The 45,210-nt window shown below is 71.9% G+C and carries 44 protein-coding genes (1 of these 44 cut by a window edge); 28 read left to right on the top strand and 16 right to left on the bottom strand.

The features are described 5' to 3' along the window. The 6 genes from ACIGAQ_RS32470 to ACIGAQ_RS32495 all read left to right on the top strand — a co-directional run. Positions 1-600 carry the 3' portion of a response regulator transcription factor gene (locus ACIGAQ_RS32470; protein WP_399789310.1) on the top strand. It extends 171 nt beyond the left edge of the window, so 600 of the gene's 771 nt are visible here — the last part of the coding sequence; its start codon lies off the left edge, out of view; the stop codon is at positions 598-600. Positions 601-728: 128 nt separating this feature from the next. Continuing rightward, positions 729-1,751 carry a LacI family DNA-binding transcriptional regulator gene (locus ACIGAQ_RS32475; RefSeq protein WP_311681242.1) on the top strand — a complete coding sequence of 341 codons (1,023 nt, stop codon included), beginning with the start codon at positions 729-731 and terminating at the stop codon, positions 1,749-1,751. Positions 1,752-1,882: 131 nt separating this feature from the next. Then, positions 1,883-2,884: a S1C family serine protease gene (locus ACIGAQ_RS32480; protein WP_399789313.1), complete on the top strand. Its 1,002-nt coding sequence runs from the start codon at positions 1,883-1,885 to the stop codon at positions 2,882-2,884. A gap of 28 nt (positions 2,885-2,912) precedes the next feature. Continuing rightward, complete coding sequence (locus tag ACIGAQ_RS32485; RefSeq protein WP_399789316.1) at positions 2,913-3,089, top strand: hypothetical protein; 177 nt, start codon at positions 2,913-2,915, stop codon at positions 3,087-3,089. An 86-nt stretch (positions 3,090-3,175) separates the two neighbouring features. Continuing rightward, complete coding sequence (locus ACIGAQ_RS32490) at positions 3,176-3,913, top strand: response regulator transcription factor (RefSeq protein ID WP_311681238.1); 738 nt, start codon at positions 3,176-3,178, stop codon at positions 3,911-3,913. Next, the gene (locus ACIGAQ_RS32495; protein WP_399789319.1) at positions 3,910-5,361 is read left to right on the top strand and encodes a sensor histidine kinase; all 1,452 of its coding nucleotides are present in this window, start codon (positions 3,910-3,912) and stop codon (positions 5,359-5,361) included. Before ACIGAQ_RS32490 ends, ACIGAQ_RS32495 begins: the two co-directional genes overlap by 4 nt. Positions 5,362-5,576: 215 nt before the next feature. Here the strand turns inward: ACIGAQ_RS32495 and ACIGAQ_RS32500 are convergent, their stop codons facing one another. Both ACIGAQ_RS32500 and ACIGAQ_RS32505 read right to left on the bottom strand, forming a co-directional pair. Further along, positions 5,577-6,788, bottom strand: a complete 1,212-nt coding sequence (locus tag ACIGAQ_RS32500; RefSeq protein WP_399789322.1) for a DUF2993 domain-containing protein — start codon at positions 6,786-6,788, stop codon at positions 5,577-5,579. 58 nt (positions 6,789-6,846) lie between these two features. After that, positions 6,847-8,664, bottom strand: a complete 1,818-nt coding sequence (locus ACIGAQ_RS32505; protein WP_311681235.1) for a bifunctional metallophosphatase/5'-nucleotidase — start codon at positions 8,662-8,664, stop codon at positions 6,847-6,849. Between the two features lie 145 nt (positions 8,665-8,809). Here ACIGAQ_RS32505 and mshD point away from each other — a divergent pair, with 145 nt between their 5' ends. Continuing rightward, positions 8,810-9,736: a mycothiol synthase gene (gene mshD / locus ACIGAQ_RS32510; protein ID WP_311681234.1), complete on the top strand. Its 927-nt coding sequence runs from the start codon at positions 8,810-8,812 to the stop codon at positions 9,734-9,736. Here the strand turns inward: mshD and ACIGAQ_RS32515 are convergent. From ACIGAQ_RS32515 to ACIGAQ_RS32540, 6 genes are all read right to left on the bottom strand, one after another. Beyond that, on the bottom strand, positions 9,693-10,682 hold the full coding sequence (locus ACIGAQ_RS32515; RefSeq protein WP_399789325.1) for a LysR family transcriptional regulator: 990 nt from the start codon (positions 10,680-10,682) through the stop codon (positions 9,693-9,695). The two genes, mshD and ACIGAQ_RS32515, sit on opposite strands and share 44 nt — an antisense overlap. Positions 10,683-10,787: 105 nt before the next feature. Continuing rightward, positions 10,788-11,408 (bottom strand): ABC transporter, encoded by a 621-nt coding sequence (locus tag ACIGAQ_RS32520; protein ID WP_399789328.1) that lies wholly within the window; start codon positions 11,406-11,408, stop codon positions 10,788-10,790. Further along, on the bottom strand, positions 11,405-12,919 hold the full coding sequence (locus ACIGAQ_RS32525) for an ABC transporter permease (protein WP_399789332.1): 1,515 nt from the start codon (positions 12,917-12,919) through the stop codon (positions 11,405-11,407). Before ACIGAQ_RS32525 ends, ACIGAQ_RS32520 begins: the two co-directional genes overlap by 4 nt. Continuing rightward, positions 12,916-13,776 carry an ABC transporter ATP-binding protein gene (locus ACIGAQ_RS32530; protein ID WP_311681229.1) on the bottom strand — a complete coding sequence of 287 codons (861 nt, stop codon included), beginning with the start codon at positions 13,774-13,776 and terminating at the stop codon, positions 12,916-12,918. Before ACIGAQ_RS32530 ends, ACIGAQ_RS32525 begins: the two co-directional genes overlap by 4 nt. After that, positions 13,773-14,609: a zf-HC2 domain-containing protein gene (locus ACIGAQ_RS32535; RefSeq protein WP_399789336.1), complete on the bottom strand. Its 837-nt coding sequence runs from the start codon at positions 14,607-14,609 to the stop codon at positions 13,773-13,775. The genes ACIGAQ_RS32530 and ACIGAQ_RS32535 overlap by 4 nt, the downstream gene beginning before the upstream one ends. After that, positions 14,606-15,154, bottom strand: a complete 549-nt coding sequence (locus ACIGAQ_RS32540) for an RNA polymerase sigma factor (protein ID WP_311681227.1) — start codon at positions 15,152-15,154, stop codon at positions 14,606-14,608. The genes ACIGAQ_RS32535 and ACIGAQ_RS32540 overlap by 4 nt, the downstream gene beginning before the upstream one ends. 252 nt (positions 15,155-15,406) lie before the next feature. On the opposite strand from ACIGAQ_RS32540, the gene ACIGAQ_RS32545 reads away from it, so the two are divergent. From ACIGAQ_RS32545 to pstB, 7 genes are all read left to right on the top strand, one after another. Beyond that, positions 15,407-17,773, top strand: coding sequence for an RNA degradosome polyphosphate kinase (locus tag ACIGAQ_RS32545; protein ID WP_311681225.1), 2,367 nt, complete (start codon positions 15,407-15,409; stop codon positions 17,771-17,773). Continuing rightward, positions 17,754-18,905: a CHAD domain-containing protein gene (locus ACIGAQ_RS32550; protein WP_399789340.1), complete on the top strand. Its 1,152-nt coding sequence runs from the start codon at positions 17,754-17,756 to the stop codon at positions 18,903-18,905. Before ACIGAQ_RS32545 ends, ACIGAQ_RS32550 begins: the two co-directional genes overlap by 20 nt. 33 nt (positions 18,906-18,938) lie before the next feature. Then, positions 18,939-19,385, top strand: coding sequence for an NUDIX hydrolase (locus tag ACIGAQ_RS32555; RefSeq protein ID WP_399789343.1), 447 nt, complete (start codon positions 18,939-18,941; stop codon positions 19,383-19,385). 250 nt (positions 19,386-19,635) lie between these two features. Next, the gene (gene pstS, locus ACIGAQ_RS32560) at positions 19,636-20,760 is read left to right on the top strand and encodes a phosphate ABC transporter substrate-binding protein PstS (protein WP_094055692.1); all 1,125 of its coding nucleotides are present in this window, start codon (positions 19,636-19,638) and stop codon (positions 20,758-20,760) included. Between the two features lie 103 nt (positions 20,761-20,863). Further along, positions 20,864-21,865, top strand: a complete 1,002-nt coding sequence (gene pstC, locus ACIGAQ_RS32565) for a phosphate ABC transporter permease subunit PstC (protein WP_362280863.1) — start codon at positions 20,864-20,866, stop codon at positions 21,863-21,865. Then, positions 21,862-22,917, top strand: a complete 1,056-nt coding sequence (pstA, locus tag ACIGAQ_RS32570) for a phosphate ABC transporter permease PstA (RefSeq protein WP_399789347.1) — start codon at positions 21,862-21,864, stop codon at positions 22,915-22,917. Before pstC ends, pstA begins: the two co-directional genes overlap by 4 nt. A gap of 44 nt (positions 22,918-22,961) precedes the next feature. Further along, the gene (gene pstB, locus ACIGAQ_RS32575) at positions 22,962-23,738 is read left to right on the top strand and encodes a phosphate ABC transporter ATP-binding protein PstB (RefSeq protein WP_311681219.1); all 777 of its coding nucleotides are present in this window, start codon (positions 22,962-22,964) and stop codon (positions 23,736-23,738) included. Positions 23,739-23,870: 132 nt separating this feature from the next. Here the strand turns inward: pstB and ACIGAQ_RS32580 are convergent, their stop codons facing one another. Both ACIGAQ_RS32580 and ACIGAQ_RS32585 read right to left on the bottom strand, forming a co-directional pair. Next, positions 23,871-24,869 (bottom strand): inorganic phosphate transporter, encoded by a 999-nt coding sequence (locus tag ACIGAQ_RS32580; protein WP_311681218.1) that lies wholly within the window; start codon positions 24,867-24,869, stop codon positions 23,871-23,873. Positions 24,870-24,876: 7 nt separating this feature from the next. Continuing rightward, complete coding sequence (locus ACIGAQ_RS32585) at positions 24,877-25,497, bottom strand: DUF47 domain-containing protein (protein WP_026252685.1); 621 nt, start codon at positions 25,495-25,497, stop codon at positions 24,877-24,879. A gap of 203 nt (positions 25,498-25,700) precedes the next feature. On the opposite strand from ACIGAQ_RS32585, the gene ACIGAQ_RS32590 reads away from it, so the two are divergent. After that, the gene (locus tag ACIGAQ_RS32590) at positions 25,701-26,075 is read left to right on the top strand and encodes a metal-sensitive transcriptional regulator (protein ID WP_399789351.1); all 375 of its coding nucleotides are present in this window, start codon (positions 25,701-25,703) and stop codon (positions 26,073-26,075) included. An 11-nt stretch (positions 26,076-26,086) separates the two neighbouring features. Here the strand turns inward: ACIGAQ_RS32590 and ACIGAQ_RS32595 are convergent, their stop codons facing one another. Together ACIGAQ_RS32595 and ACIGAQ_RS32600 are read right to left on the bottom strand one after the other, a co-directional pair. Continuing rightward, positions 26,087-26,254, bottom strand: a complete 168-nt coding sequence (locus ACIGAQ_RS32595) for a hypothetical protein (RefSeq protein WP_179272531.1) — start codon at positions 26,252-26,254, stop codon at positions 26,087-26,089. Between the two features lie 91 nt (positions 26,255-26,345). Next, the gene (locus tag ACIGAQ_RS32600) at positions 26,346-27,197 is read right to left on the bottom strand and encodes a hypothetical protein (protein ID WP_311681215.1); all 852 of its coding nucleotides are present in this window, start codon (positions 27,195-27,197) and stop codon (positions 26,346-26,348) included. 137 nt (positions 27,198-27,334) lie between these two features. On the opposite strand from ACIGAQ_RS32600, the gene ACIGAQ_RS32605 reads away from it, so the two are divergent. Next, the gene (locus tag ACIGAQ_RS32605; protein ID WP_311681214.1) at positions 27,335-27,505 is read left to right on the top strand and encodes a hypothetical protein; all 171 of its coding nucleotides are present in this window, start codon (positions 27,335-27,337) and stop codon (positions 27,503-27,505) included. 67 nt (positions 27,506-27,572) lie between these two features. Continuing rightward, positions 27,573-29,108, top strand: a complete 1,536-nt coding sequence (locus ACIGAQ_RS32610) for an FAD-binding oxidoreductase (RefSeq protein ID WP_399789355.1) — start codon at positions 27,573-27,575, stop codon at positions 29,106-29,108. An 87-nt stretch (positions 29,109-29,195) separates the two neighbouring features. On the opposite strand, the gene ACIGAQ_RS32615 is transcribed toward ACIGAQ_RS32610, so the two are convergent. From ACIGAQ_RS32615 to ACIGAQ_RS32625, 3 genes are all read right to left on the bottom strand, one after another. Beyond that, the gene (locus ACIGAQ_RS32615) at positions 29,196-29,897 is read right to left on the bottom strand and encodes a phosphatase PAP2 family protein (protein WP_399789358.1); all 702 of its coding nucleotides are present in this window, start codon (positions 29,895-29,897) and stop codon (positions 29,196-29,198) included. Positions 29,898-30,142: 245 nt separating this feature from the next. Then, on the bottom strand, positions 30,143-31,144 hold the full coding sequence (locus tag ACIGAQ_RS32620; protein ID WP_399789361.1) for an NlpC/P60 family protein: 1,002 nt from the start codon (positions 31,142-31,144) through the stop codon (positions 30,143-30,145). A 346-nt stretch (positions 31,145-31,490) separates the two neighbouring features. Then, positions 31,491-32,435 (bottom strand): oxidoreductase, encoded by a 945-nt coding sequence (locus ACIGAQ_RS32625; protein WP_399789364.1) that lies wholly within the window; start codon positions 32,433-32,435, stop codon positions 31,491-31,493. A gap of 89 nt (positions 32,436-32,524) precedes the next feature. Here ACIGAQ_RS32625 and ACIGAQ_RS32630 point away from each other — a divergent pair, with 89 nt between their 5' ends. The 7 genes from ACIGAQ_RS32630 (at position 32,525) to ACIGAQ_RS32660 (ending at position 40,807) form a co-directional block, all read left to right on the top strand. Next, the gene (locus ACIGAQ_RS32630) at positions 32,525-33,127 is read left to right on the top strand and encodes a TetR/AcrR family transcriptional regulator (RefSeq protein WP_362280844.1); all 603 of its coding nucleotides are present in this window, start codon (positions 32,525-32,527) and stop codon (positions 33,125-33,127) included. A gap of 375 nt (positions 33,128-33,502) precedes the next feature. Further along, positions 33,503-33,811: a hypothetical protein gene (locus tag ACIGAQ_RS32635; RefSeq protein WP_004000049.1), complete on the top strand. Its 309-nt coding sequence runs from the start codon at positions 33,503-33,505 to the stop codon at positions 33,809-33,811. Positions 33,812-34,000: 189 nt separating this feature from the next. Next, a complete protein-coding gene (locus ACIGAQ_RS32640; protein WP_399789368.1) occupies positions 34,001-34,831 on the top strand; it encodes a hypothetical protein in 831 nt (276 codons plus the stop codon). Beyond that, a complete protein-coding gene (locus ACIGAQ_RS32645) occupies positions 34,821-36,152 on the top strand; it encodes a hypothetical protein (protein ID WP_399789371.1) in 1,332 nt (443 codons plus the stop codon). The genes ACIGAQ_RS32640 and ACIGAQ_RS32645 overlap by 11 nt, the downstream gene beginning before the upstream one ends. After that, entirely contained in the window at positions 36,149-37,705 is a 1,557-nt protein-coding gene (locus tag ACIGAQ_RS32650) for an SCO6880 family protein (protein WP_365090115.1), read from the top strand. The genes ACIGAQ_RS32645 and ACIGAQ_RS32650 overlap by 4 nt, the downstream gene beginning before the upstream one ends. 6 nt (positions 37,706-37,711) lie before the next feature. Then, the gene (locus ACIGAQ_RS32655; RefSeq protein WP_365090117.1) at positions 37,712-39,121 is read left to right on the top strand and encodes an ATP-binding protein; all 1,410 of its coding nucleotides are present in this window, start codon (positions 37,712-37,714) and stop codon (positions 39,119-39,121) included. A 21-nt stretch (positions 39,122-39,142) separates the two neighbouring features. Then, positions 39,143-40,807 carry a TraM recognition domain-containing protein gene (locus tag ACIGAQ_RS32660; RefSeq protein ID WP_399789375.1) on the top strand — a complete coding sequence of 555 codons (1,665 nt, stop codon included), beginning with the start codon at positions 39,143-39,145 and terminating at the stop codon, positions 40,805-40,807. On the opposite strand, the gene ACIGAQ_RS32665 is transcribed toward ACIGAQ_RS32660, so the two are convergent. Next, a complete protein-coding gene (locus ACIGAQ_RS32665; protein ID WP_311689261.1) occupies positions 40,808-41,377 on the bottom strand; it encodes a GNAT family N-acetyltransferase in 570 nt (189 codons plus the stop codon). It abuts the gene before it with no gap. A gap of 94 nt (positions 41,378-41,471) precedes the next feature. Here ACIGAQ_RS32665 and ACIGAQ_RS32670 point away from each other — a divergent pair, with 94 nt between their 5' ends. Genes ACIGAQ_RS32670 through ACIGAQ_RS32685 form a run of 4 tightly spaced genes read left to right on the top strand, consistent with a single transcriptional unit; the run spans position 41,472 to position 45,099 of the window. Further along, positions 41,472-42,392 carry an ABC transporter ATP-binding protein gene (locus ACIGAQ_RS32670; protein WP_399789379.1) on the top strand — a complete coding sequence of 307 codons (921 nt, stop codon included), beginning with the start codon at positions 41,472-41,474 and terminating at the stop codon, positions 42,390-42,392. Further along, positions 42,389-43,168 carry an ABC transporter permease gene (locus ACIGAQ_RS32675; protein ID WP_399789382.1) on the top strand — a complete coding sequence of 260 codons (780 nt, stop codon included), beginning with the start codon at positions 42,389-42,391 and terminating at the stop codon, positions 43,166-43,168. Before ACIGAQ_RS32670 ends, ACIGAQ_RS32675 begins: the two co-directional genes overlap by 4 nt. Positions 43,169-43,192: 24 nt before the next feature. After that, positions 43,193-44,431 (top strand): sensor histidine kinase, encoded by a 1,239-nt coding sequence (locus ACIGAQ_RS32680; protein ID WP_399789385.1) that lies wholly within the window; start codon positions 43,193-43,195, stop codon positions 44,429-44,431. Further along, the gene (locus ACIGAQ_RS32685; protein WP_399789388.1) at positions 44,428-45,099 is read left to right on the top strand and encodes a response regulator; all 672 of its coding nucleotides are present in this window, start codon (positions 44,428-44,430) and stop codon (positions 45,097-45,099) included. Before ACIGAQ_RS32680 ends, ACIGAQ_RS32685 begins: the two co-directional genes overlap by 4 nt. The last annotated feature ends 111 nt before the right edge of the window (positions 45,100-45,210 follow it).

Below are 45,210 nucleotides of genomic sequence, written 5' to 3' on the forward strand. Positions count from 1 at the left end.
GTTCGCAGCCTGTGCCAGCTGCTGCGCTCCACCGGCCCGGGCTGTCCGCTGATCCTCGTCGTCACCGAGGGCGGTCTCGCGGCCGTCACCGCGGACTGGGGCATCGACGACGTCCTGCTCGACACCGCCGGACCCGCGGAGGTCGAGGCCCGTCTGCGCCTGGCCATGGGACGGCAGCAGATCGTCAGCGACGACTCCCCGATGGAGATCCGCAACGGCGACCTGTCGGTCGACGAGGCCACCTACTCCGCCAAGCTCAAGGGCCGGGTCCTGGACCTGACCTTCAAGGAGTTCGAGCTGCTGAAGTACCTCGCGCAGCACCCGGGCCGCGTCTTCACCCGCGCCCAGCTGCTGCAGGAGGTGTGGGGCTACGACTACTTCGGCGGCACGCGCACGGTCGACGTGCACGTACGGCGGCTGCGCGCCAAGCTCGGCCCCGAGCACGAGTCGCTGATCGGCACCGTCCGGAACGTCGGTTATCGATTCGTTACGCCGGAGAAGGTGGAGCGCGCCGCCGAGGAGGCGAAGGCCAAGGCGAACCCGGACAATGCGGACGAGTCGGACGCCCTGGACGCCGCCGAGGTCCGCGCCAAGGCGTAGCAGGCGTATCCCGTCGCCGACCTGGGCATCCCTGGGCGCCCCGGGGCGCCCCGGACGGCAGTCGGGATATCGTACGGGACCTCCTTCACGCCCTGCCCGCAGCGGGTATATCCGCGTAGACTCCGCGCGTGGCCAAGGTGACTCGGGATGACGTGGCGCGGCTGGCAGGGACCTCCACTGCCGTGGTCAGCTATGTCATCAACAACGGACCCCGGCCGGTCGCCCCGGCCACGCGCGAGCGTGTCCTCGCCGCGATCAAGGAACTGGGGTACCGCCCGGACCGGGTCGCCCAGGCGATGGCCTCGCGGCGCACGGACCTCATAGGCCTGATCATTCCGGACGCCCGCCAGCCCTTCTTCGGGGAGATGGCGCACGCGGTCGAGCAGGCCGCCTCCGAGCGCGGAAAGATGGTCCTCGTCGGCAACACGGACTACGTGGGCGAGCGCGAGGTCCACTACCTGCGGGCGTTCCTCGGGATGCGGGTCTCCGGCCTGATCCTGGTCAGCCACGCGCTGAACGACCTGGCCGCCGCCGAGATCGACGCCTGGGACGCCCGGGTGGTGCTGCTGCACGAGCGCCCCGAGGCCATCGACGACGTCGCCGTCACCACGGACGACCTGGGCGGCGCGGAGCTGGCCGTCCGGCACCTGCTGGAGCACGGCTACGAGTACGTCGCCTGTATGGGCGGCATAGCCGAGACCCCCGCCGTCGGCGACCCGGTCTCCGACCACGTCGAGGGCTGGCGCCGCGCGATGGACGAGGCCGGGATCTCCACGGAGGGCCGCCTCTTCGAGGCCCTGTACAACCGCTACGACGCCTACCAGGCCGCTCTGAAGATCCTGTCCGGACCCGACCGGCCGCCGGCGATCTTCTGCTCCACCGACGACCAGGCGATCGGCCTCCTGCGGGCGGCGCGCGAACTGCGCATCGACGTCCCCGGCGAGCTGGCGGTGGCCGGCTTCGACGACATCAAGGAGGCGGCGCTGGCCGACCCGCCGCTGACCACGATCGCCTCCGACCGCCCGGCCATGGCCCGGGCCGCGGTGGACCTCGTCCTGGACGACGGGCTGCGGGTCGCGGGAGCCAGGCGCGAGCGGCTGAAGGTGTTCCCCTCGCGGCTGGTGGTCCGCCAGTCCTGCGGCTGCCCGTAGCCTGCCGGCGCTGCCCGTAGCCTGCCGGGGCTGCCCGCGGAGGGCGTCTTTATATCGGGCATACGAGGTTCTGTCGGGCTTCTCAGCCGGCACTCAGGAAGCTCTCATGGTCGGGCGACAAGCTCATTTCCATGACCGAGAGCTTCCACCGCAGTGGCGAGTACCAGAACCCTCACGAGGGTCCGCAGCAGGCCCCGGTGAACCCCGAGTGGCCGCCCCCGCCGGCGTACGCCCCGGCGCATGCTCCGCATCCGAAGAAGCGCAAGCGCGGCCCCGTCGCCCTGATCGCCGCGGTGGCGATCGTCGCCGCGGCGATAGGCGGCGGCACCGCCTACGGCATCCAGGAGCTGACCGGCAACGACACCGTCGCCTCCAGTTCCACCAGCACCACCGTCGTGCCCGCCGGCCAGAAGGGCACGGTCGCCGGGGTCGCGAAGGCGGTCAGCCCCAGCATCGTCGAGATCAGCGCCCGGTCCAACGCCGGGTCCTCCACCGGCTCGGGCGTGATCATCACCGGTGACGGCGAGATCGTCACCAACAACCACGTGATCTCCGGGGCCTCCCAGATCAAGGTCACGACCAGCGACGGCACGTCCTACACCGCGAAGGTCGTCGGCACCGACAGCAAGAAGGACCTGGCGCTGATCAAGCTGGAGAACGCCTCCGGCCTCAAGGCGGCCACGCTGGGCGACTCCTCCGGCGTCCGGGTCGGCGACCAGGTCGTCGCGATCGGCTCCCCCGAGGGACTGTCCGGCACCGTCACCAGCGGCATCATCTCGGCGCTCGACCGGGACGTCACGGTCCCGACCGAGGAGGACCAGGGACAGCAGCAGGGGCAGCCGGACGACGGGTGGCCGTTCGAGTTCGGCGGGCGGCAGTTCAACGGCGACACCGGCAACGACACCACGACGTACAAGGCGCTGCAGACCGACGCGTCCCTGAACCCCGGCAACTCCGGCGGCGCGCTGATCGACATGAACGGCAACATCATCGGCATCAACTCCGCGATGTACTCGCCGGCCGGCAGCGCCTCCTCGTCCTCGGACGCGGGCAGCGTGGGCCTGGGCTTCGCCATCCCGATCAACACCGTCAAGGCCGACCTCGCGAAGCTGCGGGCCGGTGCGACGGACTGAGTCCCGCGGCGACGGCCGAGGAGCGGCGATGATCCAGCAGATGGCACACACGGAACCGGGCGGGGACCCGGCCGGTGCCGGACCGGCTCCGGCGGTGGCGTACGCGCTGCACGCGCCGTCCGGCCGGGCACCGGAACTGCCCGTGAAGGCGGCGCGGGGCACGGGCCGGCCGGCACCGGCACGACGCCGCACGGTACGGGCCTGACGCTGCTGCCGGCGCTCCCCCGCGGCGTGCGACGCTGAGAGCGGCAGAGCACCCCCGTCCCCATCACACCCGAGGACCCCGGACCCATGAGCCCCGCAGACGGCGACCGTGACACCCAGCGCATCCTGATCGTCGACGACGAGCCGGCGGTACGCGAAGCACTCCAGCGCAGCCTCGCCTTCGAGGGGTACGGCACGCAGGTCGCGGTCGACGGCGCGGACGCCCTGGAGAAGGCCGCGGTCTACCGCCCCGACCTGGTCGTCCTCGACATCCAGATGCCGCGCATGGACGGCCTGACGGCGGCGCGCCGGATCCGCGCCGGCGGCGACACGACCCCGATCCTGATGCTCACGGCCCGCGACACGGTCGGCGACCGGGTCACCGGCCTCGACGCGGGCGCCGACGACTACCTGGTCAAGCCCTTCGAGCTGGACGAGCTCTTCGCCCGCATCCGCGCCCTGCTGCGCCGCAGTTCCTACGCGGCCGCGGTGGGCGCGGGCGACCCGGCCGACGAGGACGTGCTCACCTTCGCCGACCTGCGCATGGACCTCGCCACGCGGGAGGTCACCCGGGGTGGCCGCCCGGTGGAGCTCACGCGCACGGAGTTCACGCTCCTGGAGATGTTCATGTCGCACCCGCGCCAGGTCCTCACGCGGGAGCAGATCCTCAAGGCCGTGTGGGGCTTCGACTTCGAGCCGTCGTCGAACTCCCTGGACGTGTACGTCATGTACCTGCGCCGCAAGACCGAGGCGGGCGGGGAGCCGCGCCTGGTCCACACCGTGCGCGGCGTCGGCTACGTGCTCCGCCAGGGCGGCGCCGAGTGAACAGGCTCGTCCGCCGCTTCCGCTCGCTGCCGATCCGCTCGCGCCTGGCGCTGCTGGTGGCGGCGGCGGTGGCGTTCGCGGTGGCGGCGGTGTCGGTGACGTGCTGGTTCATCGTGCAGGGGAAGCTGTACGACCAGGTGGACAGCGACCTGGAGAAGATGCTGCAGAAGCCGGGGCAGAACATCGCCATCCAGCAGGCCGTGGACAGTTGCACGCAGACGGCACAGGGCGGCGACAGCTTCCGCAACAGCTCGTACTTCGAGGTCGTCAAGGCGGACGGGGAGATCTGCGTCCACTCCAGTTCCGTGGGTCTGGTCAAGGTCACCGAGGCCGACCGGGACGTGATCAAGGACGCCCCCATCGGCCGCGGCATCGTCCGCAACGGCACCGACGAGCACGGCAACGCCCTGCGCGTGATGACCGTGCGACTGGCGTCCGAGCAGCCCGATGCGCCCAACGCCGCGCTGATCCTCGCCGTGCCCCTGAAGAACACCCAGGCCACGCTCAACGATCTCGCCCTGATCCTGCTCCTGGTCTCGGGGGTCGGGGTCCTGGGCGCCGGGGCCGCCGGACTCGCGGTCGCCCGAGCGGGCCTGCGCCCGGTCGACAAGCTCACCGAGGCCGTCGAACACGTGGCGCGCACGGAAGACCTGGGAGTCCGCATCCCGGTGGACGAGGACAGCGAGGACGAGGTGGCCCGCCTCTCCCGCTCCTTCAACTCGATGACATCCGCCCTGGCGAGCTCCCGCGACCTCCAGCAGCAGCTCATCGCGGACGCCGGCCACGAACTGCGCACGCCCCTCACCTCGCTGCGCACCAACATCGAACTCCTCACCCGCAGCGAGGAGACGGGCCGGCCCCTCCCGGAGGCCGACCGCAAGGCGCTCCTGGCCTCGGTGAAGGCGCAGATGACGGAACTGGCCGCGCTCATCGGCGACCTCCAGGAACTGTCCCGCCCGGACACGGGCCAGCACTCCGCCCGGGCCCAGATCGTCGCCTGGCACGACACGGTCGAGTCGGCGCTGCGGCGGGCCCGGCTGCGCGGCCCGGAACTGACGATCACGGCGGACGTCGAGCCGTGGTTCGTGCGCGCGGAACCCTCCGCGCTGGAACGGGCGGTGGTGAACATCCTGGACAACGCGGTGAAGTTCAGCCCGGAGGGCGGCACGGTCGAGGTACGCCTGGCCGACGGCACGCTCACGGTCCGCGACCACGGCCGGGGCATTGCCGCCGACGAACTCCCCCACGTCTTCGACCGCTTCTGGCGCTCCCCCAGCGCGCGGGCCCTGCCGGGCTCGGGCCTGGGCCTGTCGATCGTGGCGCGCACGGTCCAGCAGGCGGGCGGGGAGGTGTCCCTGTCCCCGGCGCCGGACGGCGGCACGGTCGCGACCGTCCGGCTGCCGGGAGCGTCGGTGCCTCCTCCGGAGACCCCGGCAGCCACTGCGTGACGAACGTGACAAACGCCGCTCTGGGGCTCGCACCGGCCGGTCAGGGCCGTGGAGTCGCCGGGTGACACACCCCGCGTCACGGTGATCCGGGGCGAGCGCGCCCGGTGGAAGCCGAGGAGCTCGTGAAGGTGCGGGACGCCCCCGGCGTTCCGACACCTCCCTCCCGGGTGCGGCCGACCGTCGCCGCCGGACCCGGCAGGGCCGGCACCGGCCGTTCAGCCACCCACCGAGAGGCCCGACCCCGACACCCGCACCCGGATGCCGTCCTCCTCCACCCGGACGTCCCGCAGGCGCACCTCCCCCTGCTCCGGCTCGGGCAGTTCGAACGCCAGGGAGAGGCGGTCGGCCAGGACCGGGCGGGTCAGGCCCGAGAGGGAGTCGAGCAGGTCCGGGTCCAGGCCGAGACGGCGCAGGAGCTGGGGGTGGTCCAGCGCCAGGTCGATGAGGTTGAGGTTCTGGGCCTGGCGGGCGAAGCGCGGGGAGCCGGTCAGCTGGGTGGGCCTGCCGTCGTCGGCGAGGGCCTCGCGCACGGTCGCCTCGGGCACGCCCATGCGCTGCACGACGGCCGGCACCGACAGCAGGGCCTTGGCCTTGCGGGTCTCCCGGGCGAGGTCGGCGGCCCCCTTGCGCGTCAGGTGCAGGCCCTCCGAGGGCCCGGTGCCGGGGCGGTAGGTGGCGAGGTCGCCGATGTCCAGGCGCATGTTGCCGATCTCGGTGGCGATGCCCCGCTCGCCCTGCCGCCGGATCGTCGCCTCGGCGCGCAGCCGCAGGTCGTGCCCGGCGACCGGCAGGGTGCCGTCGGCCCGGACCCGGTCGCGGCCCTCACCGGTGAACGTCATCCGGGAGGCGCCGAGTTCGCGGTTGAGGTCGGCGAAGGAGAGCTGGACCTCCCCGTCGAAGCGGGGGACGCGGGCGCCGCGCACGGCGGTGAGTCCGTCGGCGTCCAGCCGGATGTCGCGGGCCGTGGCCGACACCTTCGCCAGCGAGACGCGGTCGGCGGCGACGTCCGGCACGGTCACGCTCACCGAGTCCAGCCGCTCCCCGGCGAGTTGGGTGAGAAAGGGGAAGCCGCCGATCTCCACCTCGGGCGCGGCGGCCAGGTCGAGGCGGTCCTTGAGGGTGTCGGCGGCGCGGTGTTCGGCGTAGAGCAGGGCCCAGCGGTCGGCGAGGGCGGTGAAGGAGGCCAGGACGGCCAGACCGACCACCGCCTTCACCGCGAGCGGCAACCCGGCGAAACGATTCTTCCGGCGGCGTCGGCCACCCCGCCGGTGATCCGGCGGGGTCCAGGCGTCCTCGGCGTCCTCCTCGCGTTCCCGGGTGAGGAAATCCCGCAGAGGGGTCTCCTCCAGGGGCCCGTCGTCGAGGGCGCCGAGCTCCTCGTACGGGTTCGGACGGGGATGCGCATCAATGCGGTGGGGGGTACGCATCGATCCATCCGACCATGCGTACCGCCCCTGCCCGCAACCCGAACCGGGGGTATGCGATCTAGTTCACCACGGTGATCCGGTCGGCCTTCGGGGGCGCGATCGGGTTCGCCGCCGAGGAGTTGGCCGTCAGGTACTGCTCCAGCGCGGTCAGGTCGTCGGCGCCGACGACGTCGTTCGTGCCCTGGCCGAGCGTCGGGAAGCCGTCGCCGCCGCCCGCGAGGAAGCTGTTCGTCGCGACGCGGTAGGTGGCGGCCGGGTCGATGGCCGAGCCGTTCAGCTTGATGCTGTCGGTGACCACCCGGTCGGCACCGGACTTGGTGAGGTCCAGCGTGTACGTCAGACCGGCCGAGACCTGGAGGATCTTCGGCGCGGCCGCGTTCGGGCCGGACACCTGCTCCTTGAGCGCCTGGATCAGCTGCGCGCCCGTGAAGTCCTGGAGGTTCACGGTGTTGGCGAACGGCTGGACCGTGAAGCCCTCGGCGTAGGTGACGACACCGTCGCCCTCACCGGCCTTGGCCGCGTAGGTCAGCGGGGCCCGGATGCCGCCCGGGTTCATCAGCGCGAGGTCGGTCTCCGGGTCCAGCTGCCTGCCGTGCGCGAGCTGGGCGTCGGCGATGAGGTCGCCGAGCGGGGACTCGGTACCGGAGTTGCCGATGTCGCCGGAGATCCAGCCGATCGGCCGGTTGCCGATGGGCGCGGCCAGCGTGTTCCACTTGCCGATCAGCTCGGTCATGTCGGGCGCCTTGGGGACGTCCCGGGTGACCACGCGGTTCGCGGACTTCACCGCAGTACGGGCGATGTCGCCCGTCTTCCGGTCGTAGGTCAGCGTGGTGTCGGTGTAGAGGCGGCCGAAGGAGGCGGCCGAGGTGACCATGCGGGGCTTGCCCGCCGGGTCGGCGATGCTGCACACGTACGCGTTGTGCGTGTGGCCGGTGACCAGCGCGTCCACCTGGGGCGTGACGTTCTTGGCGATGTCGACGATCGGGCCGGATATGCCGTCGCCCGCGCCCGGGGAGTCACAGTCGTAGTTGTACGACGTCGACGCCGGGAAGCCGCCCTCGTGGATGAGCGCGACGATGGACTTCACGCCCTTGCGCTGCAGCTCCTTGGCGTACTTGTTGATGGTCTCGACCTCGTCCTTGAAGGACAGGCCCTTGACGCCCTCGGCGGAGACGATGTCCGGGGTGCCCTCCAGGGTCACGCCGATGAAGCCGACCTTGACGCCGTTCTTCTTCCACACCCAGTAGGGCTTGAGGATCGGCTTCTTCGTCTTCTCGTCGAGGACGTTGGCCGCGAGGTAGGGGAAGTCGGCGCCCTCGAACTCCTCGTCCGTGTAGCAGCCGTCCTTCGGGTGGCAGCCGCCGTTCTGCAGACGGCCCAGCTCCTTGGCGCCCTCGTCGAACTCGTGGTTGCCGACGGAGGTGACGTCGAGGTCGAGCTTGTTCAGCGCCTCGATCGTGGGCTCGTCGTGGAAGAGCCCGGAGATCAGCGGGGAGGCGCCGACCATGTCGCCGCCGGCCGCGGTGATGGAGTACTTCTCGCCCTTGCGCGCCTGGCGCAGGTGCGTGGCGAGGTACTCGACGCCACCCGCGTCGATGGTCTTGGTCGTGCCGTCCGGCTGCTTCTCGGTGACACGGCCGGAGGAGCCCGCCGGGGGCTCCAGGTTGCCGTGCAGGTCGTTGAAGGACAGCAGCTGCACGTCCTGGTAACGGCCGGGCCAGTGCCCGCCCGTGCGCTGGTCCTCGCCGGCGGTCGCCGCCCCCGGCAGCGCCGCGGCGGCCAGCGCGCCGACGGTGACGACTCCGGCGGCGAGAGCGAGGAAACGGTTCGTACGGCGTCTCCGGCGCTCCGGATGCGCCGGTGAAGTGGCTGGCATACGCCCCCCTGAGGGTCTGCTGGGACAGTGATGTCGTCCGGCGCAGCCTAGAGTCAACGCGCGTAGCGCGACAGGCCTTTCCGGGTTACGACCTGGTTGCTTCTTTGCCGCCGATTTGCCGGTGCCGCCCTTTACCCTCGTACGCATGACCAGCGACGACACCGTACGGCCCGGCCACCCCCGCTCGATCGAGACCCTTGCCGCGCTCTCCGCGGAGCAGACCGAGGCCGTGCTCGGGCTGCTCGACGAGGCCGCCCGGACCGACGGGCAGCAGGCGGTGTCCGAACAGGGCCGGTTGCAGCTGCGCGGCGGGGAGCGCGAGGGCGTGTCCCATCTGCTGCTCACCGCCGGCGGGGAACTTGTCGGTTATGCGCAGTTGGAGGACACGGACGAGGTGGAGCCGCCGGCGGCCGAGCTGGTCGTGCACCCCGGGCACCGCGGGCACGGGCACGGGCGGGCGCTCGGCTCGGCCCTGCTCGCGGCCTCCGGCAAGCGACTGCGGGTGTGGGCGCACGGCGGGCACTCCGCCGCCCGGCACCTCGCCCAGGTCCTGGGCCTGACGCTGTTCCGGGAACTGCGCCAGATGCGCCGCCCGTTGAGCGGCTTCGACGCCCCCGAGCCGGTGCTGCCCGAAGGCGTCACGGTCCGCGCCTTCGTGCCCGGCCGGGACGACGCGGCCTGGCTCGCGGTGAACGCCGCCGCCTTCGCCCACCACCCCGAGCAGGGCTCCCTGACCCAGCGCGACCTCGACGACCGCAAGGCCGAGCCGTGGTTCGACCCGGCGGGCTTCTTCCTCGCCTTCCGCGGCGACGAACTGATCGGCTTCCACTGGACGAAGGTGCACGCCGAGGAGGGCCTGGGCGAGGTGTACGTCCTCGGGGTCGCCCCGGGCGCGCAGGGCGGCGGCCTCGGCAAGTCCCTCACGACCATCGGCCTGCGCCACCTGGCGGACCGGGGCCTGCCGACGGCGATGCTGTACGTCGACGCCGACAACAAGGCGGCGGTGTCGGTGTACGAGCGACTGGGGTTCAGCACCCACGAGGTGGACCTGATGTACCGGACGGAGACGTGACCGCGCCGCCCTGCCGCGGTGCCGCCCAGGAGGGCCGCCAGGTCGTGCCCCGGGGCGGTCGCGGCCGGGTCGCCGTCAGGTGGTCGCGCAGGGCCGTCAGGCCGGGGTGGGGGTTGTCCGCGTGCCACAGCAGTGAGTGCGGGTAGACCGGGACCGGGTCCACGAGCGGCACGAGGCGCAGGTCGTGGCCGGCGGGCCAGACGTGCGGGGTCCGTTCGCTGAGGATCGTCGCCACGGTCGTCGAGCCGGCGATCGTGTCCAGGAGCGCTTCGAGGCCGAAGTTGGGCCCGATGGTGTCGACGGCCGGGCCGAACGCGGCGGCGAAGGCCTCGTAGTAGGCGTGCCACTCCGTGCCCGGCACGTTGCCCGGCATCCAGATCCGGTGCCCGGCGAGCTGCGCGGGCGTCACGGCGGCGGCCCGGGCGAAGACGTGGCCGGGGCCGACGCACAGGCTGAGCGGCTCGTCGAGGACGGGCAGCGCCCCGACGCCGTCGGGCAGCCGGTGCCCGGGCATGGTGACGGCGCGGAAGGTGGCGTCGACGGCCCCGTCGCGCACGGCGGTCACGGCCGTGTCGACGTCGAACAGCGTGACGACGTCCAGGGCGATGCGCGGATGGGCGCGGTGGAAGTCCTGCACCAGTCCCCCGGTGGCGGCCCGGCGCCCCACGACGTCCACGCGCAGGGCCCGGTCGCCCGGACGCACGGCGGCCACCGCCCGCTCCTCCGCGCTCAGCAGGACCCGGGCGTGCGGCAGCAGCGCCTGCCCGTCGATGGTGAGCTCGGCGCCGCGCGGCGTGCGGACGAACAGCCGGACCCCGAGGTCCTTCTCCAGTGCGGCGATCCGCTTGGAGACGGCCTGCTGGGTCAGGGCCAGGTCGACGGCGGCCTTCTGGAACTGCCCGGCGTCGGCGACCGCGACGAAGGCCCGTACGGCATTGAGATCCACAGGGGGAGGGTATCCGCACAACGAGTGGTTGTCGGAGGAGCGGGCGAGCGGGGTCCTTGGCACCGGAACCGCCCCTGCCGCACAACCAGTGGACGTAGCGACGTACTAGAGCCGGATCCGCCGCCGCACCGGCTCCAGTGCACACAACGCGCCGAGGATCACGGTCCCGGCCAGGACCACGCCCCACCGGTCGTGTGCCGCCGCCCACCGCTCGTCCTCCACGGGCACGAACAGCGCCCAGCGTTCGGGCCAGAGCAGCAGCGCCAGGACCGCCGTCGTGAGCAGTGCGGCCGCCACCGGCAGCCCGGGCCGGGTCGCCTCGGTGAAGCGGACCGCGGCCGTCGCGCCGGTCACCGCCAGGGCGAAGGCCGCCCCGGCCTCCAGCGTCAGGTCGCCGACCGGGGGCCGCACGTCCGGCGGGACGAGCAGCAGCGCCACCGTCCACCAGGCCGCCGCCGCCGGGACCACCAGGGCCGTCCGCAGGGCGATGCGGAGCGGTCGCGGGGTCGGCACGGTGGCCGTGGTGTGCCGGGCCGGGTCGTCCAGGAGGAACACCAGACCCAGCGCGAAGGCCAGCACCGCGGCCCGCAGCAGGGGCAGCGACAGCTGTTCCGCCGTCTCCCCGGTCCGGGTCAGCGCGGCGAGCAGCAGCCCGGCCCCGCCGGCCGCGCCGACCGCTCCCCACGGCAGGGTCCGGTGCACCGGGAGCAGCAACTGCCGGTTCACAGGCACTCGTCCTTCCCGTCGGGCGCGGGCAGGTCCAGCAGCTTCGCGGCCCGGGCCGCCGTCACCCCGGGCGCGGTCAGGTCGGCCCAGCGCGCCTTGACGCGTGCCGTGGCCTCGCCGCGGGGCAGATCCATCAGGTCGCGCAGCACCTGGGTCTGGGCCTCGGTCATGTAGAGGCCGTTCGTGGGCTGCAGGACGGAGTCGGAGCCCGTGACGGTGTCGTTGAGGCGGACCCGGCGCAGCGCGTCGAGCGGCTCGGACTCCCACCCGACGGCCAGCCACATCACGGGGACGATGCGGCCGTCGCAGATCGAGGTCGCGGTCTCCTCGTCGCCCGCGATCAGCACGGCGGCGACGGCGGCCGAGAACTCGGGGACGCGGTTGCCGCCCCACTGGGTGCCCACCGTCACTTCGTACGGGCGCTTCAGGGACTCCAGGGCGGCGTCACCGGAGAGGCCGTAACGGGCGTCGATCCGCTGCCGTACGACGATGGGCCGCTCCTGGGCGGCGCCCCCGGCCAGGGAGCGCACCCCGGCCACCACCCGGGCCCAGTCCGCGACCCGCGGCTCCCACTCGGGGTAGGCGCAGTACGTGGACCCGTCCCGCCGGACGCAGGTCTGCACCTGCTCGGGGTGCACCGAGGCCCGTTCCCGGGCCTTCACCAAGGCGGGGGACACGCCCCCCGACTGGCCCGTCGCGCCCACCGTCGTCAGGGCCAGCGCCCCGGCGAGACCGGCGAGGACGACCGGCTTGCGGCCGCCCGTCACGAGCACCGCCAGCAGCCCGAGGCTCAGCCCCAGCCCGGTCAGGTACACGGCGTGCCAGGCGGCGGGCCGGCCGATCAGGTCGGTGGGCAGCGTGTTGGTGCTCGCCTCGCCGACGACGGGCATGAGCCACTGCGTCCCGCCGTCGCCCGTCCCGGTGCTCAGCAGGAACAGGAACAGGCAGAACACGATCAGCAGCGGGGCCACGAGAGCCGACCGCACCAGGCACGCCACGAGCAGCCCGAGCAGTCCGAACAGCAGCACCGTCAGCGGCCCTACGAGGAGTTCGGCCACCGACCCTCGCCCGACGGCGCCGGGCCGCAGCGCCTCCCGGCCGAACTGGGCGGCCACGCACCCGGCCGTGACCAGCGCGGCGGTCACGGCCGACAGGGCATGGGCGGCCGTACGGCGCCACGGCGGCAGCACCAGCACCGCGAAGTGCGCGTCGGTGCCGTGCCGGTGGGAGCGCAGCGCGGCGTGGTTCACGCTCAGCAGGACCGCGAGGCCGACCAGCAGCGGGGCGCCCTGGGTGGCGCGGTCGGCGTCCTGGAGGGCCGGGAAGTCGCCCCAGGCCTCGCCGTCACGCCACACGGTCCAGCCGAGGTACAGGGCGAAGGCGAGGAGCACCGGCACCCGGGTCAGCAGCCGGCGCGACTCGAACAGGCCCAGGGCCCACACGGCCGCCCAGGAGCCGCCGGGCTCGGTGCGCGTCCCGGTCAGGACCGGCTTCTCGGCCACCGCGGTCATGCCGCCACCTCCGCTCCGGCGCCGTCGAGCGTGAGCAGGTAGCCGTCCTCCAGGGTCGGTTCCAGCAGGTCGGCCCCGTCAGGCGGATCCCCGACGTTGCGGAAGGAGCCGGCCCCCGTCCGCCAGCCGGCCCGGGCGCCCGGGTCGCGTTCCGTGCTGCTCCACACCCGTCCGGCGGCCCGCGCGGTCAGTTCGGCCGGGGTGCCGTCGAAGCGGATCCGGCCACCGGCCATGACCAGCACCCGGTGGCAGAGCATCGCCACGTCCTCCGTCTGGTGGGTGGACAGCAGCACCGTGCGTCCCTCCCCGGCCCCGGCGATCAACTCCCGGAACCGCATGCGCTGTTCGGGGTCGAGTCCGACGGTCGGCTCGTCCAGGACCAGGAAGCCGGGGTCACCGACCAGGGCGGCCGCGAGGGCGACCCGCTGCCGCATGCCGCCGGACAGCTTGCGCATCCGCTTGCCGCGCACGTCCGCCAGCCCCACCTCGTCGAGCACCCGCCGCACCTCCCGGTGGCGCACGCCCCGGTCGGTCATCTCCTTGAGGATGGCCACGTAGTCGACGAACTCGAAGGCCGTGAAGTCCGGATGGAACCCGGGCGTCTGCGGCAGGTAGCCCAGCCGGCGCCGCACCTCCTGCCGTCCCCGGGCGGTCGCCGGGTCGTGGCCCAGCACGGTGAAGGCCCCCCGGTCGGCGGGCAGGGCGGTGGCGAGCACCCGCAACAGGGTGGTCTTCCCCGCCCCGTTGGGCCCGAGCAGCCCGGTGACACCGCCGCTCAGGCGCAGCGACACGTCGTCGAGGGCGCGGGTGCCGCCGTAGCGGAGGCCGATCCCGGAGGCGGACACGGTCGGAGTCATACGGCACGTCCCTGGAAGAGGTCGAAGCGGTCACGGAGGAGGAAGAGCAGCCCGGCGGCGAGCGCGGCGACCACCGCCGCCACGCCCTGCCCGGCCGCGGTGAACGGCGCGAGCGGCACGTCGCCCCCGGCCCGCGCCGCGTGGGCCAGCACCAGCAGGCCGACCCAGGCGCCGCCGACCAGCGACGGAGCGAGCACCGGCCCGAGCCGGGGGGTGAGCGCGAGCCCGGTCGCGGTGAGCGCCAGCGCGGGCAGCAGCCAGGCCAGGGCGTGCAGCCCGTAGGCGGGCAGGGCGAGGGTCGCCAGCCCGTTCAGCCCGAGCACGACGGCCAGCACGGCCACGGTCCGGATCATCAGCAGCCGGAACCCGTGCATCGGCGCGACGACGGCCATCTCGTACGTCGGATCCAGCGCGGGCCCGTACGACAGCGCCACCCCGGCCAGCGGCAGCAGCGGCGCGAGGGCGAGGAAGAGGGTCGGGGACTGCCCGCTGCGCACGGCGTGCCCGGCGGCCACGCCGAGCAGCAGCACGGCGACGACGGCCCCCAGCCAGGACCGCCGCAGCACCGGCGCCGCCGCGAGCAGCCGGGCGGTGTGCCCGGCGACCCCGAGCCGCACCAGCAGCCCCTCCAGCAGCCCCGGGCGCGGCACGTCCAGCTCGGCGTCCAGCCGCTCCCACCCCGCGTCGAGCGCGACCGGGTCGCCGGCGTCGGCCAGCACCGCCCGGCAGCGGGCACAGGCGGCCAGGTGGGCGTCGGCGGACCAGAGGGCGGGCGCCGCCAGCTCGCCGTGCGCGTAGGCGCGCAGATCGTCGTCGGGTACGTGCCAGGTCATGCCAGTGCCTCCCGCAACTGCTTGCGGGCCCGCATGGCCCGCGTCTTGACCGTCCCCGGGGGGATCCCCAGCAGGACGGCGGCCTCGCGGGTGGTCAGCCCGTCGATGACGGTCGCCTGCAGCACCGCGCGCAGCTCCGGCGACAGCCGGACCAGGGCCCCGGCGAGGTCCCCGTGCTCCACCCCCGCGAGCACGCGCTCCTCCGCCGACACCTCGTCCCGGTGCCGCAGCCGTGCCAGGGCCTGCCGCAGCCGGCCCCGCGCCCCGTCGCCCCGCAGGGCGTCCACCAGCCGCCGCGACCCGATGCGCCACAGCCACCCGGCCACGTCCCCGGAGCCCTCCTCCCGGTAGCGGGCCTTGCCCCGCCACACCGCGAGGAAGGTCTCCTGCACGACGTCGTCGACGACGCTCGTGTCGGCGCACCGCCCCCGTAGCCGGGCCCGGAGCCACGGCGCGTAGCGCCGGTACAGCTCCTCGAAGGCGCGCCGGTCGGCGTCCGCCGCGACGGCCCGCAGCAGCTCCCCGTCGCTTCTCGTCTCGCTCACGTCTCCTCATCGGACCGGCCGGCTCGAACGGTTCACGAAAACACGCCCGGATTCCGGCCCGCCCGGGACGGACGCCCGGCCGGGTCGCGGGTGGCGCGTGGCACGCCGTGCCGGGCGGGGCCGCCCACAGCCTGTGGACGAGCCGTCCCGGCCGCCGGGCCGGGCCCGCGGACCCCCGCGGGCCGCCGCCCGCTATCCCGCACGTCATGTCTCCGTAACCATTGATTCAGACGAGCTTGCGACGCTCGGCCAATGAATCCCGCCGTGCCCGAGCCTTCCCCGCCTCGCGAGGGACCCGAGGGAAACGGGAGCACTGATGTGACACCCCCGCTCCCGCCCGCGCTGTCCGACGCGCCCGTGATGCTCGCGGCGCGGAAGAATGGGTCCATGAGCCAGCCGAACACCCAGGCACAGGTCCAGCACGCGCAGCCCTCCGTGGGCTCCATAGCAGCCCACCGGCCGCACACGGTGGCGGCGGTGGTCTCCGATCTGGAACCCGACATCGACGCCGACCTCGACGGATACGAGGAGTCGCCGTACGACGGGCCCGAGCTGCCCCAGGGCCGCTTCCTCGACCGGGAGCGCAGCTGGCTCGCGTTCAACGAGCGCGTGCTCGAACTCGCCGAGGACCCGAACACGCCGCTGCTGGAGCGGGCCAACTTCCTGGCGATCTTCGCCAGCAACCTGGACGAGTTCTTCATGGTCCGGGTGGCCGGTCTGAAGCGCCGCATCGCCACCGGCGTGGCCACCCGCTCCGCCTCCGGCCTGCAACCCCGCGACGTGCTGGAGATGATCTGGGCCCGCTCCCGTGAGCTCATGGCCCGGCACGCCGCCTGCTACCACGAGGACGTCGCCCCCGCACTCGCGGAGGAGGGCATCCACCTGGTCCGCTGGAGCGAGCTGCAGGAGAAGGAGCAGGCCCGCCTGTTCACCCTGTTCCGGCACCAGATCTTCCCCGTGCTGACCCCGCTGGCGGTCGACCCGGCGCACCCCTTCCCGTACATCTCCGGCCTGTCCCTGAACCTGGCCGTCGTCGTGCGCAACCCCGTCACGGGCCACAAGCACTTCGCCCGCGTGAAGGTGCCGCCGCTGCTGTCCCGCTTCCTGGAGAGCTCCCCGGGCCGCTACGTCCCCATCGAGGACGTCATCGCCGCCCACCTGGAGGAGCTGTTCCCGGGCATGGAGGTGCTGGAGCACCACGCCTTCCGCCTCACCCGCAACGAGGACCTGGAGGTCGAGGAGGACGACGCGGAGAACCTGCTCCAGGCCCTGGAGAAGGAGCTCATGCGGCGCCGCTTCGGCCCGCCGGTGCGCCTGGAGGTCGAGGAGTCCATCGACCGCGAGGTCCTGGACCTGCTGGTGCGCGAGCTGAAGATCAGCGAGGCCGAGGTGTACCCGCTGCCGGGCCCGCTGGACCTCACGGGCCTGTTCCGGATCGCCTCGCTGGACCGCCCGGAGCTGAAGTACCGCAAGTTCGTCGCCGGCACCCACCGCGACCTCGCCGAGGTCGAGTCGGCGTCCGCGCCGGACATCTTCGCCGCGCTGCGCGAACGGGACGTGCTGCTGCACCACCCGTACGACTCCTTCTCCACCTCCGTCCAGGCCTTCCTGGAGCAGGCGGCCGGCGACCCGGACGTCCTCGCGATCAAGCAGACCCTGTACCGCACCTCCGGCGACTCCCCGATAGTCGACGCGCTCATCGAGGCCGCCGAGTCCGGCAAGCAGGTCCTGGTCCTGGTCGAGATCAAGGCCCGCTTCGACGAGCACGCCAACATCAAGTGGGCCCGCAAGCTGGAGGAGGCCGGCTGCCACGTCGTCTACGGCCTCGTCGGGCTGAAGACCCACTGCAAGCTGTCGCTGGTGGTCCGCCAGGAGGGCGAGACGCTGCGCCGCTACAGCCACGTCGGCACCGGCAACTACCACCCGAAGACGGCCCGCCTCTACGAGGACCTCGGCCTGCTCACCGCCGACCCGCAGGTCGGCGCGGACCTGTCGGACCTGTTCAACCGCCTCTCCGGCTACTCCCGCCGCGAGACCTACCGCCGGCTGCTGGTCGCCCCGAAGTCGCTGCGCGACGGGCTGGTCTCGCGGATCACCAAGGAGATACAGCACCACCGCGCGGGGCGGCCGGCGTACGTCCGCATCAAGGTCAACTCGATGGTCGACGAGGCCGTCATCGACGCCTGCTACCGGGCCGCCCAGGCGGGCGTGCCGGTCGACATCTGGGTGCGCGGCATCTGCGCGGTGCGCCCGGGCGTCGCGGGCCTGTCGGAGAACATCCGGGTCCGCTCGATCCTCGGCCGCTTCCTGGAGCACTCCCGGGTCTTCGCCTTCGGCAACGGCGGCGAGCCCGAGGTGTGGATCGGCAGCGCCGACATGATGCACCGCAACCTCGACCGCCGGATAGAGGCCCTGGTCCGGGTCACCGACCCGGCCCACCGCGCGGCCCTGAACCGGCTGCTGGAGACCGGTATGTCCGACTCCACCGCCTCCTGGCACCTCGGCCCGGACGGCGACTGGACCCGGCATGCGACCGACGCGGACGGCCAGCCCCTGCGCAACGTCCAGGAGATGCTCATAGACGCCCGGAGGCGCCGGCGTGGCACAGCGACACCTTGACCCGACGGATTCCCGGCCCAGGCCCGTCGGGACCGCCCCCACCGGCGACGCCCTCGCGGGCTATCTGCGGGACCAGGCCACGGAGTTCCTCCGCGCCCTGCGCCTGCACCGGGAGACGGGGTCGGGGGCGAACGGCTCGGAAGCCTCCGCCGAGGCGGCCCGCGCCCTGCGCCGCTCCGCCCGCCGCATCAGCGCCAGCCTGCACACGTTCCAGCCGCTGCTGGACTCGGACTGGTGCGAGACCATGCGCCCGGAGCTGGCCTGGGTCTCCGGCACGCTGGCGATGGAGCACGCGTACACGGCCCGCCTGGAACGCCTGCTGACGGCGCTGCACCGCCTGTCGGGGTCGACGGCGTTCCCGGCCCAGGCGCCGGGCCGGGACGTGACGGCGGGCTCGCGCGCCGACGCCCACGCGAGCGGCCGTGCCCCCGGGGCGGCCCCCGCGCTGCCGAGCACGGCACCGCGGGACGCCGGGCCGCGCACGGCCCCGGCGTCCGAACGCGGCAACCTGACCGTCGGGGCGGCCAAGGCGGGCGCCCTCCTGGACCGCCAGCTCACCCTCGCCCGCACCCGGGCCCACTCCACCGCCCTGCAGGCCCTGGGCAGCAGCCGCTTCCACGCCGTCGCCGACAAGGTCGCGGTCCTGGCCAGCGAGGTCCCCCTGCTCGCCACGGCCGCCGCGAGCGACCTGCGGCCCCACGCCACGGCGGCGGAGGAACGCCTGACCGACGCCGTGACCGCCCTGCCCCTGGTCACCGCGGGCCATCCGTACAACGCCGCGGCCCTCGTCCACGGCCTGTCCCCGGACACGGTCCCGCACCCCCAGGACGCCCCCTGGCACCAGGTCCGCCTCCTGCTGCGCCTGCACCGCTACGCCCGCGAGGCCCTCACCGGACCCAAGGGCAACGCCGCCGTCGACCTGCGCCTGCTCTCCGCCGGCCAGGCCCTGAACCAGCACCGCGACGCCTCGGAGGCGGCAGCGGCCGCGGCGCAGGCGGCCCGCACGCCCAGGATCGCCCCGGCCACGGCGTACGCCCTCGGCGTGCTCCACGCCGATCAGCGGCACGAGGTGGAGGCGGCACGTTTCGCGTTCCAGCAGGCCTGGCAGAAGGAGACGGTCGGCGCGTCATGACCGGCACGGCACCCGGAAGGCGGTGAACACCAGGTGAGCTCGGCCGAGGACCCCACCGTGCAGCAGGCCGCGGGCTGCGTCCTGTGGCGCCGCTCGCCCGGCTCCGGCGACCTGGAGCTCTGTCTCGTGCACCGGCCGAAATACGACGACTGGTCGTGGCCGAAGGGCAAACTGAAGCGCGCCGAGGACGCCCTCGCCGGCGCCCTGCGCGAGGTGGCCGAGGAGACGGGCTGCCGGGCCGAGCCGGGCGCCGAGCTGCCCACCCTGCGCTACCTGGCGAACGGGCGCCCCAAGCAGGTGCGCTACTGGGCCGCCGAGGCCGTGACCTGCGACTTCACCCCGACCGACGAGGTCGACCGCGTGCTGTGGCTGTCGCCGGAGGAGGCCCGCGCCCGCCTCACTCAGCCGCACGACCGCCCCCTGATCGACGCGCTGCTCGACGCGCTGCACGGACCCCGGCCCGCCGGCGGAGCGGACTGACGCCGTCCGCGGTTGTCCAGCGGGACGCGCCCGCGAAGCGGAATCCTCACGTGCTCTCCCCGTGAGCATTCCGTGACCTAACCACACCGTCGGCAGGGGTTCACCCCTCGTTCATGTGCGGCCATCGGCGGCTTCATCTGATCTGCCTACTTTCGGCCGTACCAGATGCGAGACGCGCCTGCCGCGCGTTCGCGTCGGCCAGTCTTCGCACGCCGCCGATTCAGGACGGCGGCTCCTGGAAGGAACTCAAGTGAAGCTTCAGCGCATGAACCGGCGGGCCCTCGCTCTCGGTGCTCTCGCCGTCTCCGGCGCCCTGGCCCTCACGGCGTGCGGCTCCGACGAGACCGGAGGTGGCAGCGGCGGCTCCTCGTCCAACGCCGCCGCGCCCAGCAACATCAAGTGCGACGACGCCTCGGGCCAGGTGCTCGCCGACGGCTCCTCGGCGCAGAAGAACGCCGTCGACGCGTGGGTCAAGCAGTTCTCCGCGGCCTGCAAGGTCGAGATCAACTACAAGGCCGGCGGTTCCGGCGCCGGTGTCACCGCGTTCACCCAGGGCCAGGTCCCGTGGGCCGGTTCGGACTCCGCCCTGAAGCCCGACGAGGTCGAGGCCTCCAAGAAGGTCTGCTCCGGCGGCCAGGGCATCGACCTGCCCATGGTCGGCGGCCCGATCGCCGTCGGTTACAACGTCCCGGGTGTCGACAAACTCGTCCTGGACTCCGCGACGATCGCCAAGATCTTCGACAGCAAGATCACCAACTGGAACGACCCGGCCATCGCGAAGCTCAACCCCGACGCGAAGCTGCCCAACCTCAAGATCCAGGCCTTCCACCGCTCGGACGAGTCCGGCACCACGGACAACTTCACCAAGTACCTGATCGCCACCGCCAAGAAGGACTTCCCCTACGAGGGCGGCAAGGCCTGGCAGGCCAAGGGCGGCCAGTCCGCTCCGCAGTCCTCCGGCGTGGCCGCGCAGGTCAAGCAGACCGCCGGCGCGATCGGCTACTTCGAGCTGTCGTACGCCAAGGACGGCATCAAGACCGTCGCCATCGACACGGGCGCGGCCGAGCCGGTCGAGGCGAACGTCGAGAACGCCACCAAGGCCATCGCGGACGCCAAGGTCGTCGGCACCGGCAAGGACCTCGCCCTGGAGCTGAACTACGCGACCAAGGCCGACGGCGCCTACCCGATGGTCCTCGTGACCTACGAGATCGTCTGCGACAAGGGCAACAAGGCCGAGACGCTGCCCGCCGTCAAGGCGTTCCTGCGCTACGCGGCCTCCGAGGACGGCCAGAAGATCCTCGCCGAGAACGACTACGCGCCCATGCCCGAGGACATCATCGCCAAGGTTCGGACCACCGTCGAGAGCCTGAGCTGACCTGAGCGTGCGGTCCGGTCCCCAGCGGGACCGGACCGCACCGTCCGGTGCACCGCCGCCAAGAGCCGCACAGCCGTTGCGGTTCCGCAGACCGGAGAACCCGATGGACACCACACAGATAGCTGACGCACCTCCCCCCACCCCGACGCCCTCGCCCGAGCAGAAGCGCGCCGCCCGCGGGGCCACCCGCCCCGGGGACCGGATCTTCCTCGGCCTCTCGCGCGGCTCGGGCATCCTGCTCCTGGTGATCATGGCCGCGATCGCGGGCTTCCTCACCTACCGCGCCGTCCTCGCCATCAGCGAGGACGAGGGCAACTTCCTCACCACCTTCGAATGGAACACCGGCGTCAACCCGCCGGTCTTCGGCATCGCGGTCCTCGCCTACGGCACGATCGTCTCCTCGATCATCGCGATGATCATCGCCGTGCCGATCGCCGTCGCCATCGCGCTGTTCCTCACCCACTACGCCCCGCGCCGGCTGAGCGGTCCCATCGCCTACGTGATCGACCTGCTCGCCGCCGTGCCGTCCATCGTGTACGGCCTGTGGGGCGCCCTCGTCCTCGTGCCCTACATGAACGGCCTCTTCGGCTGGCTGAACGACTACCTCGGCTGGACCGGCATCTTCTCCTGGCAGAACGGCGCCCCGCGCTCCATGCTCACCGTGGGCATCCTGCTCGCGATCATGATCCTGCCGATCATCACCAACGTGAGCCGCGAGGTCTTCCGCCAGGTCCCGCAGATGCACGAGGAGGCGGCCCTGGCCCTCGGCGCCACCCGCTGGGAAGTGATCCGCATGTCGGTCCTCCCCTTCGGCCGCTCCGGCGTGATCTCCGCCTCGATGCTCGGCCTCGGCCGCGCCCTCGGCGAGACGATGGCCGTCGCCACCGTGCTCTCCCCGGACTTCCTGATCCACACCAGCCTGCTCGACCCGGGCGGCGGCACCTTCGCCCAGAACATCGCCAGCAAGTTCAGCGAGGCCACCGAGTTCGGCCGTGACGCGCTGATCGCCTCGGGTCTGGTCCTGTTCGTCATCACCCTGCTGGTCAACGGCGCGGCCCGCGCGATCATCGCCCGCCGCAAGGAGTACTCGGGGGCCAACGCATGAGCACCGCAACCACCACCCCGAAGCGCCCCAGCACCCTGCGCGGCGCCCGCCTGCCCAAGTGGGCCCCGTGGGCCATCGCCGCCGGGTCCGTCGCCGCCGGCCTCGGCATCAGCGCCGCCGCCGGACTGCACAGCGACATCCAGTGGGCGCTGATCGCCGCGCTCCTGCACATCCTCGGCACGTACGTCATCGCGGCCAAGGTGGAGAACCGCCGCCAGGCCAAGGACCGCGTGGTCACCTCTCTGGTGTGGGTCGCCTTCCTGCTCGCCGTGGTGCCGCTGGCGTCCCTGGTGTGGTCGACCGTGCAGCGCGGCACCAAGGTCCTCGACGTCTACTTCCTGACCCACTCGATGGGCGTGGTCGCCGACTCCGAGGCGGGCGGCGGCATCTACCACGCCATCCTCGGCACGCTGCAGCAGGTCGGCCTCGCCACCGTGATCGCCGCGCCGGTCGGCGTGCTCACCGCGATCTACCTGGTGGAGTACGGGCGCGGCAACCTCGCCCGGGCCGTCACCTTCTTCGTCGACGTCATGACCGGCATCCCGTCGATCGTCGCCGGTCTGTTCATCCTCAGCCTGATGCTGATGTTCGACATGCAGCCCTTCGGCTTCGCCGGCTCGCTCGCCCTCGCGATCCTGATGATGCCGGTCGTGGTCCGCTCCACGGAGGAGATGCTCAAGCTCGTCCCGAACGAGCTGCGCGAGGCCTCCCTGGCGCTCGGCGTCCCGAAGTGGCGCACCATCCTGAAGGTGGTCCTGCCGACCTCGATCGGCGGCATCACCACCGGCATCATGCTGGCCGTCGCCCGTATCGCCGGTGAGACCGCGCCCGTGCTGCTGCTGGTGTTCGGCAGCAAGTTCATCAACGCCAACCCCTTCGAGGGCGCGCAGGCGTCGCTGCCGCTGTACATCTACCAGCAGTACGGCTCGGGCGAGGTCACGGCCTACGACCGCGCCTGGGCGGCGTCGCTCACGCTGATCGCCTTCGTGATGATCCTCAACCTGGTGGCCCGCGGCATCGCCCGCTGGAAGGCCCCGAGCACCGGTCGCTGACGCGGCCATACAGCGACTGACTGAAGTCTGGAAGTGAAGTAGTCATGGCCAAGCGAATCGACGTAAGCGGACTGACCGCCTACTACGGCTCCCACAAGGCGATCGAGGACATCTCGATGACCGTCGAGCCGCGTTCGGTGACGGCGTTCATCGGCCCGTCCGGCTGCGGCAAGTCGACGTTCCTGCGCACCCTGAACCGCATGCACGAGGTCACCTCGGGCGGCCGCGTCGAGGGCAAGGTGCTGCTCGACGACGAGGACCTCTACGGCACGGGCATCGACCCGGTGTCGGTCCGCCGCGAGGTCGGCATGGTGTTCCAGCGGCCGAACCCGTTCCCGACGATGTCGATCTTCGACAACGTGGCGGCGGGCCTGCGGCTGAACGGCAACTACAAGAAGAGCGAGCTGGCGGACATCGTCGAGCGCTCCCTCAAGGGCGCCAACCTCTGGAACGAGGTCAAGGACCGCCTGAACAAGCCCGGCTCGGGCCTGTCCGGCGGTCAGCAGCAGCGTCTGTGCATCGCGCGGGCCATCGCGGTCGAGCCGAACGTCCTGCTCATGGACGAGCCGTGCTCCGCGCTCGACCCGATCTCGACCCTGGCGATCGAGGACCTGATCGGCGAGCTGAAGGAGCGCTTCACGATCGTCATCGTGACGCACAACATGCAGCAGGCGGCACGCGTCTCCGACCGCACGGCGTTCTTCAACCTCGCGGCGGTCGGCCAGCCCGGCAGGCTCATCGAGATCGACGACACGGAGCGGATCTTCTCCAACCCGTCGGTCCAGGCCACGGAGGACTACATCTCCGGCCGCTTCGGCTGAGCCGCCCTGCGCACAGACTCCTCGCGGTGCTGCATGGCGGTGCCACCGCGAGGCCGAAAAGGGCCCGCCCCTGGCTCCCGGGGGCGGGCCCGTTCGTGTACCGGCCGGTTTCCGGCCGTGCGGCCGCCGCCGCTACAGGAAGGCCAGGTTCACGAGCCCGAACGAAGCCGCGGCCACCGTCGCCGCCGCCGGCATCGTGATGAACCACCCCAGGATGATGTTCTTGGCGACGCCCCAGCGCACGGCGTTCACGCGCTTGGTCGCCCCCACGCCCATGATCGCCGAGGTGATCACGTGCGTCGTCGAGATCGGCGCCTTGAACAGGAACGCCGTGGCGAACATGATCGACGCGCCCGTCGTCTCGGCGGCGAAGCCCTGCGGCGGGTCCAGCTCGATGATCTTGCGCCCCAGCGTCCGCATGATCCGCCAGCCACCGGCGTAGGTGCCCAGCGACAGCATCACCGCACAGGCGATCTTCACCCAGACCGGGATCGGGTCGCCGTAGTCCTCGACATCCGCGATGACGAGCGCCATCACCACGATGCCCATGGTCTTCTGCGCGTCCTGCAGACCGTGCCCCAGCGCCATGCCGGCCGCCGAGACGGTCTGGGCTATGCGGAAGCCGCGCTTGGCCTTGTGCGGGTTGGCCTTGCGGAACATCCACATGATCGCGGTCATCACCAGGTAACCGGCCAGCAGACCGACGACCGGGGAGATGAACATGGGGATGACGACCTTCTCCAGCACCCCGTGCCAGTAGACGGTCGTGCCACCGGCCAGCGCCGCGCCGACCATGCCGCCGAACAGCGCGTGCGAGGACGACGAGGGCAGCCCGAAGTACCAGGTGATCAGGTTCCAGACGATCGCGCCGACCAGCGCGGCGAAGAGGATGCCCATCCCCTTCGACCCCTCCGGTGTCTGGATCAGGCCCTCGCTGACCGTCTTGGCGACCCCGGAGCCCATGAACGCGCCGAGCAGGTTCATCACGGCGGCCATCGCCAGCGCGGCCCGCGGCGTGAGCGCCCGGGTCGACACGGACGTGGCGATCGCGTTCGCCGAGTCGTGGAAACCGTTGGTGTACGTGAAGAAGAGCGCGACCCCGATGGTCACGACCAGAGCAAAGGTGTCCATGAAGGGCTCAGGACTCCTTGACGGCGATGGTCTCCACCGTGTTCGCCACGTGCTCGAACGCGTCCGCCGCTTCCTCCAGCACGTCCACGATCTGCTTGAGCTTCAGGACCTCGATGGCGTCGTACTTGCCGTTGAAGAGGTGCGCCAGCAGCTTGCGGTGGATCTGGTCGGCCTGGTTCTCCAGCCGGTTGACCTCGATCCAGTACTCGGTGAGGTTGTCCATGGTGCGCAGGTGCGGCATCGCTTCGGCCGTCAGTTCGGCGGCGCGCGCCAGGACCTCGATCTGCTGCTCGACGCCCTTGGGCAGTTCCTCGACGTTGTAGAGGACGACCAGGTCGACGGCCTCCTCCATGAAGTCCATGATGTCGTCGAGGGACGAGGCGAGGGAGTAGATGTCCTCGCGGTCGAACGGCGTGATGAACGAGGAGTTCAGTTGGTGGAAGATCGCGTGCGTGGCGTCGTCACCTGCGTGTTCCGCTGCCCGCATACGCTCTGCGATCTCGGCCCGGGCGGATGCGTCCGCCCCGAGCAGTTCCATCAGGAGCTTGGAGCCCGTGACGATGTTGTCCGCGGAGGCGGCGAACATGTCGTAGAAGCTCGTCTCCCTGGGGGTCAGACGAAAGCGCACGTGGGTTCCTCGGGGTGCTTCGGTTTCGGTCAGGCTGATGCTAGGCGCATCATCCGGCCACGGCTATCGGGCCGCCCACCAGTGTCGCCCATCAGGCACAGTGATGAGCACGGGGGCGGCCCGAGGGCCGTATACCCAGCAAAGTTCGGTACCATATACCCACTAGGGGTATATCTCCGCCCAGGGGCCACCAGGAGGACGCGATGACGGACAGGACCGGCACCACGGATGTCGCGAATGTCACCACCGGCACCGCGGACACCGGTGCGCAGTCCGTGACGGACCATGACCACGGCGTGCACGGCTACCACAAGCAGAAGGACGAGCACCTCAAACGCCTGCGCCGGATCGAGGGCCAGATCCGCGGCCTGCAGCGCATGGTCGACGAGGACGTCTACTGCATCGACATACTCACGCAGGTCTCCGCCTCCACGAAGGCGCTGCAGTCCTTCGCCCTGCAGCTGCTGGAGGAGCATCTGCGCCACTGCGTCGCCGACGCGGCCGTCAAGGGCGGCGACGAGGTCGAGGCGAAGGTCAAGGAGGCGACCCAGGCGATCGCCCGCATGCTGCGGACCTGATCCGGCCCCGTTCAGCCGCCGGGGGCGTCCCGTTCCTCGGCCACTCTCAGCACCTCGTCGATGCTCTCCAGGCTGAGCCGCTCCTGGGCCGCCGAGGCCGCGATGATGAGCTCCCCGCACAACTCGATCTCGGCGAGGGCCACGTGGTCCTGAACTGCCGTACCGCCGACCGGAGCCACGTGCATCACCTCGTCTCTGCCGTCACCGGCTTCCTAGAGTAGGGAGCGGCCTACACACCGCGCATGGCACGGACGGGCTAGTTCCCGCCGGTCACTCCTCGGCGATCCTGCCCGCGTAGATGTCGCCGTCGTCCGGCAGCCGCACCCGCGCCGGGGCCCCGAAATCGTAGAGCAGGGTGGTCGAGGCGACCGCGACGGGGCTCTTGCGCTGTCCGTTCACGAAACTGAAGCGGTGGCGGACCTTGCGGACGCGCCCCTCGTCGTCGAGGTAGGCGTCGAACGGCACTTCGGCCGTGGCGAACCCTTTCGCCGCCGCCCCCAGGGCCCCCTTGTTGCCTGCGGAGGCCCGCTTCGCGGCGTCCCCGAGGTCCGCCGTGCCCCGGTAGTGCCGCACCGCCGTGCCCGCGACCTCGGTGCGGCCGAGGTACGTCGCCGTCCGCGTGCCGCGCAGCACCTCGGCCGCGGCGAACGGATCGGTGGCCCCGCCGGTGACGAGGTTCCCGTCGGACAGCGTGCGGGTGTCCACCCGCACCCACTTGTCCGCGGGCACACCGGCGCCCCGGTTCTTCATGAACAGCGCTCCCGGCGCCAGCAGTTCCGTGACGGTCCGGCGCCCGTCGGCTCCCGCGGGATCCTGCGGCAGCAGCACCTTCAGCCGCCCCAGCCGCTCGCGGAAGTCGTAGACCCCGGCACCCCGGATGGTCACCCGGGTGCCCCCGGCCGCCATCTCCATCGACGTACGGGTCTTCGAACTCCCGGCGTCCACCAGCCGGTCGGCGGCCCGGTGCAGCAGCACCACGGCGTCCCCGCCCCGGGAGTCCCCGGCGACGGCGTCACCGCCCGCGCACCCGCCCGCTCCCAGACCCACCGCGGACACGACCCCGGCGGCGAGGACCGCCGCACCCGTTCGCCCGCGCCGCCGTTCCCGCTGCCGCCCAGTCATCGCCTGCCTACCCCCAGCCGGTACGTCCGTCACGGGCCCCCTCGTCGTCCCGCTTAACGACCGGTTTGTGCCCCCGTCACGCCGACCACGCCGTCCGGCATACGAACCCTTTACCCGGGCTGGGTAACGTTGTCGTCGTGGCGCAGCAGGACGGGCTGGAACTTCCCCCCCACCCCCCGGAACACCGCACGACGACCATGGAGAGAGGCCGCTTCTGCCTGGCCGAGTGCACCTGCGGCTGGCGCGGCCCGGCCAGACGCGCGAGAAGCCAGGCCCGCACGGACGCGCAACGGCACGCGGCCGGCTGACTCGCCCAGCCGTGGAACCCGCACCCCCAGCCGCCCGTCTCCCAGGGCGGAACCACCGGGAGGCCCCATGGAACGGCGCACCGTCCTCACCGCCGGCGCGGCGGCGATCGCCGCGGCGGCGACGCCCTTCGCCACCGCCTGCACGCACGCGAGCCCCCGCACCACGGCCACGGCGGCCACCACGCGGACCCGCGCCGCCGCCGACTGGTCGGCCCTCGCCCGTGACCTCGACGGCCCTCTCGTCCGCCCCGGCGACGCCGCCTGGGCGACCGCGCGCCAGCTCTACAACACCCGCTTCGACAGCCTGAAGCCCGCCGCCGTGGCCTACGTGGCCCACCCCGACGACATCCGCACGGCCCTCGCCTACGCCCGCGGCCGTTCCCTGCGCGTGGCCATCCGCAACGGCGGCCACTCCTACGCCGGCTGGTCCTCCGGCGACGGCCGTCTGATCATCGACGTCTCCAAGCTCAACCGCGTCCGGGCCTCCGGCACCACCGCCGTGGTCGGCGCCGGCGCCAAGCTCATCGACGTCTACCGCGCCCTGGCCGCCAAGGGGGTCACGATCCCGGCCGGCTCCTGCCCCACCGTCGGCGTCTCCGGCCTCACCCTGGGCGGCGGACACGGCGTGGTCTCCCGCGCCTACGGACTGACCTGCGACAGCCTCACCCGGGCCACCCTGATCACCGCCGACGGCAAGCAGCTCACCGCCGACGCCCGGGAGAACAAGGACCTCTTCTGGGCCCTGCGCGGCGCCGGCAACGGCAACTTCGGCGTGGTGACCGAACTGCACTTCCGTACCCACCCCGCGCCGCAGGGCGTCTCGGCGTACCTGTCCTGGCCCTGGTCGAAGGCGGCGGCGGTGGTGCGGGCCTGGCAGGAGTGGGGCCCGTCGCAGCCCGACGAGATCTGGTCGTCCCTGCACCTGGCGAGCGCCGCGGGCAGCACCCCGACCGTCTCCGTCGCGGCCTTCTCCCTCGGCACGTACGGCGAGCTGAAGAACGCCGTGGACCGCCTCGCCGACCGCGTCGGCGAGGCGGCCCGCAGCGTCTCCCTCAAGCGCCGCTCTTACGAGGAGTCGATGGAGGTGTACGCGGGCTGCTCCGCGTTCCCGACGGACGCCCAGTGCCATCTGCCCGGCTCCACCCCGGGCCGCTCGCCGAAGGGCGCCCTGGGCCGGGAGACGTACGCGGCGGCCTCGGACTTCTTCGACCGTTCCCTGTCCGCGGCCGGCGTCCGCACGCTGCTGTCGCAGATCGCCTCGGTGCGCGGCGGCACGGGCAGCATCGCGCTCACCGCCCTCGGCGGAGCCGTCAACCGCGTCTCCCCGACGTCCACGGCCTTCGTGCACCGCCGCTCGCGCATGCTGGCCCAGTACATCGGCGCCTGGCGGGCGGGCACGAGCGGTACGACGGCGCGGGACTGGCTGGCGTCGGCCCACAAGGCGATGCGCCCCTACGCCTCGGGCGCGGCCTACCAGAACTACACGGACCCGACGCTGAAGGACTGGCGCAAGGCGTACTACGGGGACGCGGCGGCGCGGCTGACGAAGCTGAAGAACCAGTACGACCCGGACCGCTTCTTCACGTACCCGCAGGCGCTCTGACCGGCCGTCGGACCGGGCCGGACCCCGCCCGGCGAGGTTCTGCACCCAGGCGGCGAGATCCCGCAGCCATGCGGCGGGGTCCCGCCGCTATGCGGCGAGGTCCCGCTCGGAGGTCCGCTCGCTGCGGGACTCCGGGATCACGGCGTCCTGTCCGTCGGTCGCCCGCCCTCCGGCCCGCACCAGCCACCCCGCCCGGGGCGACCGCTCCACGGCCTTCACCACCGGCGTCAGCAGGGCCATGGCGAGCGGCGACAGCAGCAGCGCCACGGCCGTGCCCAGCGCGAACCCGCCGATGACGTCCGTCGGGTAGTGCACGCCCATGTAGACCCGGATGAACCCGCCGAACAACGCCAGGACGATCCCGAACAGCCCGAACTTCCGGTTGGCGACGAACAGTCCGACCGCCATCGCCATGACGATCGTCGCGTGGTCGCTGACGAACGAGTAGTCGGTCTTGCCCTCGACGAGGACTTCGAGCCCTTGGTGGTCGAGGAACGGCCGGGGGCGCTCCACGAATCCCCGTATCGGCACGTTCACGAGGACGGCGACGCCGGCCGCGAGCGGCGCCCAGATCAGCGCGGCGACCGTGGACGCCGCGTCCTCGTCGCCCCGGCGCCGGACGGACCACCAGCACCACACCACGAGCAGGACGACGCCGAGCAGCAGCCCGTACTCGCCCACGTACTCCATGACGCGGTCGAACCAGGCCGGCGCGTCCTTGGCCAGGCCATTGATGTCGTACAGCAGGTCGACGTCGGGGTTCGACCCGGAATCGGCGAGTCCAGCCATGGTGCTGCGGCCCCTTCGTCGTCTCTCCCGGCGCACCCGTGCGTGCGCCGCTCCTGCCACCCCCGTGGTGGTAGATCCGCTTCCGCCGCACGTGTGCGTGACACGTGCGTGTTGACGTCTGCTCGGCTACGTCAACAGGAACGCATGGTCCCCGTCGATACGTTCCACACTCCACCGAATGATCACGCAGACGTTATCGAAGAGAGACACGTCATCGCAGCTCAGGGGGTGGGTTCACGCTCGGTTCACACCGTCGTGGGCAGCGCTTTCGCGCCATCTTCGGTGACTCTCGTGGCTCCGAAGTAGTCGGGGGTGTCGATCGGGTCGAACCGGATGACCGCACCCGTGCGCGGCGCGTCGATCATGTACCCACCTCCGACATAAATGCCGACATGCCGGATGGCACGGGAATTGGTGAGGTCGTCCGAGAAGAACACCAGGTCTCCCGGCAGCAGTTCGTCCCGGGAGGGGTGCGGCCCCGCGTTGTACTGGTCGTTGGCGACGCGCGGCAGCGTGATGCCCACGCTCTTGTACGCGGCCTGGGTCAGACCGGAGCAGTCGAAGCGTCCGCCCTGCTCAGGGGTGCCGGTGCCGCCCCACAGGTAGAGCGTGCCGAGCTTCTTCTGCGCATACTCGATCGCGCCGGCCGCCTGCCGGGAGGGATCGACCCGGCCGACGGGCGCCGCGAAGCTCTCGGAGAGGGTGGTGATCCGCTTCACGTAGTTCTGCGTCTCGCTGTACGGCGGCACGCCCCCGTACTTGATCACCGCGTACGCGCCGGCGTTGTAGGCGGCCAGCATGTTTTCGGTCAGATTCCCGCCCACCTTCTTCACGTACGACGCGAGTTCGCAGTCGTACGACGCGGCGGAGGGGATCGCGTCCTTCGGGTCCCACACGTCGCGGTCGCCGTCGCCGTCGCCGTCGATGCCGTGGGTGGCCCAGGTGCCGGGGATGAACTGCGCTATGCCCTGCGCCGCCGCGTGGCTCTGCGCCCTCGGGTTGAAGCCGCTCTCCTGGTACAGCTGGGCGGCCAGCAGCGCCGGGCTGATGGCGGGGCAGAGGTTGCCCCACTTCGCGACGAGTGACGCGTAGGCCGCGGGCACCGACCCCTTGGCCAGCGCCTTCGCCCCGCCGCTCACGCCGTTGACGAGGTTTCCGGCGACGAGGTAGACGCCGATGACGAGCAGCATCACGAAGGCCAGCGCCGAGCTGATCGCAACACTCGCCACGATCCACGCCTTACGCACCGTCAACCGCCCCTCGCCGCCCAGGAGTCCGTCGCTCAGTGTAGAGGCGGCGGTCGCACACCGGAATGATCACGAGGAGGAGAGTCGGGGCGGGCGGGGGGAACGGGGGCGGCAGGACGGGCACGTGACCGGCACGGGGGGGGCACGGTCGGCGCGGCGGGGGCACGGTCCGGGCGGCCGGCGCGGCGGGGTCACGGTGTGGGCGGCCGGCGCACGAAGCGCGTGACGGGGGCTGGTCGGTCGCTCCCGGTGCGGCCGCTCGGGCTCCGTGCCGGGGACGGCGCCGCAGGACCGCCCGGGGCGGCCCCGCCGTCCCGTCGCCCGGCCGGACGGCGCCCTCCTCACCTCACCCCTGGCGTGCCGTCTCGTCCACCGTCAGCGGGAAGCGCGTGCCCGTCAGCTCCTCCGACACGCGCCACAGCCGACGGGCCGTCAGCGGGTCGGCGGCGGCGCGGGAGCGGCCGACCAGGGTCGGTGCGCCGCGCATCTCGCCGAGGCCGTCGGGACCGACGTAGCTCGCGCCGGGCAGGTCCTGCGTGGCCGCGTACAGCGTCGGCAGGGCCCCGGCCTTGTCGTCCTGGGCGAAGACCCGGTTGCCCAGGCGCAAAAAGGCGCGGGCCACCGGGTTGGCCGTACCGCTCTGGAGGTTGGTGGCGGCGTAGCCGGGGTGGGCGGCCAGGGCCCGGACCGCGGAGCCCGACGCGGTCAGGCGGCGCTGGAGTTCCAGGGTGAACAGCAGGTTGGCCAGCTTCGACTGGGCGTAGGCGCGCTGCGGGGTGTAGCGCGCGGTCAGGTCCAGGTCGTCGAAGGCGATCCGCACGCCGCCCCAGCGGTGGGCGCCCGAGGAGACGGTGACGACGCGGTCCGTCAGGTAGGGCAGCAGCAGGTTGGTCAGCGCGAAGTGCCCGAGGTGGTTCGTGCCGAACTGCATCTCGAAGCCGTCCTTGGTGCGCTGCCGCGGCAGCATCATCACGCCGGCGTTGTTGATCAGCAGGTGCAGGGGCTCGCGCCAGGCGTCGGCGAAGGCCCGCACGGAGGACAGGTCCGCCAGGTCCAGCCGGCGCACCTCGGTACTGCCCCGCACGGTGGCCGCCGCGGTCCGCCCCCGTTCCACGTCCCGCACGGCGAGGACGACGTGCGCGCCCGCCCGGGCCAGCGCCTGCGTCGCGGCCAGCCCGATACCGCTGTTGGCACCGGTGACCACGGCGGTCCGCCCGGCGAGGTCGGGCAGGGAGTCCGCCCCGAACGTCTCGTTGCTCTGCGTGCTCCGCGTGTTCCGCTCATCGGCCATGCGTCGAATGTAGGCGCCGACAACAATGCTGTCAATGACAACAAAGCTGACGACGTCAACAAAGATGGCGGCGACAACATCGGGATACGATGACGCCCATGCCAGAGAGCCGCCCCTACCACCACGGAGACCTGCGCTCCACCCTCCTCGCCGGCGCCGAACGCACCCTGCGCGAGAAGGGGGCGGGCGCGCTCTCCCTGCGGGAACTGGCCCGTGAGGCCGGCGTGAGCCACGCCGCGCCCGGCCGCCACTTCAAGGACAAGCAGGCCCTGCTCAACGCCCTCGCCCTGAGTGGATACGACCGGCTCGGCCAGGCCCTGGAGGCCGCCGACGACCCGGACCTGCCGCTCCAGCGGCGGCTCACCGCCCTCGCCCGGGCCTACCTCGCGTTCTCGCTCGACCACCCCGAGCTGCTGGAACTCATGTACGCCCGCAAGCACGACCCGGACGCCTCCGAGCAGATGGCCGCGGCCGTCGACCGGACGGTGGGCTCGCTCGAACGGGTCATCGCCGACGCCCAGGAGCGCGGCGAGATCATCGCCGGCGACCCCCAGCACCTCACCCTGCTGACCGGCGCCACCCTCCAGGGAATCGCCTCCTTCGCGGCGGGCGGCATGCTCCCCGCCGAGACCGCCCTGGACGGCATCGAGGAACTCGTCCACCTCCTGCTGCACGGCCTCAAGCCCCGCTGACCCCGGGCGGTGCCGGTACCCTTCACCCGGAGAACAACGACGCGACCACTCACCCGACCAGCCGTCAGAAACCGTCCGTGAAGGTGAGAAAGGCCGCGAGAGGGCACAACGACGGAACCGCACACCAGGTTTCGCTCAGGCCTCATTGCCCGGCGTGACCTGCCGTGATACACAGAGTGACCATACGATCCTTCGTACACCGTCCGGCGCCTCCCCTTAGGCTCCAGAGCGGAACGGTGGCAAGGTATTCGTACGAAACCCGCCAATCAATGACGCCAAGTCGACATACGACAGCGTCATCGTCGGCGAGAATGAGGCCTGACCTCTGCACGACCGCAGAGGATGCGGAACTACCCAACAGGGGCGGTGACTTACATGCTCTTTGCGGCCGACAAGGGAGACATCAACACCATCATCGGCGGGATCGCTCCGGACTGGGGCCCCTTCGGCAGCCTGGGCAACGAGGCCAAGGTGATGATCGAGGTGGTGATGGCGGTCGCCATCCTCATCTGCCTCGGCATCGCCATCTGGGGCGCCGCCAAGCAGCGCATCGGTGCCACGGCCCTCCGCGACACCTTCAGCGCGGAGCAGGGCAAGGGCCTCATCATCGCCGGTCTCACCGGGGTCTTCATCATCGGTTCCCTCGGCACGCTGTTCACCATCGTGTACGGCATGGCCGTGTAGGCCGGGCACCGTCCGTCCCGGCCGGACACGCCCGGCTCCCCCTCCCTCCCACCCGCCCGTCGTGCCCACCGGCTGAGGTTGCGTTTCCCTGATGTCGAGTCACCACACCGCGCCCGCGCGGGAACCAGCACGGCTACCGTCGTACGAGGAGCACGTGAATCCGTACGACGGCGAGGGGGCGTACGCGGCATGAGTCTCGGCGACGAGCGTGACACCTCCGGCGGCTACGGCGGCACGGGCCAGACCCGCACCCGCCTCCCCGACACCGACACGGACCCCTACGGCACCCCCCGCCGCCCCCCACGCTCCTCCCGCAGCCTGGTCACGGTGGTCGGAGTAGTGGTCCTCCTGATCGCAGCCATCGCCTTCGCGAACAGGGGGGACGGCGGTTCCGAGGGCAGCGGCCCCGACAGCGACAAAGCGGAGAGCTCGGCAACGGCGCCCTCGGGCAAGCGTCCTGTGGGGTCCAAGACGAGCGACATCCCCACGGGCTATTCCCAGGACGAGCAGGGGGCCCAGTCCGCGGCCACCAACTACGGCATCGCCCTCGGTTCGGCCGACATGTACAACACGAAGAAGCGCCACGCGATCATCAACACCGTGTACGCCCCCGACGTTGCCGCCACCCAGTTGTCGGCGTTCGACCAGGCGTACTCCCGCCAGGGCTTCCTCGAGAAGCTCGGGCTGGACAAGAACGGCGTCGCCCCAAGCGGTCAGACCTTCGTGTCGCGGGTCATCCCGGTCGGCACCAAGGTCACGTCCTTCGGCGGCAGCACTGCCACGGTCGCCCTCTGGTACACCTCCCTCTTCGGCCTGTCAGGTGAAGGCTCCACAAACCCTGTGACCGAGAGCTGGTACACGACGACCTATCAGTTGAAGTGGGTCGCTGGTGACTGGAAGGTCACCGACTTCACCCAGGAGGACGGCCCGGTCCCGGTCGGGCGCGACCAAAGAGCCTCCACCGCTGAGGACATGACCAAGGCAGTCGAGGAGTACGGAGGGTTCACCTATGCCCGGTAGGCATCACGTACTCAAGCTCGGCGCGGCTGTCGCGGCGGTGCAGGCGGCCACGGTCCTGCTGGCCACCCGTGCCTTCGCCGCGCCCACCCCCTCCCCGTCGCCCAGCAACAACGCCTGTGACCTGCTCAGGGGCGAGGCCAGGGAGATCTGCGAAGGGGACACCGGCAGCGGAAGCGGTACGGGTGGAGGAAACCCCTCGATCAACCCCACCTCCACCCTCGACCCCCTCTCCTCCCTCGCCAAGGGCTGTGCCGATGCTGCCGCATGGACCGTCGACAAGCTCAGTGACGCCGTGAAGGAGACCGCGAACGTCGACTTCACCAACCCCAAGTTCCTCCAGCAGTACGCCGTCGTCTTCGCCGCCTCGACCATCCTCACGCTGCTGCTCTGGCTCCTGGCCGTCGCCAAGCGAGCCGTCCGCGGCGTGCCCCTGACCACCGCGCTGTCCGAGGCCATCGGCTTCCTCTGGCTGACCGTCCTCGCCTCCGCCTTCACCCCCCTGATCCTCTACACCGTCGTCTCGGCGACCGACGGCATCACCGAGGTCCTCGCCAAAGCCACCGGCGACCAGACCGACACCTTCTTCGGCACCTTCTCCGAGGCCCTCAAGAAGGGCGAGGACATCGGCGGCGGCCCCATCATGCTGATCGTCGTCTCCCTGGTCAGCATCCTCGCCGCCGGCGTCCTCTGGCTGGAACTCGTCATCCGCGCGGCCCTGCTCTACGTCGGCGCCCTCCTCGGCACCGTCGTCTACGCCGGCCTCGTCGACAAGAACCTCTGGGGCCACGTCCGCCGCTGGGCGGGCATCATGATCGCCGTCATCCTCATCAAGCCGGTCATCGTCATCGTGCTCGGCCTCGCCGGCGCCCTGTCCGCCGACGACGGCCCGGACGCCTTCTCCGCCGTCGTCTCCGGCCTCGCCATCATCCTGCTCGCCATCTTCGCCAGCGCGATGATCTACCGCTTCGTCCCCGGCTTCGGCGACGAGATCGCCGGCTCCCGCAACAACCGCATCATGCAGGGCGCCGAGAGCAAGGCCGCCGCCGTCATCAGCTCCCCGGCCTCCCTGGTCGCCCAGGGCATCAAGACCCACAGCACCCGCGCCGACCACAACGGCGGAGGCAGCCAGTCCTCCGCCCCCCGCCCCAGCAACCCCGCATCCGGCGGGGTCGCCGCGCACAGCGCGCGCACCTCGAACGGCGGCGGCGGATCTGTCCCCTCCGCCGCACCCGCCCCCCGTTCGAGCAGCCCCGTCAACACCCCGCACGCCAGCAGCACCCGCAACAGCAGTACCAACCGCACGGGAGGTGAAGGGCGTTGACGACCGAGTCCCACGTGTCCCATCCGGTCACGCCCCGCCGGACATATCTGATCGGCCGCGCCCGGCCGAACGCGATCATCGGCCGCAACCGCGAGACCGGCGAGATCGCCCTGATCGTCGTGGGCGCGTTCCTCGGCATGATGTGCGGACTCCTCGTCCCGGTGCTGTCCCTGCGCATCGTGCTGCTCGCCGGGTTCCCGATGCTGGCGCTGGCCGCGGTCTACGTGCCCTACAAGCACCGCACCTTCTACAAGTGGTTCGAGATCAACCGCAGCTACAAGCGCACCCTCAAGCGGGGCGCCACCTACCGCTCCACCGCCGTCGAGGCCGGCACCCGGCTCGACGGCCGCGAGGTCGAGGTCGGCCCGCCCCCCGGCATCGGCCGCATCACCTGGCTCTCCGCCCCCTTCGGGCCCGACGAGATCGCCGTCCTGCTGCACGCCGACCGCAAGACCGTCACCGCCGCCATCGAGATCGAGGGCCCCGGTGTCGGCCTGCGCGACAGCGAGGACCAGGAGGCCCTGGTCGACCGCTTCGGCACGCTGCTCAAGCACGTGGCCAACGGCGACGGCTTCGTCACCCGCCTGCAGATGCTCGCCCGCACCCTGCCCGCCGACCCCGACGCCCACGCCAAGGACGTCGCCGTCCGCGGCGACGACAGGGCCCTGCCCTGGCTGCAGGAGTCCTACGACCAGCTCCAGTCGATGGTGTCGACCAGCAGCGAGCAGCACCGCGCCTACCTCGTCGCCTGCATGCACTACACCCGCGACCTCGCCGCCGAGGCCAACGCCATGGCCCGGGCCGCCCGCGCCCACGGCGGCAAGGTCGACCGCGACGCCGGACTCGCCGTCGTCATGGCCCGCGAGCTCACCGACATCTGCTCGCGCCTGCAGGAGGCCGACATCCGCGTCCGCCAGCCGCTCGGCCAGAGCCGGCTGTCCTCGCTGATCCACTCCATGTACGACCCGGACCACCCGATCGACCACATCCAGGCGATGACCAAGCGCAACGCCTGGCCGGCCGAGCTGGACGCCATGGAGCCCACCTACCTCCAGGCCAAGACCCGCGAGTCCTCCACCCGCGCCCCCTGGTGCCACGCCACGGCCTGGGTGAAGGAGTGGCCGATGACCCCCGTCGGCGTCAACTTCCTCGCCCCGCTCCTCGTCCACACCCCGGACGTCATCCGCACGGTCGCCGTCACCATGGACCTCGAACCCACCGAGGTCGCCATCGAGCGCATGCTCACCGAGAAGACCAACGACGAGGCCGAGGCGTCCCGCGCCGCCAAGATGAACCGCACGGTCGACCCCCGCGACGTGGCCGCCCACTCCCGGCTCGACCAGCGCGGCGAGGACCTCGCCAGCGGCGCCGCCGGCGTCAACCTCGTCGGCTACATCACCGTCAGCTCCCGCAACCCCGACGCCCTCGCCCGCGACAAGCGCACGATAAGGGCCTCGGCCGGCAAGTCGTACCTCAAGCTCGAATGGTGCGACCGCGAGCACCACCGCGCCTTCGTGAACACCCTTCCCTTCGCCACCGGCATCCGGAGGTAGGACCTGATGCGGGATCCGCTGTCCGTCCTCACCGAGGCCTTCACGTCCTTCCTCTTCGGGAAGGTCGAGACGACCCGGCTCCCGGTGCGCACGTCCACGGGCCAGGCCCAGGCCGTCTACCTCCCGACCGCCGCCCCGGGCCTCGGCGACTCGGGCGTCATCATCGGCCGCGAGGTGTACTCCGGCAAGGGCTACATCTACGACCCCTTCCAGCTCTACGGCCAGCAGCTCCCCGCCCCCCACTGGCTGGTCCTCGGCGAGTCCGGCAACGGCAAGTCGGCGCTGGAGAAGACGTACGTCCTGCGCCAGCTCCGCTTCAAGGACCGCCAGGTCGTCGTCCTGGACGCCCAGGGCGAGGACGGCGTCGGCGAGTGGAACCTCATCGCGCAGGAGCTGGGCATAACCCCCATCCGCCTGGACCCCATGGCCGCCCTGGACATGGGGATCCGCCTCAACCCGCTCGACCCCGCGATCACCACGACCGGCCAGCTCGCGCTGCTGCGCACGATCATCGAGGTCGCGATGGGCCACGGCCTGGACGAGCGGTCCGGCTTCGCGCTCAAGGTCGCGCACGCCTACGTCAACGCGACGATCACCGACCGCCAGCCGGTCCTCACCGACATCGTCGAGCAGCTGCGCCACCCCGAGCCCGAGTCGGCCGAGGCGATGAACGTCGCCATAGACGACGTCCGCGCCTGGGGCCTCGACGTCGCCCTGGTCCTGGACCGCCTGGTCGACGGTGACCTGCGCGGCATGTTCGACGGCCCGACGACGGTCGGCATCGACCTCGACGCCCCGCTGATCGTCTTCGACCTGTCGCACATCGACCGCAACTCCATCGCCATGCCCATCCTCATGGCCATCGTCGGCGTCTGGCTGGAGCACACCTGGATCCGCCCCGACCGGAAGAAGCGCATCTTCCTGGTCGAGGAGGCCTGGCACATCATCAACAGCCCCTTCGTGGCACAGCTGTTCCAGCGTCTGCTGAAGTTCGGCCGGCGCCTGGGCCTGTCCTTCGTCGCGGTCGTCCACCACCTCTCCGACGTCGTCGACGGCGCCGCCGCGAAGGAAGCAGCGGCGATCCTGAAGATGGCCTCGACCAGGACGATCTACGCCCAGAAAGCCGACGAGGCACGAGCCACCGGACGGGTCCTCGGCCTGCCCCGCTGGGCGGTCGAGATCATCCCGACCCTCACCCCCGGCATCGCCGTCTGGGACGTCAACGGCAACGTCCAGGTCGTCAAACACCTGGTCACCGAGACCGAACGCCCGCTGGTCTTCACCGACCGCGCCATGACGGAGTCCTCGGCCGACCTCACGGACGACGCCCTGCACGCCGCCGAGATCGAGGCCGAGGAACGGGCCGCGGCCTTCGTGGAACACCACATGGGCGACTCCGAATCGACGGTGGCGTAGGCGTACGCAGGGGAGGAACGCGTGAGACCGGACGACCGCCGCACCCCGCGGGACACCCAGGGAGGCATCCCCGACGGCCTGCTCGTCGGCATACTCGCGTTCCTCCTCGGCATGACCCTGATGGTGTGGACCGCCACGGGCCTGGCAGGCCTGTTCGCCCACGGCTCCTGGCCGTCCGGCGTCACCTTCGTCCGCACGCCCCTGGCCATGCGCCACCTCGTCGCCCAGCCGCACGACATCCCCGGCGCCTGGCCCGGGACGCCCCCCGGCGACCTCTCCGGCTACGGCCTGTTCTGGGGCCTGCTCATCGGCCAGCTGATGATCCTGGTCGTCCTGACGGTGTTCGTGATGGGCACCCTGGCCAGATGGCGCGCGGTCCGCACACGACACCGCCTGGAGCAGGCAACGCCACCGGAACCGCGACAGCACGCGACACCGGCGCCTGGCCCGGTACAGCACGACGCCCCCGCCACGCCCCAGCATCCGACACCCGGCCCGGTACAGCACGACGCCCCCGCCACGGCCCAGCACCCGGGGCAGGGACCGGTACAGCACGACATCCCCACCCCGGCCCAGTCCGCCTCACCGCAGCCGCACACCAGCCAGAACCCGGCCCCGGCCCCGCACGACCTTCCCACCCCCCGACGCGCCGCCGCCCCCGAGCCCACCCACCTCCTGGAGCCGACCGCACCCCTGGCGCCCACCCCGGCGGCCATGCCCGCGACGCCGGCGTCCCCGTTCGGCCAGGAACGGGTGGGCGGGTGGGAGAAGATCCTCGTAGCCCCCAGGGAAACCCGCCAGACCACGGCAGCCCAGGCCGTACGCGACGCGGAGGGCCCCACCCTCGTCGTCACCTCCAACCCCACCCTCTGGCAGGAGACCAAGGACGCCCGGGCCAAACTCGGCCCCGCCCACCTCTACGACCCCACCCACCTCTGCAACACCCCGGCCCGCCTCCACTGGTCCCCCACCACCGGCTGCGAGGACCCCCGCACCGCCACGACCAGGGCCACCGCCCTGCTCACCCCCGTACGCCCCACCGCCAAACTCGACCAGGCCGTCACCGACACGGCCACCACCCTCCTGCGGAGCTACCTGCACGCCGCCGCCATCGACGGCCGCACCATCCGCCACGTCCACCGCTGGTCCCAGGGCACCCAGATCCAGGACGCCGTCCGCATCCTGCGCACCAACCCCAAGGCCGCCCCCGGCTCCGCAGGCGAACTCGAAGGCGCCCTCACCGCCCACCCGGAACGCCGCGACATGGCCCAGCAGTTGACCACCCGCGCCCTCACCGCGCTCTCCACGGTCAACATCCGCGAGGCCTGCACTCCCAACCGAACTGATGCCCTCGCCCTGGATTCCTTCATCCACGAAGGGGGCACGCTTTATGTGGTCGGTGAATCCATCGAGGACCCCAGGACCAACCCGGGCGCGATGCCCTTCCTGACGGCCCTCGTCTCCAGCGTGGTCGAGCGCGGCCGGCGCATGGCCGAACGGTCATCCTCCGGTCGCCTCGACCCACCACTGACCCTCGTCCTCGACGACGTCGCGGCCGTGGCCCCGCTCCCCGAGCTCCCGGAGCTGCTCGCCACCGGAGCGGACCGGGGCCTGCCGACCCTGGCCCTGCTCCGCTCCCGCGAACAGGGCCGCGCCCGCTGGCCGCACGACGAACTCCCCGTCTGACTACCCGTCTGAGAAGGGCACCCCGACACCGCCCCGCTCCAGCACGAACTCCAGCTCCCGCTCCCCGGAGTCCCCGAGCGGCACCGTCACCCCGCTCGGCACGAACCCCACCCGCCGGTAGAACCGCTGCGCCCGCCCGTTCTCCTCGTGCACGATCAGCCGCACCCGCTCCAGCCCCCGCCCCCACGCCCACTCCAGAGCCGCGTCGAACAGCACCTCGGTCAGGCCGCTCCCGCGCTCCTCGGGCCGCACGAACACACCGACCAGATGCCCCTGCTTCCGCTCCACCGGAAAGCCGGCCCAGTCGGTCGTCCCGGGCTCCTCCACGAGCACGGTCACCGTCGCCACCCACCGCCCGTCCGGCCCCTCGGCGATGATCTGCTGCCGCGCGTCCGCCCCCTCGGCGGCACCGGCCGTCCGCTCCCGCCAGAAGGACTCCGGCCGGCCCACGGCCTCCTCGTACGTCTCCAGGAAGGCCAGGTGCGCCACCGGGTCCCGCAGCGCCGCCAGCCGCAACTCCTTCGCCGCAGGCCACTCCTCGGCACGCACGGACCGGATCACATAACTCATGCGGGCCACCGTAGTACCCCGGTACGACGCCCCTCACCCCGATAACCACCGCCGGTCCGACGCCCGACGCCCCCGCGCGCAGCAGCATCGAACCATGCTGACCGCACACGAACTGACCAAACGCTACGGCGACCGCACGGTCGTCACGGACCTGTCCTTCACCGTCCGCCCGGGCACCGTCACCGGCTTCCTCGGCCCCAACGGCGCCGGCAAGTCCACGACCATGCGCATGCTCCTCGGCCTGGACGCCCCCACCCGCGGCCACGCCACCGTCGGCGGCCGCTCCTACGCCGCCCACCCCGCGCCCCTCACCGAGGTCGGCGCCCTGCTGGAGGCCCGCTCCGTCCACCCCGGCCGCACCGCCTACCACCACCTGCGCGTCCTCGCCCACACCCACGGCATCCCCCGCACACGCGTCGACCACGTCCTCGGCCTCACCGGACTGACCGACGTGGCCCACCGCCGCGTCAAGGGCTTCTCCCTCGGCATGGGACAGCGCCTCGGCATCGCCGCCGCCCTCCTCGGTGACCCGGCCGTGCTCCTCCTCGACGAGCCGGTCAACGGCCTCGACCCCGAGGGCGTCCTGTGGATCCGCAACCTGCTCAAGTCACTCGCCGCGGAAGGCCGCACGGTCTTCGTCTCCTCCCACCTGATGAGCGAGATGGCCCTCACCGCCGACCACCTCGTCATCATCGGCCGCGGCCGCCTCCTCGCCGACACCACGGTCACCGACTTCGTCCGCGCCTCCGGCGCCGGCACCACCAAGGTCGTCACCCCGGAGGCCGACCCCCTCGTGGACCTGCTCACCGCACCCGGCGTCACCATCACCACCGACACCCCCGGCACCCTGCTGATCCGCGGCACCGACGCCCAGCACATCGGCCGCACAGCAGCCGCCCACGGCATCCCCCTCTACGAACTGACCCCCGGCGCCGCCTCCCTGGAAGCCGCCTTCATGGACCTCACCCGCGACGCGCTGGAGTACCCGGCGACCCTGGAAGGAGCAGCGGCATGACCACGGCAGCACTCCCCCACCGCGTGACCCCCGCCCGCGTCCTGCGCTCCGAGTGGCACAAGCTCTGGACGCTGCGCTCCACCTGGCTCAACCTCGCCGTCACGAGCCTGCTGACCGCAGCCATGGGCGCGGGCCTCGGCGCCGCCTACGACGGTTCCGGCGAAGGCGGCATGGACCCCGTCATGTTCGTGCTGCTCGGCACCCAGTTCGCCACGATCAACCTCGGCGTGCTGGGCATCCTCGCCACCGCCGGCGAGTACTCCACCGGCCAGATCCGCGCCACCATGACCGCCGTCCCGCGCCGCCTGCCCGTCCTGTGGTCCAAGGCCGCGGTCCTGACCGCGATCGCCCTCCCCCTCACCCTCGCGACCAACCTCGTCACCTTCCCCCTCGCCCAGTCCTTCCTCGACGGCACCGACCTGTCGGCCTCCCTCGGCGACCCCGGCGTCCTGCGCGCCCTCGCGGGCAACGCGGCCGGCCTCACCCTGCTCGCCGTCCTCGCCCTCGCCGTCGGCGCCCTCCTCCGCTCGGTCCCCACCTCCATCGGCGCCTACATCGGCCTGATCATGATCCTCCCGGAGATCCTGGCGATGCTCCCCTACGACGCCGTCGACAACGCCGTCCGCTACTTCCCCGGCAAGGCCCTGGAGGCCCTCACCACAGCCCAGCCCATGCCCGCCACCGCCACCCCGGGCAGCGCCCTGCTCGCCCTGCTCCTGTGGACGGGGGCGACCCTGACCGTGGCCGCCTGGGTCCTGCGCCGGCGAGACGTCTGACGCCCGGCGTCAGGAAGCCTCACGATGGACCCCGTGACGGAAGACCGGACGACCGAACCCCTCACCGACCTCGCCCAGCGCCTCACCCGGCGGGTGCGCGCCCTCGACCGGCGCCACCCCCTGCTGTGGGACCTGCACTTCACCGGATTCTGGGCAACGGCCGCCCTGATCGACTACGCCGGCGGCGGCTGGCAGCACAACGCCCACCACCAGGACGTCCCCGGCTGGCTGCTGCTCACCCTGAGCCTCGGCTTCTCGCTCCCCCTGATCTGGCGCCGCACCCACCCGGGGGCCGTCCTCGCCGCCATGGCCCCCTTCGCCCTCGTCAACGCCTGGACCGGCGCCGCCCTCCAGGCGGCCCTGCTCCAGCTGGTCCTCGTCTACCACCTGGCCCTGCGTCGCGCCCTGCGCCGGCTGTGGTGGGCCACCGCCCTGGTCATCACGCCCGTCCTGGTCTCGAACTTCCGTCACGGGGAGGGCAGCTGGGACCAGCAGATCGGCTCGCAGCTGATGTCCGTCACGGTGGCCGTCCTCATCGGCGTCACGGTCCGCACCCGCCGCAACTACACCGAGGCCCTGGAGGACCGCGCCCGCCGCCTGGAGACCGAACGCGACCAGCAGGCCCGGCTCGCCACCGCCGCCGAACGGTCCCGCATCGCCCGCGAGATGCACGACATCATCGGCCACAACCTCTCCGTCATCACCGGCCTCGCCGACGGTGGCCGGTACGCCGCCGGCAAGTCCCCCGAACGTGCCGCCCAGGCCCTCGACGCCATCGCCACCACCGGCCGCCAGGCCCTCACCGAACTCCGCCGCCTCCTGGACGTCCTGGGCGAGGAGGAGAAACAACAGGCCGACCTGACCCCTCAACCCGGCCTCACGGACCTCGCCCCCCTCCTCGACGGCGTCCGCTCAGCAGGACTCCCCGTGCACACCAGGACCCACGGCATCCCCACGCTCCCCCCGGGCCGCCAGCTCACCGTCTACCGGGTCATCCAGGAAGCCCTCACCAACACCCTGAAACACGCCGGCCCGAACGCGACAGCGGAGATAGACCTGGCCTACGGCGACAAGGCCGCCGTCACCGTCACCATCACGGACACCGGCCACGGAGCCCCGGCCACCCCGGCCGCAGGCCGCGGGCTCCCCGGAATGCGCGAGCGAACCGCCCTGTACGGCGGCACACTTGAGGCCGGCCCCCGCCCCGACCCGGAGCAGGGCTGGCGCGTCTGCCTACACCTCCCGGAGGAACCCCCGCAGTGACCACGGTCCTCATCGCCGACGACCAGCCCCTGCAACGCTTCGGCTCCCGCATGCTTCTGGAGAGCCAGGACGACATGACGGTCGTGGGCGAGGCGGCCAACGGGAGCGAAGCCGTCCGCATGGCGGCCGAGCTCCACCCGGACGTCGTCCTCATGGACATCCGCATGCCCGGACTGGACGGTATCGAGGCGACCCGCCGCATCACCGCGGCCGGCGACCGCACCCGCATCCTGATCGTCACGACCTTCGACCTGGACGAGTACGCCTACGCCGGCCTCCGCGCCGGCGCCTCCGGCTTCCTCGTCAAGGACGCCCAGCCGGAAGAACTCCTGGCCGGCATCCGCGCGGTCGCGACGGGTGACGCGGTCGTGGCCCCCAGCCTCACGCGACGCCTCCTGGACGCCTACGTCCACCACCTGCCGACCGACCCCGCCACGGAGGCGACCCACCCCGAGGATCCCCGCCTCGCGTCCCTGACGGACCGGGAACGCGAGATCCTGACGGTCATCGGCCAGGGCTGGACGAACACGGAGATAGCCACTCGCCTGCACCTGGCGGAGTCGACGGTGAAGACGCACGTGGGCCGCATCCTCGCGAAAACCGGTTCTCGGGACCGCATCCAGGCGGTCATCCTGGCGTACGACACAAAGCTGGTGCAGCCGTCTTGACCGAAGCCGCCGAACCCCCGAAAGGGGCCGGAAACGCGAAAAGGCCCACACCATAAGGTGTGGGCCTTTCCCAATGATTGTTCGGCGGCGTCCTACTCTCCCACAGGGTCC

Source organism: Streptomyces sp. NPDC085932 (assembly GCF_044540525.1).
Lineage (GTDB): Bacteria > Actinomycetota > Actinomycetes > Streptomycetales > Streptomycetaceae > Streptomyces > Streptomyces levis.

What these genes read in the sequence shown, in the direction of transcription:
- ACIGAQ_RS32500 (WP_399789322.1), bottom strand. Translation starts at nt 6,788, where the DNA reads ATGCGTACCCCCCACCGCATTGATGCGCATCCCCGTCCGAACCCGTAC.
- ACIGAQ_RS32640 (WP_399789368.1), top strand. Translation starts at nt 34,001, where the DNA reads ATGAGTCTCGGCGACGAGCGTGACACCTCCGGCGGCTACGGCGGCACG.
- mshD (WP_311681234.1), top strand. Translation starts at nt 8,810, where the DNA reads ATGACCAGCGACGACACCGTACGGCCCGGCCACCCCCGCTCGATCGAG.
- ACIGAQ_RS32600 (WP_311681215.1), bottom strand. Translation starts at nt 27,197, where the DNA reads ATGACTGGGCGGCAGCGGGAACGGCGGCGCGGGCGAACGGGTGCGGCG.
- ACIGAQ_RS32635 (WP_004000049.1), top strand. Translation starts at nt 33,503, where the DNA reads ATGCTCTTTGCGGCCGACAAGGGAGACATCAACACCATCATCGGCGGG.
- pstB (WP_311681219.1), top strand. Translation starts at nt 22,962, where the DNA reads ATGGCCAAGCGAATCGACGTAAGCGGACTGACCGCCTACTACGGCTCC.
- ACIGAQ_RS32480 (WP_399789313.1), top strand. Translation starts at nt 1,883, where the DNA reads ATGACCGAGAGCTTCCACCGCAGTGGCGAGTACCAGAACCCTCACGAG.
- ACIGAQ_RS32680 (WP_399789385.1), top strand. Translation starts at nt 43,193, where the DNA reads ATGGACCCCGTGACGGAAGACCGGACGACCGAACCCCTCACCGACCTC.
- ACIGAQ_RS32530 (WP_311681229.1), bottom strand. Translation starts at nt 13,776, where the DNA reads ATGACTCCGACCGTGTCCGCCTCCGGGATCGGCCTCCGCTACGGCGGC.
- ACIGAQ_RS32485 (WP_399789316.1), top strand. Translation starts at nt 2,913, where the DNA reads ATGATCCAGCAGATGGCACACACGGAACCGGGCGGGGACCCGGCCGGT.
- pstC (WP_362280863.1), top strand. Translation starts at nt 20,864, where the DNA reads ATGGACACCACACAGATAGCTGACGCACCTCCCCCCACCCCGACGCCC.
- ACIGAQ_RS32525 (WP_399789332.1), bottom strand. Translation starts at nt 12,919, where the DNA reads ATGACCGCGGTGGCCGAGAAGCCGGTCCTGACCGGGACGCGCACCGAG.
- ACIGAQ_RS32665 (WP_311689261.1), bottom strand. Translation starts at nt 41,377, where the DNA reads ATGAGTTATGTGATCCGGTCCGTGCGTGCCGAGGAGTGGCCTGCGGCG.
- ACIGAQ_RS32625 (WP_399789364.1), bottom strand. Translation starts at nt 32,435, where the DNA reads ATGGCCGATGAGCGGAACACGCGGAGCACGCAGAGCAACGAGACGTTC.
- pstA (WP_399789347.1), top strand. Translation starts at nt 21,862, where the DNA reads ATGAGCACCGCAACCACCACCCCGAAGCGCCCCAGCACCCTGCGCGGC.
- ACIGAQ_RS32655 (WP_365090117.1), top strand. Translation starts at nt 37,712, where the DNA reads ATGCGGGATCCGCTGTCCGTCCTCACCGAGGCCTTCACGTCCTTCCTC.
- ACIGAQ_RS32645 (WP_399789371.1), top strand. Translation starts at nt 34,821, where the DNA reads ATGCCCGGTAGGCATCACGTACTCAAGCTCGGCGCGGCTGTCGCGGCG.
- ACIGAQ_RS32545 (WP_311681225.1), top strand. Translation starts at nt 15,407, where the DNA reads ATGAATCCCGCCGTGCCCGAGCCTTCCCCGCCTCGCGAGGGACCCGAG.
- ACIGAQ_RS32580 (WP_311681218.1), bottom strand. Translation starts at nt 24,869, where the DNA reads ATGGACACCTTTGCTCTGGTCGTGACCATCGGGGTCGCGCTCTTCTTC.
- ACIGAQ_RS32630 (WP_362280844.1), top strand. Translation starts at nt 32,525, where the DNA reads ATGACGCCCATGCCAGAGAGCCGCCCCTACCACCACGGAGACCTGCGC.
- ACIGAQ_RS32610 (WP_399789355.1), top strand. Translation starts at nt 27,573, where the DNA reads ATGGAACGGCGCACCGTCCTCACCGCCGGCGCGGCGGCGATCGCCGCG.
- ACIGAQ_RS32675 (WP_399789382.1), top strand. Translation starts at nt 42,389, where the DNA reads ATGACCACGGCAGCACTCCCCCACCGCGTGACCCCCGCCCGCGTCCTG.
- ACIGAQ_RS32590 (WP_399789351.1), top strand. Translation starts at nt 25,701, where the DNA reads ATGACGGACAGGACCGGCACCACGGATGTCGCGAATGTCACCACCGGC.
- ACIGAQ_RS32490 (WP_311681238.1), top strand. Translation starts at nt 3,176, where the DNA reads ATGAGCCCCGCAGACGGCGACCGTGACACCCAGCGCATCCTGATCGTC.
- ACIGAQ_RS32615 (WP_399789358.1), bottom strand. Translation starts at nt 29,897, where the DNA reads ATGGCTGGACTCGCCGATTCCGGGTCGAACCCCGACGTCGACCTGCTG.
- ACIGAQ_RS32535 (WP_399789336.1), bottom strand. Translation starts at nt 14,609, where the DNA reads ATGACCTGGCACGTACCCGACGACGATCTGCGCGCCTACGCGCACGGC.
- ACIGAQ_RS32670 (WP_399789379.1), top strand. Translation starts at nt 41,472, where the DNA reads ATGCTGACCGCACACGAACTGACCAAACGCTACGGCGACCGCACGGTC.
- ACIGAQ_RS32505 (WP_311681235.1), bottom strand. Translation starts at nt 8,664, where the DNA reads ATGCCAGCCACTTCACCGGCGCATCCGGAGCGCCGGAGACGCCGTACG.